Source organism: Nostoc sp., from assembly GCF_036919895.1.
Taxonomy (GTDB): domain Bacteria; phylum Cyanobacteriota; class Cyanobacteriia; order Cyanobacteriales; family Nostocaceae; genus Nostoc.
This window is the reverse complement of sequence record NZ_JBALBW010000048.1, coordinates 1-50053: the sequence shown is the minus strand read 5'-3', so window position 1 is coordinate 50053 and position 50053 is coordinate 1. Positions and strand designations below refer to the sequence as shown.

Genomic DNA, 50053 nt, shown 5'->3' with positions numbered 1-50053 from the left:
CAAAGCTAAAAGCACCACCAGCAACGTTGTCTAATTCTTCAGCAGATAATTCTACGGGTTTAATGTTGTCAGACATGATGTTTTTTCCTTAATTTATGATGTGTGTTGTATCAAGCAAAGAGAGTAATTTGCTAGTTAGTTGCTTACCGCTTCCCTCGCTTCATGTCTCTAGAATACGAATTCAACTCCCTCATCCGCATCTGAAAAACGTCTAGGATTTTAACTAAGCGAAGTAAGTAGATATGGTCTAACTTTCGCCATACAGCATTGAGCAATACCTAAGACTTTCGTTATAGGCTGACAGGGTTGGTTGCAACAAAAGTCATGAATTTGCCTTGAAATCTGGAATTTCATTGCACATCGCTGTATGACTAGATTTGTAAGCATGAATGCAAATTAGATTGAATCATCATAAAGAACAGCATTTTACGCTGATGGTTAAAAAAGTTGAATCCAATGAATAATTACCTATAAATTTCTAGCAATGTTGTAAATCAAAACAGTAACAACAATGTTTAACAGATTCAAATTAGCAACCAAATTTACTTTACTTCTATTGTTGGTGTTCATTGGCGCGATCGCAGTTAGTGGTTTGGCTTTATCTCATGCGCTTCAACAAAAAGCAGAAGCCGAAATCGGTTATCGTAGCCAAATTATTGCCGAAACTATGAACTCAGTGAGGAACTATACTAATACGCATATCAATCCTCTTCTGACACCGATGATCGATACTCAAGCCACGTTTATCCCTGAAAGGATTCCCAGCTTTGCAGTCAGAGAAGTGTTTGAAAATCTTCGGAAAAACGAAGAATTTAAAGACTTTTTATACAAAGATGCCAACCTAAATCCAACTAACTTACGAGATAAAGCAGATGTATTTGAAACGGAACTTATCGAACGGTTTCGCAAGGAGCCAGGGTTGAAAAATATATCCGGGTTTCGTGACTCTTATGACGAGAAAATGTTTTATAACGCTCGTCCATTTTCCATCAATAATCCGACATGTTTACACTGTCATAGCACTCCTGAAGTTGCTCCAAAAAGTCAGATTGCTAGTTATGGTTCAGAAAATGGCTTTGGGTGGAAACTCAATGAAATTTTAGGCACACAAATTATTTATCTTCCTGCCAAGCAAGTCTTTGATGATGCTCATCGTGCTTTCGTTCTATTCATTAGCTTATTTATTATTATCTTTGCCCTGATGATTTTGCTCATTAATTATTTGTTAAAGCGAAATGTACTGCAACCGCTAAAACCAATGGCACAACTGGCTCAGAAACTTAGTATGAATGAAATTAGTGTTGAAGAAGCAAAAGAGTTCGATCGTGAAAAGCTAACATCGATTGTGCAGCGCCATGATGAGTTAGGACAATTAGGACGAGTTTTTCAACGGATGGTACATGAAATTTCTATCCGCGAACAACAATTTAAGCAAGAGTTGCATACACTGCGGATTGAAGTTGACGAAGCCAAACGTGCGCGTGAAGTTTCAGAAATCGCTGAATCAAAAACGTTCCAAAAGTTGCAGGAGGAGGCAAAAGTAATCAGAAGCAAACGGAATAATCCAAATTAATAACTATCAATTATGTTGGTGACGCATAAGTTGTCATGACGAATTACGAATTAAAAATTAGTATTGAGGATTTATTATGTCTGAAATTATTTCAATTCACTCATTCCGTGGCGGAACTGGTAAGTCAAACGTCACGAGTAATCTTGCTGCCCTAATCGCTCGTTCTGGAAAGCGAGTTGGGATAGTTGATACAGATATTCAATCTCCAGGAATCCACATTCTATTTGGTCTTGAGCAAGAGCGAATCCGCTACACTTTGAATGATTATCTATGGGGTCGTTGTCAGATTGAAGAAGCAGTTTATGACGTTAGCGCCATTCTCAAACAAAAACAAACATTTTTTGGTCGCCAGGGGAGTGTTCATCTAATTCCTTCTAGCATTAAGATGAGTGACATTTCTCGAATCTTGCGCGAAGGCTATGACGCACGCCGACTTAATGATGGTTTACATAATCTAGTTTGTCGTTTAAAACTGGACTATCTGTTGATCGATACTCATCCTGGCATTAACGAAGAAACGTTGCTATCGATTATTCTTTCTGATGTCCTGCTGGTGATTCTCCGTCCAGATAAACAGGATTATCAAGGTACAGCAGTAGCGATAGATGTTGCCCGTAAGTTAGAAGTGCCTAAAATGCTAATAGTAATCAATAAAGTACTGCCATCTTTGGATTTTAAAGAGTTAGGGAAACGAGTGGAGAATACCTACAAAACCCCTGTAGCTGGAATACTACCTGTTTGCGAAGAGATGTTTGAATTAGGGAGTGCTGGAATCTTCTGTTTGCGCTATCCAGATCATTCATGGACTCAAAAAATTAGTGCGATCGCTAAACAAATCACCGGTTCTGGAGCCAAATTGTTTGCCAAATAAGTTTTGGTTATCAAGGGTGGACACCAGGATAAAAACATCTCATAAATCGCCAGGAGGAAATATAACATCTTCGCAGATGCCTGTTTCGGAATCTAATTCTTGGGCGATCGTCATAGAATTGATAGGGCATCAAGTAGTCAATACTAATGTACCACAGAGGTGAAGGAGCGATCGCAGTATTCATTCCCCTAACAATTCTCCTCTGCTTCATGAACTGACTCGCAAAATTCAAAATCTATTTCACCCAAATCATTTGCAAAGTTTGGTGATTCCAAAATACTTTCTTTCTCAACAAACCTTGCCAAAGGTGGTAGTTGTGCCAAGATGAATCTGAGGACTTAAGGCTTGTGACACAATGCTAGGACAATTATTAGATGGACGTTACCAAGTCCTCCAGGTCTTAGGTGGAGGCGGATTCGGTCAAACTTACATAGCCCAAGATACCCATCGGCCAGGTTTCCCGAAATGCGTTGTCAAACATCTTTTGCCCGTCACTCGTAGCCCTGAATTTCTCGAAACTGCTAGACGGCTATTTAGCAGTGAAGCAGAAACACTAGAACAGCTGGGCAACCATGACCAAATCCCTCGGCTTTTAGCCTATTTTGAACATAACCAAGAGTTCTTCTTGGTGCAAGAATTCATTGAAGGGCATACTCTGAAAGCAGAACTCTTACCCAATCAACCTTGGACAGAAGAGAAAGTAATTCAACTTCTCCAACAGATGTTGGGTATTCTGCAATTTATTCACAGCCACAACGTTATTCATCGAGATATCAAACCGGACAATATAATCAGGCGGCAACAAGACGGTAAGCTAGTGCTGATTGACTTTGGCGCAGTTAAACAAGTCCAAACTCAACTTCTTACAGTTCCAGGGCGCACGGGGGCTACTATTATCATTGGCACTCCAGGATATATGTCTACAGAACAGGGGCAAGGTAAGCCCCGCCCTAACAGCGATATTTATTCTTTGGGTATTATTGGCATCCAATCGTTGACTGGGTTACATCCTATAAATTTTGAGGAAGATTCAGATACGGGTGAAATTTCTTGGCAGCATCACGCTAATGTCAGTTCTGAGTTGGCATCTGTGCTATCTAAGATGGTGCTACACCACTTTAAACAGCGCTATCAGTCTGCGGCTGAAATTCTACAGGTGCTTAAGCATCTTGATACTAAAGTAGAAACACCATTACTTCAAGCACCATTTTTTACACAACCGCCTCAAACTTCACTTTCTCCACAAAACTCAATTGGGCATCGGTCTGCTTCTATCTTGTCTGCGGAAAATTATAGTCGATTGGAAACAATTCTTTTGGAATTTGTCGGACCTGTTGCCTCAATATTACTACGACAAGTTGCCGTATCAGCGCCAAACTGCGAAGAATTAATTAGTCAATTAGCTATTCATCTTCGAGGAAATCAGCAAATTGATTTTCAGAATAAAACAATGTTCCTGCTAGAGAAACCGACTCTATTACAGGAACTTACTGTTAAATCGGAAATTAAGTCAAATAATTTGCCAAACCAAGAATCTCAAGCAATCAGCGATAGCTTTGTGCATCAGTGCGAACGGGAATTAGCTGATTTAATTGGGCCAATAGCTAAGTTTCTAGTTCAAAAAGCTGTTAAGTCTTCTGGGCAAATTTCCCGTGCAGAATTTGTGAAAATTTTAGCATCACAAATTCCCGAACCTCAAAAAGCTTTGCAATTTCAGCAGCGCTTACTTTCCTGATATTTTAAATCTTGCGTTTTTTCCTGTGCTAATTACAGATTATTAGCTTTGGTTATTCAGCATCTCCAGAGCTATTTTTAAGCTAGCTTTCATCCGGTTAAATGCTTCAGCTAACCCGCCAATTTCATCATTAGAGCTTTCTTCAAAATCAGCGCTCATATCACCAATGCTAACTTTTTGGGCTATTTTTTCAATTTTCCTGATGCGCTGAATTACATATTTTTTGATTAAGAAGTTAATTAAGAAAACTACGATCGCAAAGATGGCAATTAAAAGTCCCATAATTAATATCCAAGTCCGTTTGGCATTGGCAAAAATCTCTTGGGAAGGAACAGAGATTATTTGAGCAGAAACAATCTGATTGAGTTGCCAGCCAAAACCATTTTCTGAGCCATAATTTACCAACTGACTTTTAGGAGCCTGGTCTGGTGTAGAATGACATCGCAGACATTTCTGTTGTACGATCTTTAGTGGTCGCGCAATATAAAATACTTCGCCTTCTGATAAGTTGCGAAAGCCTGTAATTTCTTGAATTTTGGGGTCGCGGCGAAACCGTTCTACAAGTTGAGTTTCAAAATTATCAGCTTTATCCGCTAAATTAGTCGGATTGAGTGTTGCATCTTTATGAAAAAAGTTTTTAAATTCAGGCTTTCTACGAAAATTCTCAAACACCTCCTTAGAGGAAAAAGTTGGTACTACTTCCGGCATGAAGGTTGGGTTAGTGTCTAATCTAGGTTCTAACAAGGGAACTATCCGATTTTGTGTATAATCTCTAACCGCGTTCACCATTTGGATGAGAATCTGTGCTTGAGAAGTTACTTCATTTTGCGCTCTCCCTTGAAGTACACTAGATAAGGCAATGCCACTTCCCACAATACTGACTATGAAAACTAGTATTAAAAATAAGTTAAATTTAGCACCTATTTTTAAGTTTTTTAATGTTATTTTATTTAACATAACCTAACCAACGAAGATGGTATCTGAGTTTATCTAATATTTATTTATACCTGTTAGAAAGCATCTCAACAATATTTAAATAAATATTAATTTTTTACTGCAATGCAGCTTACTTACGCAGTAGTCAAGCTTATCTAAAATTAGTCCTGAAAACCAAGTTATTTTCTTAACCCTAATTAGTGATGTTTTTGCGATTTTCCCGGCGTTTATTTCTGTTTAATCTACTAGGTTTTACATTTGCTGCCTGCAAATCACGCGGCTTTGAGGGCACGTTAACTGTTGGTGCGATCAACTATGGTGGAGGCGAACAGATAATTAATCAATATGCTAAATTTAACAGTTATTTGGGCGAGAAAACAAACTCATATATTCAGCTAGAACCTGTTTTTAATGAGAATAGAGCGGTTGAGCGTCTTGAGGCTCGTGCTTGGTCATTGGTATTTGCTCCACCAGGTTTAGCGGCTATTGCGATCGCCCGTCACCAATATGTTCCTCTATTTCCTTTGATAGGAATCAGTAATTTGCGCTCAATCTTCGTTGTTCGCAAAGACAATCCCATAACCGACTTGAAACAACTGCAAGGAAAAACACTGGCTTTAGGTCAGTTAGGTTCCGCAACAGGATATTATTTCCCTCTTTACAATCTTTATGGTACAACACTAGCTGAGATCCTATTTGCACCCACACCCAAAGCCGCACTGGAATTTGTGGCTCAAGGAAGAGCGATCGCTTGTGCTGTCTCAGAAGCGGAATTAGCTCTCTACGGTTCACAGTTCGCCCCCACCGAATTCCGCATCCTATTTAAAGATCCTCACTATGTACCATTAGGTGTAGTATTGATTGGGCCGAATGTAGAACGTAACCGTCAAGAGTTCATCCGAAAAGTGATGAGTGATTCGCCTTCCGGTTTAGCTCAAGAAGTGGGATATGTACCCAATGGACAAGTACCAGATTACAAATACATGATTTCTGTGGTGGATCGGGTGAGTTCTATTACTTCTAAGCTGCAAACTAAACCAGTTCGTTTATTTTGATTGACATTACTGATTTATCAAAAAAACAATTTAAATCGTGCTAGCTGGTTTTGAATCGTTTCTGTCAGGATTTTATTTAGTTCTGTGGTGTCTTGGAATTGCAAAATTTGTTGCGTGGGTAAGTCGAAGGGAAATTGTCCTTCAAAGTCTGGGCGTTGCATTTGCGCTAGGAGAATCTGTTCAGAACGCTTACTTTGGATGGCATAGCCAATCTCAATACAGACATTGGGACTGGGAATTAGTTGAGGGGTTTCTTTCCCATCAATACTAGCGATGGGTGTGGTGTCAGCGATAAATAACAAACTCTTCCGAATTTTTCGCATAATCGTGCGGTTAATCCGAAAAGTAGCACCACTAGGGCGAGAGGATTCTACTAATGTTAGCGGAAGGCGCGATCGCAAATTTAAACTGGACAAACTTTTTCGTAGTTCTTCTCTAAGAACATTTGTCGCTGCGACATACTCAGTTTGATAGGATAAAAAAATCGTTGGTTCTAACTGAGCTAACAGTGCTTGTTTGGTAAAATAAATTTCGTGACTAATTAAGTCAATGTTAGCGACGCAATAGCCACCACTACCTTCAATATAAAATTCAATATTTTCCCCTTCTAGATAGCGCCCAAACCAAGTTGATTTCTTAACTTCGTCGCTTTCTTCTAAAAAGTCTGCTCGCAATGCCGATCTCAGCAGGCTTTTTTTGCTTAAGCGAATGTCTGGCGGACGTTTTTCTAGTTCTGGAATCGGCTCGTAATCCTGTATGTACCACGCTCTGAGCGCAATAATTGACATAAGGCGCTATTTAAACTATTTGACTTAGTATAATCTTACACCAAGAGCAGTCCATATATTTAGACTTTTGATGCTAACAAATTTTACTTTTCTGATCTGTATAGTACATTTGATTGTCTCTCACCCAAGTGAAAACCGCTATATCCGTTTCAAATCTTGTAAGATGGCGGCGGCTGATTGATAGCGATCGCTAAAATGATAGCAAACCATTTTATCTAAAATTGTCGCTAATTCTTCACTTACTTGTACCATTTGCCGCCACATCACATTACCCGTTTCTGGATCTGGATGGAGTTCTTGTGGTGGTATCCCAGTTATGGCTTGAATACCAATCATTCCTAAAGCGTAAATGTCACTGCATAAGCGCGGATGACCGGCAAATTGTTCTGGAGGCGCATAACCCCGCGTCCCAATGGCTACTGTGGCTAATTCTGTTCGATCGCTACTTGGGGGTTGGATCAATTTCACGGCACCAAAGTCAATCAATACCAGCCGATTATCTGCAACGCATCTAATAATATTAGTCGGTTTGATATCACGATGAATCACTCGATGCTGATGAACAAATTCTAGAACTTCTAAAACTTGTTTGAGCATCTCTATCACAAATGATTCGTTTTGCACATTCTGCACAGGTGGTAATTCTTCACTTAGAGTATGTCCTTCGATATACTGTTGAATTAAATAGAATTCTTGATCGTCCTCAAAATAAGCCAGTAGTTCGGGAATTTGATGATGTTTACCTAAAGATTGTAATATTTCAGCTTCACTATGAAATAACCTGCGAGCAACTTGCAAAAATCGTGTATCTTGACGGGCCGGCATTAACTTTTTAACTACACAAATCGGATTCCCCGGTAGTTGAGTATCCTGTGCTAAATAAGTGCGACCAAATCCACCAGCACCCAGAACTTGAGAGATTTTGTAGCGTCCACTCAAAAGCAAATCACCTGATTTTATTTCTGGTGAATCAATTGGGGGAGGAAAATCAAGAGACGAATCGGGAATTGCTGTTTTGTCTTCTAAGAGGACATTTAATTGGGCGATCGCTTCTTGTTGTTTTTCAACTTGCAGAATAATCACCTGAGTTTGTCGCTGGTTTTGGTAGCTAGTATAAGCAATTACGCAGATAATACTAATCACCAAAGCAAGAGCAGAGGGAACTAACGGTACCCATCCGGCTTGCAAAAACAATGCAACGCAGATTACTATTAACCCAAGTAGGGTTATCCCTCCCACCACTAGTAACAGCAACGGATTTTGCCACCGCAATGCGATGATTCCACCTAAGAGCGACCAGCCCCATATCCAAATAAGTTCCACCCAGTCAGGCCAATACCAAATTAAAGGTCGCCCATCCAACACTGTACTAATGAGTTGACTTGCTATCTGTGCATGAATAAACAGAGCAGACATTCTGGCTGGTTGATCTAGCAAAGTACTGTAGGGTGTATAAAATCCACCTGGAGGTAAATTAGCCGCAGTAGTGCCGATAATTACAAGACGATCTTTGAATAAACTAGAGTTGACTTGGCCGCTGAGGACTTGTGTGAGGGTTACTTGATCGGCAAGGCTGTTGGGGTGACGGTAATTTAATAATATTTGATATCCATCTGCATCTAGATGTTGGTAGCTACCAGAATTAGCTTGTAAGCGTGGGAAGAGAGTTTTACCTAACTGAAATTCTCCTTTATTAGTAAACTGGTATTCAATACCTTGTTTTTCCAGATAATTAATTGCTATTAGTGCCCCAAATGCAAATGATGTTGTACATTTCTTGTCTGTAGAGTTAGCAAACAACAAAGTGCGGCGGAGAATTTGGTCGTTTTCATTGTCAGCGACCACATCGCTAAACCCAACATTATCTATAGGAAAATTGCGCGGTGGTGGGATTTCATCTCTACCCACGCTGCTGAATAAACAGGTGCTGACGATGTTATCTTGATTTGGGAAATTAGCTGCCAAATTATTATCTTCTGGTTGGAAAAGATATAAACCAACAATTCGCGGTTGATAAGACTCTATTTTCTTTAATAGCTGATTGATTGTCCGATCTGATAGAATCCATTTCTCGCGTTTGAGATCGTCGTCAGTAATTTTTACCAGCAAAATTCGTCGATCGGGTGCTTGTGCTAGACGCGATCGCAACATCTGGTCATAAACTCTTAACTCCCAAGGCTGCAACCATGTGAGTTCTCGAATTCCCCAGATAAAGGCGGTAACTCCCACACTGGTAACTAAAATAATTTGCAACCAGCTTTTGCTCTTGGACGTTTCACGGGAATCCTGAACTTTGATAAGGGAGACACGGAGTTTTTTTAATAGTCCACTAATCACGGTGTTGCGGCGGTAGCCTGAATTGGGTAGATGTTGCAGGCACAGAAGTTAATTTTCTAACTCTAGGTTCAAAGTTAATTAACCTGAGCTTCTCTATTAATGTAGCAATTTACTTGCTGGGGAGAGACTTTGAAGCAAGCTGACGCGCAGCGTCAACGATAAGCGAGGCTTAATCATCTGTTTGAGAGGTTTGGGCATTTTCAACAGCACTGGCAATTGGCAAAGAAATAGAATGAGTCGATGGCGTTAGTGAATCTAACTGTGGTTGTTCGAGTGATGCTTCGATACTTTGATCGTCAAAATAGTAGTCAATAATCTTATCATAATTAGAAGCAACAGCTAAAAAAGCGCCACCCAAAATATAGATAGGTAATGGCAGATTAAATTTTTGCAACCAGTCAAACAGTTCCGCCAAGGCAAACAGCACCAAAAAGCAAGCAAGCCAAACCTTCATATTCTCATCCCCTAGATTGAAACAACTCTATTACTAGCTTAAGTAAGTTGGCGTGATAGTTGATATAGTACATAATCACCAACTTACAACCTTTCTTTTATAACCATAGATAGGTGCAGTCAGAGTTATACCATCTGCTATATTGCAATATCTCGTAGGAAAACAAAAATATATTTTGCTTATGCCTGCAATCAAACAGCCAAATATTGCACAGTTGGTTCGTGAGACTCGGCAGTACCTCAAATTTTCACAGGTAAGACTGTCAACGATGTTAGGGGTTTCATTTCACACTATAAACCGATGGGAAAACGGACGAACACGACCTTCGCCACTCGCGATGAAACAAATTGAAAAGCTATTACAGCAAATGGGAGAACCCGGTGAAGCGCTTTTAGCCAAATATTTTTAAAAATATAGCAGTCCTAAATCATTTGTAAAAAGAAACGAACCGCAGAGGCGCAGTATTTCGACTTCTCTGCGAGACGCTCCGCGAACGCTCAATAACCGAACGCAGAGAGAGAAATCGGAGATTTTCACGGCTCATTTAGGATTGCTATAGCTAATGCAATCTAGCAATAGCATCAGAGGTAGGCATTTAATTAACTTGGCTTTCACCACTGTCCTGAATTATCTTCCTGTTGTAAACCTATCAGCTGTCGCCGCTTCCAAGCATAGTGAAGAAGATTAATTCCAAGTTCCTGGGCTGTACGAATGGTCAATCTGGGTAAATTCAAATCTCTATCCAGTCCCCAAGCTGTTGCTAAATCACCAATTACTAAAATAATTCCGCCACCGATTAACAATTTAATCTGCTGTTGATTAACCATTGGCAAGGCAGCAAACAAAAAAGGTTTTGTCCTTAAAGGATGACTCCGTTGCAATTCTTCTAAAGGTCTTAAAGGACTTTCTAGCTGTTGTGCTAATGCTTGAGTACTCTCAATTAGAGCATTAGCATTTGGTGGTGCATCGACGAGAAGGACACCGCCTAAATTTAAGTAGTTTTTGAGGGATTCAAATTCGAGACTATTTAAAGAAATTGCCTGTCCACCTGTTAGATACAGTAGGTCATAATCTTGAATATTTTCTCCTAAAGAAACCTGACCTGGTTCATCAGATCCTCGTAAACTGGGATACAGGGGTTCTACTGCTTGTAACAAATACGAAAGGCTGAAAAAATTACGCGCACAATCAGGATCGCTATGAGTTGCCTGTGCCATACAAACAAGTGCTTGAGGACGCATTTGTGCCTGACGGCGATAACGCAAATCAATATTGTTATATCCAGGAAAGAAAGCATCCGCAGGTTGGGTAATTTCAGTGTTTCCTGGTTGCAGAAGTATTCGGCATATTTCTATTTCTGAACTGGCTGGTATAGAGTTTCTTTGGTCAATTCGATAGGTTTCTTGAACAATATCTCTTTGCTGTCCACGCCGCAATTCATCAGGGTCTACATAGCTAACGACTAAGTAGATCATGAGCGGTTCAGAACTTACTACTTCTATATCAATAGGAAAATCATAAGAGGTCGGCACAACAATTAGATTACCTGCTAAATCAATTGCAATACCAGGTTGAATTTGCACCCAACGTCCATCTCGATATCTAGCTTCTACTTGGCTTGGGGCTGTCACATCTCGAACGCCTAAACCGCAAACAATTCCTGGTTGGTTTAAACTTTGATATTGAGCATTTTGCCGATTCCGGTGGTAATCATGGGCTGTGCGCCAGCGTTCTGCATTGATTAGTAAACCGTCTGCGGCTTGCAGGCGTTCCAAAGATTTGATTGGTGGGGGTGGGAAAGGATGGGACATAGTAATTTTGGATTTTAGATTTTAGATTTTAGATTTTGGATTAAAAGTCTGTTTAGTTTTACTTAATTACGAATTAGGTTAGCGTAGCGATCGCGAGCCTGTAAGCGTCATTGCAAATTGTTTTCGATAGATAATTCGTATGTGCAGAAAGCAGGTTTTTCTTGTTCTATGATTCTTTGGATAAGTTGTTCGTTAATGATGCCACTAGAAATATTTGAACGTAAACTAACTATAAAATGATATGGTTGTCCACCTGCTAAAACTGCATTTCCTAATTGGGCATCTCCTATGATAAAACTGGGGCCGAAAGGTTCTGTAATACTAATATGTTTATCAGCTTCATTAGGTAAATGTTCGTCTAGTGGTAAACCAGTATAAAGATGTAAATAAAGACGTAATCCTTTACGAGTTCCCCGCCAGCGATATAGTTCTACAGCCCGACGAATTAAACGCCGTTGTTGCTGGAGATCCCAAATAGAATCTACTTGCCAAGCAACCCAATGAGCCATAAAGGGTAGTAATGCTTGCGGTGCTGTCAAGGGATCGAGGTTTGCCCACATGACGTTGTAACTATCAACGATTGGTTGAAAAGCTTGCTCAAATATTTTCATGAAGCGACCAATAAAGTCTACTTCTCTATACAAAATTGGCAAGAATTCCATGTAGGCTGTGTAGGGACGGATATATAAATCGAAATACTCGCTTCTCTCGATTTGTTCGTTGTCAGTGTCTGGGTCTATATGTAAAGTAACTAGGCTGCGAAAATTGAGAGTTAGTTTGTCTTTTTTTCCTGGAGAAATTGCTTCTTGGTCTTCAAAAAATGTGTCGGGAATTGAGAAGTAGAGAACAGCATCCATTTGTCCACGAGGTGGTATCTCACTACCTTCTGTGCCAATTTGACACCATTCAGTTGGAAAGTTTCCTTCAACGCTTAAGCTCACCCGCAAAGGACGTTGTTCTAAGTTTTGCACTTGTACAATCATCTCGCTGGGATGTCCAGGATGCAAGAGTAAAGTACGTCCACCTACATCCATATCCGCATTTGCAAATCCTAAACCTGCCACAGGTAAAGCTTCGGGTATTTGCATTGGTGTTAATTGAATGCTTACAGCCGGACTAGAGCGACTTTGAACCATAGGGTTGGGGATTGGGGATTGGGGATTGGGGATTGGGGATTGGGGATTGGGGATTGGGGATTGGGGATTGGGGATTGGGGATTGGGGAATTACGAATTACGAATTATTTGAATGTCGTGATTTGAACGTAGATTTGTATCAGCCCAAGAACATATCAAACCTTCTGAGCCTGGGTCAATTAGTTGTTCTGGTGATGGTTGTCGTCGCCAATTTTCTCCTTGCTTGCGGATGGGAAACAGCAGAACGGGGCCTAAATGACGCACGCCTGGGGTTTGTTGCAGTAATGCGACAATATCTGATGTATAAACTGGTCGCCCAAATGGCCAACCTTTGCCGTCCATTCCTCCAGTTAAGGGATTTAAATATTTATACAGTGATCGCCTTAAATTACGACGAATTTCTTCGCTGGCAAAAGGATTGTTGTATGCTGGCTCTAAAGCAACTTCTGTCTGTACCGAAACACCTACGTAATTCGGCTCTTGTAATTCTATTTGTACCCCTAATAAGCGTCTTTCATCTAAGTAACTCAAAATTTGCTCTTGCAGGGCATTACTGAGGGCAAATTCTTCTGGTGTCATGCCATCGCCTTGAGCGATCGCATCTGTGTTTGCGAATGGAACTACAAGTAAACTAACTATACCAGCTTGTCTACGAGAATTTGCTGGCAAACACCGGACGCGGGCGATCGCACCAGCACCCGCCTGTTGAGTCAAAACTTCAAAATCTTCAGCAGTGACGGCGCGATCGCGCGTGCGGAGGATGCGGGGAGCCTTCATCACAGCCTGTTCCAGCGATTCGGCATCCGCCCCATTGATTGCTGGTACGCGATTGACCACACTAGCAATGTATGGATACGCAGACTTCAAAAACTGGATTGCCCCAGTTTGCACATTGCCTTCTCTACCGCCACCTGTGCGATAAGTAACCATTTTAATCTCTGAGCCACGGGGAGGAATCGCCCCATACTGGTGTTCAGATTGGTTATTTTCCAGAACTTGTACAGATGTGTCATCTAATGATGGTTGCTGAATTCGCGTTGGCGGAGCCTGCCGTAGGCTTCGCACCTGGGTATGCTGTTTAAGTTGGCTAGGTTCCCGAATCAGTGGCCCAAACTGGATTGTACCAGTGATAGAATCGATGGTGTAATGGAAGTTATGCGGCCCAGAATCAGCAAAATCTCTTACCTCAGTCCACTTCTGAGGCAAACCACCACTGGGAGTAACTAGGATATACTCATTTTCTCGGCGTTCTAAAATTGGTGCTGTTTGTAACTGGAAACTCTGTCCGGGTGTACCATCACTAATTCCCAATCGCTCATCTAGAATCAGCGTACTATGACTAGCTCTAACAGTACCGCCAATTGACTGCACTGCTAAACCAATAATTCGTGGCGGACGATTATAACCAGATTCATTTTCTTTACTAATAAAGCTACAGCGCAACCAGCGACCTCGGTAAGAGGTAAAATTAGCCACAGGCCAAACTTGAGGTAAATGCAAACGTACCTCTGCACCTTGAGACGGGTTTCCCCCCTGTTGAGCCATTTCATAAAAACTAAAACCGCGAGTTTTATCGTCTGACTCTTGTAATAAAACTGCTTGCCAATTTTCCCCATCCCAGGCTTCCCACTTGCGGGGCGGTTGATTGGGATTAATACCCGCAGGAGTAGCCGCAGCCCCTTGGAAAATAATTTCTAAAACATTAGCGTCTAAAGGATCATCAGAATTAATTGCTAAATAAAAGCAGTTCCCAGGCTGGGGTTCCTCTTCAAATATCGGTTGTTCATTACCTGTCCAGTAACCGTTAGATTGACGAGTCCAGGAAGTTGTGACTCTTTCGCGCAGAGATTGGGGAATATCTTCGGTAGTTTGGGCAGTTAAGAAATGTTGGATGCGGGGTTTGCCGATAATTAGAGGAGAATCTGTGCTAAAAGTAATCGCTTCTGTAGTTTCAGTGCGGATAGTTGAGGCTTCCAATCCGGCTGGAATCGTGTAGGCTTCGGGTAGTGCAGCGCTTAAATAAAAAGTTAATTCCGTGCGGGCTGGGGCGGGTGGTTGGAGACGAATACCCAGTAATTCTAGGAAAGCGACATAATTTTTGCGAGGTACTTGGTTGAATCTGAGCAACATTTGGTCAGTTAACCAAGCAAATAACTCAATTAGCGTAATTCCTGGGTCGCTGAGATTGTGGTCTGTCCATTCTGGACAGTAGCGAGGAATACGCATAATACATTCTTCCACCAAATCATCGAAGGCGCGATCGTCTAAGTTGGAAGAAGGTAATTTCGGTAAAAAATCAAAGTTCATACCAATTTTAAAAAAGAATGTGACAGATACAAGCCTAGAAACCCAGATGAAATTTAACTTTCTGAATTTTTAATTTTTAATTGGTATCACGATTCCTCCCCAGCTGAAACCAAATAATAAGGATAAACAAAACTATAAATATCGGGGCCGTCTTTGAGCCGATAATTGATGATAATGTCCACTCTGCCACGCACAGGGTCAGGATCGGTGACAACTTCATCGATAGTAATGCGTGGTTCCCAAACTTCTAAAGCTTCCAAAACATAAAGACGGATTCGCAGTAAGGTTTCGCTATTTAAAGGTGCAAACGCCAGTTCTGACAAGCGCGAACCAAAGGTAGGTCGATAAACCCGCTCACCTACTCCCGTGCGGAGGATAATCCAAATAGATTCTTTAACTTTTTGATCTTCACGGCTAAGTTGTATCCCACCTTGCACACTTAAATGCAGTGGATAAGCCCAACCTGTTCCCAAATAGGCTCGTTCACGACCATAAACCATATCTGGCACTTAGACAGTTGTTACATGGATATCTTCAAAGATATCGGCACAGAGGGTTTAAGCCTATTCGCCAAAGGTCGAGGATGAAGAGAGGGGGCAGGGGGCAGGGGAATAAATTAAGCTTCATTAGGGACTTCCAAATAAAAAAATATTCCAAAACTGACGCAAAAATCCTCTTAATCTCTCCTCTCTCTGTGTTCTCTGCGTCTCTGTGGTTCGTTTTTTGGGATAATGTATTCCTTGGAAATCCCTTAATGAGTCTTTGAACTCCATTAATGAACCTCAGAGCTTCATTAATGACTCTTTTTTACTCGTGGACGCAGATTCCTTGCATTCCAATCAGCCGCCAATTAAAACAGTGGGATTACCTTTGATTATTTTATTCGGTGGCCCTAATGCTTCTATAATAGTGTCGCCCATCCGAGAAGCAGGTAGATTGTTAATCAGCACAGTCTGACTACCATCAATTACAACCCCAGGGCCGTGAGGAGGTAAGGGTAAAGGTGTAGCGCAATTATGAATATCAGCACCAGCAGCAGCAGCAGCGATCGCACTACCCATAGTAGCTGCTGCTGTTGCCTTGGTAGTTTGTTCGGCAGCTAAAGCAGCAGGTGCGCCTGGTGTCCCAGCCGAGGCTAGAGTAGCAGCCTCAGCCGCTTTGATAGCTATATCAGAAGATGTTTTCGCGGACTGCAAACCTGGTACTGCGGCAGCAAGTACGCCCCGCCACGCAGGTAAAGACCCAATCAACACATTGGGACTACCCGGCCCTCCTGTTAAAACTGGGGGTAAAGGGTGCGCTACATTGTCAGTAATTCTTGCTGCTGGTCTACCCATGACAACCTCCTAATAGTGTCTTTAATCTCTTGTCTCTGTGGTTAGATAAATTACTTTTAAACCGCAGAGGCACAGAGAGCGCTGAGAAAGAACATAGAAAATTACGAATTACGAATTAATTAAGTCGAATCAACGCACCTTTGACCGTAATCGTCCCGGTGGCAGAAATGTCTATATTTCCAGCAGCATCTAATGACATATTACCTGTTGATTTCACTGAAACAGATTTAGCCATGTCGTCCATTTTGATTCTATGACCGCCTTTAGTTTCAATCTCTATACACCTTTGACTATCATTGAGATATATTTTATGACCGTCTTTAGTTTCTACGCGAATACCTGTTTTACTACTTCCTTTATCCTCTTCAACAAACTGTAGAACATGACCAACGCGAGTCTTAATGGTGCGTAATCTTACACCACCTGTAACCGAATCATTTACCTTTTCCGGTGGTGCATCCTTCCCGTTCCATACCCCGCCAATGACGTAGGGACGGTGAATATCACCATGTTCGAAACCTACCAAAACTTCATCGTTTACCTCTGGTAAACAGTCGAAACCTCTGTTTTGACCTGCTCCCACAGCGACAACTCTCGCCCAGTCACTTGTATGGTCTTCTGTGAGAGTGGGAAACTTGACTTTCACTCGGCCCATTTTCTCTGGGTCTTTATTATCAGTCACAATTCCCACTAATAAAGTCTCAGACGGCTGTAGACGTTTTTCTGGGGATAGAGTTGTGAATAAGCTACCAGAACGTAGTCCTCGGACGCTGAAATCAGTTTCATAAACGCGCTGACTGAAGAAATGGCGGGTTTCTGTAACATAATATTTACCACTATAGCGATCGCCCATACCCTCAAGATTAATAACCCGTCCCGGACGAATCTCAGGATTACCCTCTGACTTGGCATCTGCATAAACAAATTCTCCCCCTAGTTCATCACATAAAGCCTGAGCCATCGTCTCTGCTTGTTTTTTACTGGCAACAGGTTTATCTACGACAATCATTTTGGGAGACTTAAGATTAGAAAAGGCATTACTAGTACTACTTCCTAGCTTATTACCTGTCTCGGTTATTTGCTTTTCTTTCTTGGCTGTTCCACTAATCAATTGTTTCTGGGTATAGTCCCAGGCGCGTACTTCTACAGAACTTATCTGTTCAGCACTGGTAACGCGAGTACTAAACTTATTAATATCAACTAGCCATTTTAGTGATAAAGATTCCTGACTATCTGGTTTGCAAAAATTGAGTTCTTCCTTTCTAATAAATAACTCAAAACCAATGCGAGCAGCCCTTTCTCGCAAAAACTCCATATTAGTTTGATTTTCTTGGAATACATACTTATGAACTTCACCAGTTGCCTCTATGTTACCAGGTTTTATACCTACTTCTTTAATTATTTGCTTGACTATATCGCTATCAGTTTTATTTAAAAAAGAGCGATTGTAACGACCTCTATGGAGACGATGAGAAATATCATAACCTCGAACAATAATATCAGCTTCAGATTTTTCATTGAAGTGAACTTCCATTGCTGTAATTTCGCCCTCAATCAGGAATTCTTCTACCTCCTCCTGAAAATTATTATCTAGAGTAGTACTCGAAGTAAAACCCAATTTAACTTTGTTCCCAATCTTAAACAACTTGTCATGTCGCCAAGCCTTGTTTTCTGGTCGGTCAGATGCAGGAATATAGCTGTTATGGATTACTAGCGTAAACATTGCTGGTAAATGAAGGCTTTCTTCAATTGTAATTTGCAACAAATCCTTCATTAATTCAGGAGAAGCTGGTTTTCCATCTATCTGTATTTTAGGTTCGCTTAAATAAAGGCTTTTTTTAGGAGGCATAACTATTATTCTACGACTTATGAAATTTTCAGTTCCGCCTTTAATGACAAAATAAATATTAATTCATCACTTTATTAATTTGTCTTACTCAACTTTTTACCCTTTTGATCTCCCTTACGAGCGTCGCCTTTAGAGGCAGATTCACGTCCTCCAGGAAGGTTATTCTTATCTACTTCTTGCAAGGCTATATCTACCAGCGCCCTGACTGGTGTACCATCACTTAAAAACATATTTAAAGTGTAGGTTAAACTCGTGATTACACAATAGAAATATTCATTTCCCCATGTAAATATGTAAACAGGCGGGCGTTTATCAGTTGCTTTGCTAATAGTTTCTACACCTTTTTTAATCTTATCTATATATTTTTTCATCACCGACTCTTTCGTTTCATAAGTATCATAAAGTAACTGTTTGAGTGTAAATTTGTAAGGTTCAACACCAGAAAAGTTTACTTTTGGAAGTAGAGTAGTTCCTCTATTACCATCCTTGCTTTCCCATTTAACAGTTCGAGCGAAACTAATATCTGTAGGATTAAACATTAATTCAATATCTGGCGCTTCACCGTTATAAGCTACAAGTTTGGCTTTCTCAAGTTGCGGTTGACGCTTTTGAATAACAATAATTGCTGGACTTGCCATTTGAATATTCTCCAAAAATTAATTATTTGATGGGAATTTACCAAGGTAATCTACCTGAGTAACCGCCATGACGTTCACGCTCAATTTCTATCCGTTGTCGTAATCTGCTATAAACTTCACGAGCTAGAGCTTCAAGATCAACCGTATCATCTTTATCATCTTCTTGAGAAAATGAGGATGCGCTCTCTATAGTCTCAGTTACCGGTTGTATTTCTCTAGATATATCGGGTGGAATAACTTCTCCACCATTAGCAAAGCCTCTAAATGAAGGAAGGTGTTTAGCAAAAACTTGTGGCGATTCTGAAACATGAGAAAATTCATAATTTTGACTGTTAGATTCTCCATCCTTAAAGTTAAAGTTAGTAAACTCATCATTATTTACATTTAGTAAATCTTCAACACTTGACCATTGAGAAGGTGTATTTGACCATTGAGAGGGTGTATTATTTGTAGAATTTGCTTTTCGGAAAATCAGGGGAGGCGATGAGTATTGAGGTGAAGATTCACCGACATCTATTGTTTCATTTTGAAGAGGATGAAGCTGTGGAGAATTGAGAATCGAAAGTTTCTTTTGATTAATATTCAACCCCAAGGAAGAAGGAATTAAAGAATTGGATATCTGAGGTGAATCAGTCTCAGTGCTTTTTAGCTGTAATGAAGTGTCTGAAAAAGAATCGACTTTAGTCGGAGTTTCTGGAGAAATTGTCTCTTCTGGTTCTGTAGAATTGGGTGTCTGTAAACTTGGAAGAATAATATCGTGCGGTATTCCACCAGTGTTGATGTGATGTAGTAGGGGTAAATTCTTCTGTGCATCCCTGGTATTAATGACAAACTCCCCAGGCGTAAGCATTGCTGGTACTGTATCTGAGGGTGCTATGTGCTGGCGATTTTCAACGGGGGAATCTGTAACATGACCACCAGTAGCATAACCTTTAGGTGTGGGTTTTTGTGCGATCGCATTTCGCTCAACTTTCGGTGCTGTGCTTACCTCATCTTGTGGATAAATTGGGTTTTCTAGAATATCTGGATTATCCCAGGTTAATATTTCAGGATTTTCTGATTCTACTGTTTCAATAATTTTTCTAAAAATACTTGCTTCTCCAACAATTTCAGGTGAAGTGGCGCTAACTACCGATGCTTCAATAATTTCAGGTAAACTGGCGCTAACTATCGATGCTTGAATAATTTCAGGTGAAGTAGCGGTAATTGTTGGTGCTTCAATAATTTCAGGTAAACTGGCGCTAACTACCGATGCTTGAATAATTTCAGGTGAAGTGGCGGTAATTGTTGGTGCTTCAATAATTTCAGGTAAACTGGCGCTAGCTACTGGTACTTCACTAATCTCAGGTGAAGTGGCGATAATTGTTGGTGCTTCATTAATCTCAAGTGAACTTACTGGTACTTCAATAATTTCAGGCGAAGTGGCGGTGATTATTGGTGCTTGAATAATTTCAGGTAAACTGGCGCTAACTACTGGTGCTTCACTAATTTTAGGTGAACTGGCGCTAGCTACTAGTACTTCACTAATCTCAGGTGATGTGGCGATAATTGTTGGTGTTTCATTAATCTCAGGTGAACTAGCACTAACTACCGATGCTTGAATAATTTCAGGTGATGTGGCGATAATTGTTGGTGCTTCATCAATCTCAGACAATGCTAATATGGGGTTATTTTCTGTAAACTCGCTGGTAATATCCTCATCACGTTGTAGTGAAGTCACATTTGCTGAGACATTAACAGCCATACCAGACTGTGACTCTGAAGTTATTAACTCTTCATTATTATCAGAGTTGCTGAATAAACTAGTTGTGTCTTCAATATAAGCTGAAGTAGGTATTAACTCAACAGGCGCACTGGCTAGAAATTCACTTGTAACACTCAAATCAATTTCCTGACTTTTGCCGGTATCTGGAAAACCTTTGTTGTACAACGAGAGAGGCTTTAAATTCTCTCCATATCCTTGTAAGGAAGTAGGCTGGAAGCTTAGATTTTGCGTTAGATTTTCTACATCCTGTGAAAAATCAGGATTAAGTTCTTGTTTTACTGCAATTGGTTTGTTTACAAATGAAGGTTTAGAATTAGATTGCAATTCTACAGTGTTTTCATCATCTGCCAAAGGGAAAATTAATGTGGAATTACTATTAACATCAGGTGAAGTCAGTGCTGACGGTAAAGTTAAATAATTTTCAACTACAGCGTTATCTGTAACAAAATCATTTGGGTTGATTTTTAATATTAAGTCTGTTTCAATAACTTGACTTGCCTCAAAATTACTATTTATATTTGTTAATCCTTTTTCTTGTAATGGCGAGATTAAAGTTGGTAAATTCTCTTTTGATTGGATTAAATTTGTTTGAGTAGCACTAATTTTAGTGTCAACTATAGAAGAAACTTGATGTGCTTCAATATCTTGTTGTGAAGGCGTTGGACTGACTGAACTATCTAAAACATTAGCTGAGTCTGATGCTTCGTTGATTATTGTTTGATTATTATTGAGAAACTTATTAGACGGAGTAAATATTTTTTCTACATTATTCGTCAAAGGAAATTCTAGAGGCGAATTTTCGACCAATTCACTTGTATTCTTATCTAAGTTAATCTTTTCTTGTAATGGTAAAATGCTTTCTGTTACAGGCAACTCTACACTGGGTGAGCTAGATGGAAATTCAGAAGTTGGGTGCAGATTATTGCTAAGAGTATTCCTGAATAAAGTCGATATATCCTCAATTAAAGATGGAGTACTTCCCGTTGTAACAGTAACAGAATCATTATTGTTTCTGGTGTTCTCTGAAGCACTATCCAGTTGTAAGTTTGGGGCTTCTAAGTTAGCTTCAATCGATGGAGATTCCTCGCCATTAATAGTAAGATTATTTTCATTAATAAATTGCTCAATATTTTTAGCCGCCGATGATGTAATAGACTTTTTAGCTCTAGGTTTTGATTTTGACTTTTTTGCTGCTGGCTGTTGAGGTTTATTTGTTTTTTTTGATTTAGATTTACTTTTGATATTTAATTCTTGAGAGGTGTTGTTACTCGTATTTTTTTCAATGCGAGTCGGTAGTATTGCTGGGATACTGTCTTTTACTGATTTATTACTATTAATAGTAGTATTCTCTAGTGGATCTATTGAATCATAAGAATCAAACTCAATTACGGAAAACTCACTATTTATATCATCAGCATCCCAGCGATCCCAACCTATTAATGGTTGAATCGATGGCTCATACTGACGAGACAAGAAAAATTTAGCGGATGTGACTAATGGTGGTTTAGTTTGTATTGTACTGATAAAATTACTTCGTGAATGCAAAGAATTAGATTCTTTCTTCAAACTCATTCTCTGAGGATTCGACAAAGGTGATATCACCCCAAGGGGATGAATATTGTTTCCTAATGAAGATTGAATAATTTGCATAGTTATTGTTGAATAGTAGCCAATTAATTAGAAACGAAATATCCGGTTTTTTGATTTCGTTGTACAGAAGTGCCTCCTCCTGTAGACCTTGCTATTTGTAAACCTTCATAAGCTAAAGTTAATTCTTCAATTGCAACTGCTTTTCCATCTGCTTGGAGTGCAGGTGTTTTCCAGGTTATGGGAATAGCACCAATCAAAGTCCAACTCATCATCGTTTCACCAGCTTGGTTAAAAATCAGAATATTGACATTACGTCGAGATGTTTTCTTTTGTTCATCAAAAACTGCATTCATCCAGTTCCAAAAACCTGGATGATCGGTAAATCCTCGTTTAAGAGTTATGTCTGCAAATTCTGTATGACCTAAATAAATTCTTTGCTGGTCGTTGACACCACCTTCCTGAAAAACATTTTTCTTAATTTGAACACTTAATCCTGTACATTCAGCGAAAGATGCAGCAATAGAACTGTCTATTTCTACATAGAACCTATTAGTAGTGACATAATTTAATTCGTGAGTAATGTTGCCGTTATTAGCGCCTGTAGCCATTACAACCACCTTTGAGAATTATAACTACCTACCCTTTCGCGCTGCGATCGCAAGTCTTCTAGCAAAAGTTTATACACGTGTTCTGTAAGCTGGTTCATCAGCCGTGAGTCGTTGAGATATTTAGTTGCAGTTTTAGCCGCCTTGCTTGCATCAGATGCGGTCGAAACCCCGGCGTATCCAGCAGTACCGCCAACATCTCCATCGAAGGTGAAAAAAGTTTGTTGCTGTTTTGAGTCCATAAATAAAAAACCTCTCCTAGAATCCAGGCTAAAGGTACTGCATCAGAATCAAAAGTAGCCAAAAGTCGAACTTAGTTTTTGCCTAGATTTAAACTTTTGAGGAATTGTGTAGAAAATGCGATCGCAGTACTCTAGATGTTGGTAACAGCAAAATAATATTTATCTAGCTACTGCTTGGGCAACAGGATAAGAAAATGAGAGAATATGTCAGCCGGAAAAAACAAACTAGTACAGGCTTCTCAATCCCATCCCTGAAACACCCGACACGCGGCTTTGGTTTGGAGTCATCGGCAATTTCACGCCAAGCGGTTCCTGAAATACAACCACTCGATAAACCAGTTACTCACGATATCAGTCGCATACCACTGCGTAGGCAAGCAAAACTCTCAATTAGCCAGCCGGGAGACATTTACGAACAGGAAGCTGATAGCGTCGCACAGCAAGTAATGCAAAGAATGGCGCAACCTGTAAATCGCCAGTCTATCCAACGAGAAGCATTGCCAGAGGATGAGGAAGAATTGCAGATGAAACCTCTGGACAGTAGCACACTGCAACGGCAAGAAGTGCCAGAGGAAGAGGAAGAATTACAGATGAAATCTCTGGACAGTAGCATACTGCAACGAGAAGCATTGCCAGAGGATGAGGAAGAATTGCAGATGAAACCGATGGTGCAGCGTCAGGCTGAGGCTGGGATGGCTGCTGCACCTGACCTGGAAGCGTCCATTAGCCAAGCAAGGGGTGGTGGACAAGCGATGGCAGACAATATCCGCGAACCGATGGAACAGGCGTTTGGCGCTGATTTTAGTGGGGTGAAGGTTCACACAGATGGTCAGTCTGACCAGTTGAATCGGTCAATTCAGGCGCGGGCTTTTACAACAGGACAGGATGTGTTCTTTCGTTCGGGTGAATATAATCCTGGGAGTCGCGGAGGACAGGAGTTGTTGGCGCATGAGTTGACCCATGTAGTGCAGCAAAATGGGGGGGCTGTGCAGCGTGCTGGCTCTGTCATTCAGAGGCTGATTGGCGCTGGCACCCTGCCTGGCCAACAAGTTACGCTTCCGGGTGTTGCTGACTCGCTAGGAGCCGCCGCCAAGAAAAGTGCCCTCTACATCAATACGGAAACGAGAACAGGGAACCAAGGAACGGCAAGATCCAGTCAATTAGGGGTCAATAATCAGGGAAATCTGTATATCCAATCTAATTTCGACGAGGGGCAGGGCCCGGCTAGCCTAGAAACGTGGTCGGAAATGACGCAGACGGGTGGAGGCTATGTAAAGCGCGTACGCATTACAAGACAGGGGCAAGTGGTGATGGACAGAGTGATGAACGAAAGGGCAGGCACCGCATTGCAAATTGCATTAGCTGCTGACAGAAATCCGAGGGGATTGGCAGGCGATGAGCGTTATAACTCGGTACACGGCGTGGCTGCGGCAGATGCAGATGGCTTAAATATTGACGGAAATTCGGAGCGCACCGCAGATAATCTCACCAAGGTGGTAGGAGAAGGCGCACGCTTCGGATGGCTGGCAGAGGGCTTATCAACCGGCATCATTGGCAATGATTCGGATAACGTTCTGAATATACAGGTTTCCATCCCGCAAGAAGGAACATTTACAATGAATCCCACCTTTCAAGAGTTGTGGGGCGCTTGGGACTCGGCTTTCAACAGGTCGTATATGAAAGACAAAAATACAGCTAAGACGATTTTGAAACAACGTCTGATGGCTGGATGGAGAACGCCAAGAGATAATGATGTTCCCGGCGCTGCTCCCCTTCAAAGTGGCGCAAGCGCAACGGGCCAGGTCACATCGCTATCTCGTAAAGCCGGCAATATTGCCCTCATGCCCGCCGGGGAAGGTATCGATGGCGCGGGAATTGTATCCGATCTGCGTATGACATGGGTCAGTGACCATTAATCCTAGCACTACATTGTCAAATTCACTTGTACAGATCGGCCGGATTTCTTATGCTCTGACACATGACAGATTAAACCAGAGACACCTTGTCCACCTGCGAGGGCATAATATCATTATGCCCCTACATTAATCCCACAGATATCGTAGTGCGATCGCCTGATCTTGTAGAGTACAAAAACGTGCGTGCGATCGCTTTGTTAGTTTAATCCTCAAAAATAGTCCAATTATTTAATGCAGAAGTTGCTACAGACTGCGCGAAACACCGAAACGTGAGGGCAGAAGTTACTACAGCGAAGACGGAAGTTGCTACAGATGCGATCGCATCTCTTTTAAGTTGAGTAAATGAACATCAAATTGTCAAATTCTCAGAATTTACCCACCCTACACCTCTTGAACTGCGATCGCTGTTGTCGGGTGTGTTAACTAATTAATCAACTTCCCGAAAATTTAGACTTTGGGTGAATTGCTGGATAAGTGCGATCGCAGTAATCTAGATGTATGTTGGTATTAACAAAATATTCGCCCCCTTACTGCTCGGTCATCAGGAGAAAAAAATGGGAGAACACGTAGGACAGCACAAAAAAGCTACTACAGGCTCCTTTTCAATACCTACACTCAAGCAACCAACACGTGGTTTTGGTTTAAATCTTGGTGCTTCGTCCCAAGTAGCTACTGAGGTACAGCTTAAAAAACCTCTAGGGCACGACATTAGCCGAATATCATTACGCTCACAAACAAAACTCACAGTTAACCAGCCGGGAGATGTTTATGAGCAGGAAGCTGATAAAGTAGCCCAGCAGGTGATGCAGAGGCAATCTATCCAACGGGAAGCTTTGCCGGAGGAAGATGAAGAATTACAAATGAAATCCCTTTCCAATGCCAATATTCCCTCACTACAACGGGAAGCTTTGCCAGAGGAAGATGAAGAATTACAAATGAAGTCTCTTTCCAATGCCAATATTCCCTCACTGCAACGGGAAGCTTTGCCAGAGGAAGATGAAGAATTACAAATGAAGTCCCTTTCCAATGCCAATATTCCCTCACTGCAACGGGAAGCTTTGCCAGAGGAAGATGAAGAATTACAAATGAAGCCTCAAGCAGTTGGGATGCAATTCCTAAACAAACCTCTCACCCACGACATTAGTCGAATGTCACTGCGTCTACAAACAAAACTTACAGTTAACCAGCCTGGAGACGTTTACGAGCAGGAGGCTGATAAAGTAGCGCAACAGGTGATGCAAAGGCAGTCTATCCAACGGGAAGCATTGCCAGAGGAAGAGGAAGAATTACAAATGAAATCCGTGGCGGGTTCCATTACTCCTGTCGTGCAACGTAAGGGTGGTGGAATAGCAGCCACTTCCGACTTGGAAACCTCAATCCAAAAAGAACGGGGAAGTGGACAACCACTCGCTGATGATGTCCGACAACCAATGGAGCAGGCGTTTGGTACTAACTTTGGTGGTGTCAAAATACACACAGATAGCCAGTCTGACCAACTTAACCAATCTATTCAAGCGCGGGCTTTCACCACTGGACAAGATATCTTCTTCCGTCAAGGAGAATATGCTCCTGAGAGTCACGGAGGGAAGGAATTACTAGCCCATGAATTAACTCACGTTGTACAGCAGACGGGCAAAGTTCAACCGAAATCCAATACGTTCCTAGAGAGAAAAGAAAATAAACTACAAACCAAAGTAGACTCCGCTCAGTCATCTGTAGAAGCAAAAATACAACTGAAAGAGAATCCTCAAGGACAGCCAACGACTCAGGGTAGTTTACCCGTCACTAAGGCTGATGTAGCATCCCCAACGGGAGATTTCAAATCGGGAGGAATGCAAGACAAACCCAATTCCCCATCAGCAGCACCCCTGGTAAGTGCTGGTAGCGCTACTGGTGCGCCATCAGGAGGAACAGGAAGTGGGGCAACGGTGGGGGGAAGTAACGGTACAGCCGATGTAGCCGCCAGTAGCAGCGCTTCTTTAGAAAAAGACCCAGAATTCCAGGCGGTAGTTAATCAGGCAAAGGTCATAGCGGAGAACAAGAAAAAACACGACCCAGCCCAGGCAGAATCAAAAGAAGCTCAAGATGCGGCTGAACCTCCCAGCAATGAAGTGGAGAGCAAGGCAAAAGATAAGCAAGTCCAGGAAATGAACCAGCAGCAATCAGGGGCTTTTAATGCGGCTGCGTTTAAAGCAGCACTGATGCAAAAAATTGCTGCTGTTATTCCTAACAACGAGAAAGACGCGGAGAAATTCAAAGAGAGCAATAAAATTGATTCTGTGAAACAGGATATGTCCTCACAGGTCAACCAGGAGCAAGAACAAGCAGCTGGCCCGATTGAAAATAAAATCAAGGAAGCGCCAAATACAAGCGGTATTGAACCCAAGCCAGTAACTCCATTGCAGCAGCCGAAAGCTGACTCATCACCAACAAATATCGATGCAGAAAAGGCAGCCCCAAAGCCCAAGCCAGAATCGGAAGTATCTCAACCTCTAAAGGCAAATAGCCAAGAACTTGACCAGCAGATGGCTGAGGCTCGTGTTACTGAAGAACAACTAGGAAAGTCCAATGAGCCACAGTTTCAGGAGGCTATTGGCGCAAAAAAAGAAGCTCAAGTCCATGCCGTTGAAGCCCCAAAAGCATATCGTCAAGACGAACAAGCAACTATCAATAAAGGTCAAGCTCAAGCGCAGGCTACCAGCCAAAGCCAGCTAGAGGGAATGCACGGTCAACGGGAACAACTCTTGGCTCAGGTAATGGGCGTTCAAGGCCAAACCCAGAGTAAGGATACTCAGGAACGGGCTAAAATCGCCAGTGAAGTTAATGGCATCTATGAAAATACCAAAAAAGCAGTTGAAACTGTCCTTGACGGTATAGATGGAGATGTCACCAGTAAATTTGATGCGGGTGCAGTAACCGCCAAGCAGAAATTTGAGACTCATGTTGGTCAAAAAATGGATGCCTGGAACCAGCAGCGCTATGGCGAGTGGTACGATGTTACGGGCTGGGATGAGCGAATTAGTGATGCTTGGCATGGCTTACCGCCAGAGGTGAATCAATTCTTTGTGGATGGGCGACAGTTGTATCTTGATTCGATGGATGTCACCCTAACCGAGATTGCAAAATTCGTCGCTCAAAAACTGAATGAAGCTAAACAGAAGATTTCTGATGGTCAGCAGAAAATTCATGAGTATGTTGCTGGTTTGCCGGAAAATCTCAGAAAAGTAGGACAGGAAGCAGCACAGAACATTCAGGGTAAGTTTGATCAGTTAGAAGAGAGCATTAACAGTAAGCAAGATCAGTTAATTGACTCTCTGGCACAGAAATATAGCGAAAATCTCCAACAAATCGATGCAGAAATCGAGAAGAAGAAGGAAGAAAATCGTGGTCTGAAAGATAAGGCTAAAGATGCGATCGCAGGAACCATCCAGACTATCATCCAATTGAAGGATATGCTGATGGGAGTGTTGGCAAAAGCCGCAGGTGCGATCGACAAGATTATTTTAGACCCCATCGCTTTCTTGGGGAATCTAGTTGCTGGCATTAAGCAAGGTTTTGATAAATTTGCAGGGAATATTGAAAACCATCTCAAAAAGGGACTCATTGGCTGGCTGACGGGTGCAATGGCAGGGGCAGGGATTCAAATGCCAGAAAACTTTGATCTCAAGGGCATTTTTAGCCTAGTGATGCAGGTTCTAGGACTGGTTTATGACGGCATCAAGTCACGAGTTATCAAGGCATTGGGCAAGAACGGCGAGAAGATATTCACCGCCTTAGAAACCAGCTTTGAGATGTTTGTCATCTTGAAGAATGAAGGAATAGCAGGTCTGTGGCAGTTCATCCAAGATAAGATTGGAGACTTGAAAGTGATGGTGATGGACACCATCCAGACGTTCGTTATCGAAAATGTGATTAAAGCAGGGGTGATATGGGTTGTAAGTTTATTAAACCCAGCTTCAGCCTTCGTGAAAGCGTGCAAGGCAATTTATGACATCATCATGTTCTTTATTGAACGTGGTAGTCAGATTGTCGAATTGGTTAATGCTGTAACTGATTCGGTTAGTGCGATCGCATCTGGTGCGATCGGTGGCGCAGCTGCTTTAATTGAGAATGCACTAGGCACGGCGCTACCAGTGGTCATCAGTTTTATGGCAAGTCTGTTGGGCTTGGGCGGCATCAGCGAGAAGATAGGAGAAATTATTCAGAAGGTACGTCAGCCGATTGATAAAGCGATCGATTGGTTGATTGCTAAGGCTGTACAGTTTGCGAAGAAACTGGGCTTTGGTAAGGATAAGGATAATAAGGAAGAAGACCCGGAACACGATTCCAAGGTGGCGAAAGGGCTGAAGCAAATTGATGATGAGGAAGCTCTGTACACCAAAAATAGTGGCAAGATAACACGTAAAGATGCAGAGAAAGTCGCAGCCAAGGTAAAGAGTGAAAACCCGATATTTGAGTCAATTACGGTGATTGACGGGGGCGATACCTGGGATTATAAGTATGTTGCCAGTGAAGGAAAGAAGAAGGGAGAAGAAAAAACAAACGAGCAAGGGACAGACGAAAATAATGTCAAGCAGCAGATATCTGACCTACAAACTCGTGCGTTAAAAGTTTCGGGTAAAATAGACCACTTGCCTGATAATAATACTTCCAAATTGGATTTGAAATTTCAATTAAAGGAGATCCAAGACAACCTCGAAACCGCCAAACAATTAAGTAAAGAGCTTCAGACTTCTTCTGATTCTGACCACACTAGCTTAGAACAACTGGTGAAAGAAGAAAGAGCTAAGTTAACTAAACTCGAAGAATCTCTGGAAAAAGATAAAGATAGCGAGAAGTCGCCTGCTCAAAAAGTTAAGGAGATTTTAGATTCAGGGAAAGCCCAGCATATACTACCTGCAAGTTATAGTGGTGGTAAACATTGGAAGGGCAGTTCAGAAAAACAGCGTCGTGAAAACAGCATGAACAAAGGCCCTGGACAATTCCTATGCTCAATGACTTCTGATCAGGTCAAGCAGTTGGAGAAGGATACTTTACTTACAGGTAGACTTGAAGATAAAAGTCAAGCAACTTACCATGCATATAAGACGTATGGCGAAGCAATCGGTTACGCTAATGGAGATATGGCTCACGAGCTTCGTGCAGAGTTGACTGCTGCCGAAAGTGACAGACCAGCAATTCACTCTCATCCGCATAGCTAGTTAGCAAGAGAAGAGGCAATTCATGTATACAAAAATAGTTCCACTCAAAATACCTGGGAGTTGGGCTGTTATCTATAATTCTTTTGGAGATGAAGAACCGATAGTTCTTGATGGAGTCATTGTTAATAATGAATTTTATAAGCAGGACTTGCTATCAATTGAGCGTATCCAATACTCTGAAAAAGGTTGGGTTACATATCCAAATAGTTACATAGTGGATCTTGGCTGGTATCCTGACTCAGATCCGAAAGGTTCTTACCATTTCACATTGCTTCGAGGAAATTGGGACAATGTAGTGGTGCAATTCGAGTCAAAGGATCGGCAGAAGATTCGTGCTGTTATTGAAAGATGTTTTGCTTTGGTTATGCAAGGGGTTAAGGAGCAGGATATTTCGCGCTGGATTGAATTAGAATATCCATCTAGCCAGATTAACTAGTAATACTCCGGTACGCATTTATGCCAAAAATAAACCAATTATTCATAGTGATATCGACAAGCGAGAAAATCAATCTGAGTGTTTCCCACCCGATATACAAGCCGATGTTCTAACCCACATTCCGCACCCACAACTGTCACACCCCAAGGAAACGGATATATTTAGTACATAGGAACTAATTAGTGGGAGAATTGACTAGAATTTATTGGATCTAAATAGAAATCATTACTATTAACTGAGATATATAGTCAAAAAACTTGGACTTTGTACAAAATCTTGGTTCTTAGGTTATTTTGATGGAAAACTTGGTTCAAAATCATTGACAGCTTTATCCTCTTTATCCTCAATGACTATAAAAAGACAAAAAACTGGTTTGAATCAATAGCTTTCTAATCCCTTCAAATGGATCTTCCATTACAGCCGTAACCAGATCCAAAATTTTCGATGCTTTCTGAAAATCTTGCTTAAACTACCAAGCTAAATCTTCTTTGAATTTAGAACTAAAACCAGGACTGCGATTAACAACAACTGGCTTAATTTCACCAGTTTCAGCTTTGTTTTTCTTCTTTTTGCTCAATCCCTAACTCCTGCTGAAGTTCTGCGATCGCTAGCCAAAATCGAAGGGTAGTTGATAACCCATCAACTATAGCGTTTCCTAATCAGATGAAGTACATCATAGCCCCCTCCCCGCAAGCGATGAGGGGGTTGGGGGTGGGGTTCCTGTACCTCACTCAACTGAGAACCGCTATACCCATAAAATTTGACAGATTTTAACTAATCATTTTGCTACACAACATACACCGTAAAATTCACTAGATTGTCTTGACCAAATCGCAGTGAATCTCCATTAAGAAGGCGATATTGCATCCCAGGAGTTAAAGAATTGTTGTTTAAATAAATACCATTTGTACTCATGTCAACAATCATGTATGCATTTTGCGACCAGTCCCAATCGACTCGTGCGTGACGACGAGAGACTATTCCCTCACTGGGGATACCGGTCAAGTCAATTTCGGGTGGCGCTATTCCTGGACTCTGACTGCGGCGACCAATATAACCTCCTTCCCCAACAAGGTGAAATTCTCTACCGGTGCTATGAATCAGCTTTAAGGCTGGCGCTCTTTGAGGCGGAGGGGTATAAACTGGGGGTGTTGGTTGATAAGCAACCCGTGGCTGATAGACTGTTGAATAATCAACGGGGGCTTGTTGAGGAGGTTGGTAGTTAGATTGGTCTGTTGCTGGCCGCTGATACTGAACAGGCGGAGGTTGGTTAGACGGTTGTTGACTAGGCTGTGGTTGAATCGGTGGTTGTGGTGTAGGGGAAACTACATTATTCACAGGGCCCACAGGAGTGGAACACCAGGGACAAACCTTAGCATTGTTAGGCAGGGCGCGGTTAAAATATTCGCAACTAGGATTAGGGCACCGATTTGCAGGCATAGGAATTTATATCATCAGGCATAGGTTGTAAAGCTACAAGACCTACTTTACTAAGTAAACACTGACCCTGACGAGTGGTTAGCATCTGGGCAAATGTAGAACCACCAGGCAGGCGGTTGCTGTCTTTAGGGTACACTACAAAAATAGGGTATCCCAGGGGGTAGCTTTGGAAAGTTGTGACATCAACATAATAATCATCATGTTGACACAAGTCATCTGAGGGACTAATTGAGCGGCGATCGCGCCGTTGAAACAGAGGTTGAATTGCTGACTTTTTGCCATCTGCGATCGCTAGCGGATAGCCAGTACACTGACTCGAAGTTTTACTGATAATGCCAAAACTGATAATACCAGTGATTCGCCCCTCTAAAGTCTCACTACGTATCAGGTTTTGGGTTTTTGTTGTATCAAGTTTAGTAACTTTCGCTGCAAATAAAGCTTCGTCTTGAGGGACATTTTTGAGAACTATTTCTTTAAATTTACTGATTGCTTCTGGTTCAGTTGGAGCAAAAGGTTTCACAGTCAGATTTGGAAGTTTGGGACTAATTTGTTGCCAATTGGTAATTTTACCTGTGTAAATTTGACGCAATTGCTCAATATTTATTTGCCCACCCAAAGCATTAGCAAGATTTGAGTCTCTTTTATTAAATGCTACAAAAACAAGTAATCCATCATAAGCAACTTGTTTTTTAGTAAGTTTATCTGTGATGTTGTCTGCCAAACTAGTAATTGCAAAATCTTTTTTGTTTGTTTGGACTTCTTCAATACTTTTAATCGGATTATTTATATTGGATGACAAAACAGATTCATAGTTAAATGTTGCTGTTGCATCTGGCTTTGGTCTGGTCAATAAATCTCCTAAACGACTGTTGTCTACCGATTGCGTCAAAACAAAGCTCCATGTACTGTCTTTTTCTCCTGTATAAGCAAATTGTCCAGAAGGAACGTTGGGGACTTCAGAGAAATTCCGCACAAGTCTAGACCAGAGTATATATTGATTAGGATTATCTGTTTTCTTGACCAAAAGCCAATACAAAATTCCTCCACCGAGTAGTAATAAAGCCAGTATTCCTAGTAGAATGAAAGGCATTGGCAAACGCTTTTCTATTACTTGAGAATCTGGCGATCGCACTGAACTTTTACCATTATCTTCTTTGGGAAGTTGCAGCAGTGCTTGACGAGCCGTTTCCGCATTCTCGAAAGGAGTTTCTAGACCAATGAGGCGATAAATAAACTGCTTTAAATGGCTATCGGTATCTGGCCATTGTTGATTATCTCTAGGGTCGAGAGGCTGATTGGATAAAAAATTAATTGTTCTTCCTGCCCATAAATAAAAGGCTAGCAACCCTAACGATTCTAAATCTTGCTCAGGTCTGGCGGGTGCGGGTTGAGTAATAATAGGTGGAATAAATAAGTTTTCCCAGATAGCTAAATCGCAAAAGTATATAGAGAACTTTTGATTATTTTCTACTTTAATTAAAGTACTATCTAAATTAATGTTGCCGTGAGTTATACCCAGTTGTGTTTGATTTGAAGGAAAACGCAGCTTTTGGGTGTGCAGAAACTGGAGAGTTTGTAAACCTTGATTTAGTACCTCACGCACATCAAGAGATGTCATTGCTCCCTTTTCTATGAGATACTTACCTAAAGTTTGGGATGACTCTATTCCTTGAGCAATCAGATAGCAGCGTTCTCCTTTTTCATCTGCGATCGCTTCTTTAGTTTCTACAAGACGGAAGTTTTGAACTCGACTATCGGCTAAACTTACCCCACCCACCCGTTTAAAAGTATCTTTACGCTTTTGAGTCTCACTTTCATTAAAAGAACGATTGGGTAGGAGGTATTCTTTGATGATGACAGGTTGTTTGTCCTTGAGTTGGATACCTGAGTATAAGCGGCCTAAACCCCGCACACCAATAAAACTAGCTATTTGATAAGTCCCCTGATTTCCTTTAATCTCAGCCTCCTGTGGTAAAGTTGCCGGAAAACCACATTCCAAGCAAAACTTAGCCCCCTTGATTTGCTGCGCCGTTTGGAAAGGGCGATCGCAATTTAAGGGAGAATTATACGAACAGGGGTATTCTTGATAAAAAGATTCAAATAAAGGCATATAACCAATTCAAAATTCAAAACTCAAAATTATATCAAGCGTGAACTAATCCTAACTTGAGGGCAGCCACAATAGCTTGAGTCCGGCTAGTAACCTTCAATTTTTCAAAAATACTGGTGAGATGCGCCTTAACAGTAGCAACTGTTACATATAAATGTTTAGCGATTTCTTCATTAGAAGCACCTTGAGTTAACCAGTATAAAACCTCTTGCTCTCTTTCGGTTAAATGCACTTCATGACATGCTTTTAGACAAGAATCTGAGTAAGCCTGAAAAAACCGGAAAAATCGACTAGCAACTTCTGAAGGTAGATAAATTTCCCCTCCTGTAACAGTCTCAATAGCCTCACACAATTGTGTTGCCACACGATTTTTAAACACATAACCTGCGGCTCCCGCCTGCATTGCTCTAAAAATCCAGTCGTCTTCTTGATGAGCCGACAACACTAAAATCTTGCCAGTGTAAGCAGTTTCCTTAAGACGTGCTAAAACTGTAATCCCATGACATCCCTTCAATTGCATATCCAGCAAAATTAAATCTGGACACTTTTGGGCTGTAAACTTTAAAACCTGTTCCACAGAATCTGCATCACCGATAACTTCTACAGGTAAGGCAGAATTAATACTATAGAAATTTAGAAGAGTACGTAATCCTTGGCGGAACCGTTCTTCATCATCTACCAGCAAAACTGAAAGTTTCTTATTATCATTATTCATCTTTGTTAATTACAAATTACGTTAGCGTAGCGGTAGCGACACAGGAGTATCATTACGAATTACGAATTAATTCCCGCTCCTTGGTCGAGGCAAAATCACAGAAAACTGCGCTCCACTTTCTGATAAAACTTGTGCCCAAATACTTCCTTGATGATCCAAAATAATTTTCTTAGCAATAGTTAAACCTAGTCCTGTACCTCCTTTACGCCGGGAATAAAATGGAGTAAAAACTTTTTGTAAATCCTCTTGAGATAATCCTGTACCTTGGTCGGAAATTTTAATTAAAACTTCATCTTGAAAAATTTGCCAGCTACAGGTAATAGTTCCTGAATTAGGACTAAAATGGACAGCATTACTGAGAATATTGTCAAATACTTGTTTCATTTGCAATCTGTCTATTTTCAGTGTCGTTGATGTATCGGGAATCGATATTTTAATTTTTTTCTGATTAATTAGGGGTTGTAAATTTGTGATGCTTTCAACAATTAAACTTCTTAAATCTTGGAGTTTTACCCTTAATTTTGCTCCTTGTCCACAATCAATAAGCTCGTTTAAATTAGTATCTAAATCTTGTATACTTTCGCCAATAATTGTTGCTTGCTCTTGCCAAGGACTATCTTCTAAGCCTAAGCATAAGTTATGTGCATATAATCCTATAAGCCCTAGAGAGTTACGTAATTGATGCCCTATTCGATGCAAAACATCTTCTAGGAGTTGAATTTCAGTTTTTTGTCTTCCATAGTCTAAGTAAATATCTACATACTTACTCAAGAGCATAGCAGAGCGTTTTATAGACACTTGCAAACTCTCTGAAAGAGGTTGATGAGTAATGATTTGAATGTATTCAGGCTTTTGATTTCTATAGGCTATGGGGCAAATGTAAGAAATGGATGGAAAATCCTTAAGTTTAAATTCACGCAAAGTAAAAGCAGGCGGAAAATCTGTCAGCCATGCTTCTGAGCGCAAATAAGCTAAAGTTTTTTGGGAAAAATGAGCTTGTTTTTGACCATAACTTATAACCTCCTGATGATTTTTCTGCAAGCAATCATGATAGACAATCCGAGCAAAAAGAATTGGATATTGACTAGTTAACTGCTCAGACTCTAGCTGACAAAAGCTCTGAATATCTGAGGAGTTCAAATAATTCGAGCCATTCTCTAGTTTTTGTACAGAAAAGCCTAGTGTCATAGCTTCACTCGCTTTTTGCAACCAAATGTTTTAATCTTCTGCCGATCAGTATAAAATTATGCAGTCTCAGTAATGTTTATTTTTTTGTTAAGTTATCTTGTTAGATAGTTAATACAAAGAATTATTAAGTTTTTTTATATGTCCTTCCCCTTTTTCTAAGTATATACCAGTAGACAGTATTGGTTGTTTAAGATACAAATAAAATACTCAGCCCACAAAAAAATGTAGTGCATCCGATTAAGAATTGCTCCAGACTAATCTACAAGCTGAAGTTACTGCTTTTCGGATTTTTGAATCTAATATCTTCTATTTCCCTCAATCATCATTCTGGGAGGATTGGGGAATGGGGAATGGGTAATAAAGACTCAGGAAGAGTTTTCAATTCCCAATTCCCAATCCCAAAAATATCGACAAAAGTCTAATTAACTTTAGAAGGCTGATACATATACTGTAGATGCATCTGGATTAGCTACCAGCAGAACACCTTCATGCTTATCTTCGTTCTTCAAACTTTAGCCGAAATTCTAGCTGGAGGAACCTCACTTACCAGTACAGAGCAAATTGACTTTAGCCATCCTGGTAATCGAAGGGAAGAGGGAGCAGGCCCGACTCTCAATTTATACATTTTTGATATACGTGAGAGTAAGCAGGTACAACATTCTGGTAGGCAAGTTGAGCGCAAGCTAACACGCGCTCTACAACCTGCCACTGTAAATTGGGCACCCGCTTGGTTTGATGTTTCGCTGCTATTAACAGCCTGGGATAGAACAGCTTTAGGTGAACATCACTTTATTAGTGAGGCGTTGGCTGTGCTTTTGCGCCATCGCACCTTAGAAGAGGAGTTTTTGGTTCCTGAGTTACGGGGCTATGGTAATTTGAACATGACAGTTGCCCTAGAGCCACCAATTGAAATTGGTTCTTTATGGAGCGCTCTGAATGTGCCATTGCGTTCAGCCTTATATTTGACAGTTACAATCCCCTTCGAGCCACAACCTACTCCAGTACCTTTGGTTTGGGAGCGAATTTTCAATTTGCGAAATCAATTGTCTCGTGATAGTGACAGTTTAGTTCTAACTAGGCGAGTTGCGATCGCGGGTATTGTCAAAAGTGCGGTGACAAATCTGCCTTTGGTAGCGACAGAAGTAGCTGTGACAGGAACTGAAAAGTCCATATTAACCACTAAAGAAGGGCTGTTCTTTTTTGAAGACCTTCGTTTAGGTAATTATGTTTTGACTCTGAATCATCCTGGCTATTTACCTCAAAATGTCAATGCATTGGTAGATAACCAAAGTAATACTTTCAAAGAAATATTTCTAACTCCTGAATAATTAGATTTTTACTGACTTGGAGAGACTTTCATGGCTAGACTTGATTACTTTGCTCCTGGTGTCTATATTGAAGAAATTGACCGGGGTAGCCGACCAATTGAAGGTGTTAGCACAGCAGTTGCCGGATTTGTCGGCTTTACAGAAGACGTTCGCGGTGGGGCTGAGTTATACAAGCCCATGCTAGTAACCACTTGGACGCAATTTTTAAACTACTTCGCGCGTCCCAACTCTGACGGCTTCACCGACTTCAACGCCTATTTACCATTTTCAGTCTACGGCTACTTTATGAATGGTGGCGGTCGTTGCTGGGTAACAAGCATTGGGACTCAGTTACCAGGCGCACCCAGACCAGCAACTCCAGAACCGGCTACCCTCAGAATCAACTCTAGAGGTAATCGTCCAGCCCTTCGCTTTACTTTGCGCCCTGAGCAAGCATCAGGCGGATTAGTAAATCTCGTCATTATTGATGGTTCCCCCCGCGCCCTACCAGAAGGTACTGAAGGTGAAGCGCCTCCAAATACGGGCGAATATTTCACTATCCAAATTCGTCGAGGAGATGAACTTCTAGAGCAATACGAAAACTTGACAATGAACCGCGAACCTGCTGCTCAAGCAGCAACTTATGCGCTGGCAGCATTGAGAAATTCGATGTACATCACCGTAGAAGACATAACTCAAAGTGGACAGCCTTTAGCTCGTCGTCCGGTGAATGGTCAATATGAACTAGCACCACCCATTGTTGCCGCCCCACCCGATAGATTTTCACAAAATTTAGAAGGCGTTCGAGACGATCGCACCGGGGTACGCGGTATCTTTGAAGTTGATGAAATCACAATGCTAGCCTGTCCTGATGTGATGCGGGCTTATCAAGAGCAGATACTTAATTTAGATCAAGTTCATGGCATCATCGAACTGATGATTAGTATGTGCGAAGGTTCTGCCAGTGGCGATATTCCTAATCCGCCTAACCGGATGGTTGTACTGGATGCGCCACCAGATGCCGTCAAACCTCAGCAAGTTGTGGAGTGGTTGAATAGATTTAATCGTCGTTCGATGTTTGCGGCCCTTTATTATCCTTGGATTAAAGTACCTAATCCACGCGATCGCGGTAATCCAATTTTAGTACCTCCTTGTGGTCATGTGATGGGTGTTTGGGCCCGCACCGACGAAACCAGAGGAGTTTACAAAGCCCCAGCAAATGAAGTTCCTAGAGGCGTAATTGGTTTGGGCTATGACACCAATTTCCGCGAACAAGAACTATTAAATCCGTTGGGAATAAATTGCATTCGTAGCTTCCCCAACCGAGGAATCCGCATTTGGGGCGCACGCACTTTAGTTGAGCCAGATAAAACAGAGTGGCGTTACATCAGTGTACGGCGGTTAATTAGCTATATTGAAAAATCCCTAGAATTGGGGACTCAATGGGTAGTTTTTGAACCCAATGACCAAGATTTATGGGCGCGTGTAACCCGCACCGTCAGTAATTTCTTAGAGCGCATCTGGCGTGAAGGTGCTTTGTTTGGCGCATCTCCAGCCCAAGCATTCTATGTCAAGTGTGACGAAGAATTGAACCCACCAGAAACCAGAATTTTAGGACGTTTATATATTGAAGTCGGTGTTTGCCCAGTCAGACCAGCTGAATTTGTTGTTTTCCGCATCAGCCAATGGAATGGCATTGAAGATAGCGAATAACACAATAGGACTTACGCAAAACTATACGCTGTAGGGGCAATTCATGAATTGCCCCGACGTGAAAATCAAAGTTTTGGCTCAATTTCAAAATTAACTACACACAAAGGAGTCTAAAAGTATGGCAGGCGAATTTTTAACCTCTTGTAAATTTTACTTTGAGGCTGATGGAATTACTGATAAATTCATCAAAGAAATTAGCGGACTAGGCGTTGAAAACACACCAGCGCAAGAAGTCCACGGTTCATCTAAGGGCGCTAAACTAATGCGTCAAGCTACACCAACTGTTGTTAAATTTACCAATATAACAGTAAAAGTCATCGCCACTGATGATATAGACCTTTATACTTGGTATCAAAAGTGTAACGAAGATATGGGTGATCCTCGTCAGTGGTCACAAAATCGTAAGACTGGTTCAGTGGTTGCTTACGACCAACAAGGCTCTGAAAAAGCACGCTGGAACATTGTCAATTGTTATCCCTGTAAATACACTGGGCCTACCTTAACTGCTTCTGGTGGTGATATGGCAAATGAAACAGTTGAATTGGTTCACGAAGGAATTAAACGGATCAAATAATTAGTTTATGCAGTAATTAACAGTGGTACAATCCGCAAGCCGAATTCCAGAAGTTCTGACAGCCCATCGGTTCTATTTAGAACTGACACTAGAAGGACAAAACGATGCCAATTGTTTCTTTTTGGAGTGTCAAGGCTTCAAAAGAACCCAAGAGGTAATTGAAATTTGTGAAGTGACTTCTCAATCCTGGGGTACAAAAGGGCAATCAAAAGGTCAGGTGGTAAGAACTAAGCTTCCTAGCAATTCCAAGAGTGGTAATCTCACTTTGCGTAGAGGTACCACTAAATCTATGGATTTTTGGAAGTGGTTTGAAAAAGTCGAAAAAGGTAATTGGTCACAGCAACGGAGACTTGTTGCTTTGTCTATTTATAATCAGGCAAATGAAGAAGTAGCTAGATTTGAATTAGCCGGTGCTTGGCCTGCAAGTTACAAAATTGCCGATGTTAACGCCCGCAGCCATGACATCGAAATTGAGGAAGTGGAGGTTGCTTTTGAGGAATTTAAGCGCGTGAAGTAATTAGGAGGAGTATGTTTCCTACAGAGTTTGAATTTACATTGCCAAAGGGGTATCTAGACTCTGAAGGCAACCTCCACCGCAAAGGTGTAATGCGGTTATCAACGGCGATAGACGAGATTGCACCCTTGCGCGACCCGCGTGTTAAAGCTAATCCTGTTTATGCCACAATTATTATCTTGTCACGAGTGATTACCCACTTGGGTGCTTTATCAGAAGTGACTCCGGCAATAGTGGAAAACTTTTTTGCCCAAGATTTAAATTACCTCCAAGATTTTTACCGCCGAATCAATGGCTTAGAGAGCGAAACTTCCATACCAGAAGAGACAATAAATTCCCCCGAAGCACTTATTCATAATTGAGTTGGGAATGGGGCATAGGGGGATGAGGGAGATGAGGAAGATGGGAAAAAGAACTATTGATTATTTTGTCCAATTTCCAATGCCCAATTCCCAATCCCCAGTCCCCAGTCCCCAGTCCCCAGTCCCCAGTCCCCAGTCCCCAGTCCCCAGTCCCCAAATTATGCGCCGTAAAAAGGATAATCTCTGCACAGAATTTGCCTTCACTCTTCCTAGAGGATTGAGTGATAGCGAACACCGAATACATCGTCATGGAGTGATGCGTTTAGCCACCGCCAAAGATGAAATTTTGGTGCAACAAGAGCGTAAAGTTCAGGAAAATCCAGCTTACGGCGTATTAGTAATGCTTGCACGGGTTATTACTCGCTTGGGCAGTCTCAATTCTGTTAGTCCTGATTTACTTGAAGAACTGCTTCTACATGACATTGCCTATCTCCGAGAATTTTATAATCGAATCAATCAGCAAGGCAATGTACATATTCCGACACAATGTCCGCACTGTAATACTCAATTTTCAATGGAGCTAGAACTAGCGGGGGAGTCGTAAGCTACCCCTCTGATACTTTATATGAGGAGGTAGCTTTTATTGCTTATCATTTTCACTGGTCACAAGATGATATTTTAAATTTAGAACACGCTACTCGTCAGCGCTGGGTGGCAGAAATCAATAAAATTAACCAAAAATTAATATGAAAGTAAAAGTTAGCTACTCACCAAATCTAAGTGAAGTCAATGAAGTTGACCTGACCACAGAAACTCCAACGAGAGGAGAATGGTTAATAGGTCGTTCTCCTGATGCTGATTTAGTCCTAGACAGTCCTGATATCAGTCGGGCACATGCTAAGTTTTTTATTAGAGGTGGAAATTACTACTTCTCTGACCTTGGTAGTAGAAATGGCTCAATATTTAATGGCAAACAAGCCGAAAAAGAACGACCATATTCTTTGAGTGATGGAGATGTTATCAGGATTGCAGATTACGTTCTAATTCTGGAAGCAGTTGCTCCTGCGTATGAGCAACCAGAGACAGTCTTTAGAATTATAGACCCTTCACTGTTTTCTCGGCCGCGATCGCCTGAAAATATCAGCACTGCCAATGTTGCCAATCCAGCCCCAGAAGTAGTAAACGAAGTTCCTACGCCAATTAGTCAAGAAGTAGAAACACCTTCCCCAGAAACCAGCGAAATCCCAGAAGTTGTTGCTACTCAACCTGATAATGTCATCCCGGTTGTTGAGGTAATTGTCCCTGAAAACATCATTCAGCCACCAGAAGCAATCAGCGAAGTTCCACACGATAGCCGTGATGAAGTTGTGGATTTGCAAACACCAGAAGTCAGCGCCGATAGTGAGGAAGTTTCTTTTACTGTAGCTGATGATGCGATCGCAGCACCTGAAAACATTATTGAAGCTCCTGAAGAAGAAAGTACAGTTCCAGAAGCCACTCAGGATGATGTTACAGACTTTGAAGCAGCGTTAGCCACAGAATCTACTTTTGTACAACGGCGTGATACAAATCCCATCCCCGAAGCTACCGACCATGAGGATGCAGAGTTAGAGGCCGCACTAGAAGCAGAAGTCACCTTCGTACAGCCGCGTGACATTTTAAACGAAGTTCCTGTACAAAGTGCCATTACCGAAACTACTGACTATGAGAATACAGAATTAGAGGCTGCACTAGAAGCAGAAGTCACCTTCGTACAGCCCCGTGATATTTTCCACAAACTATCTGAGGAGGAGAGTAGCGTTTCCGAAGCTACTCATAATGAAAATAAAATAGTAGATTTAGATACACCAGTTGCAGAAGAAGCTACATCAGATTTTGGTGAATTTGTCAACAAAATTCCTGAAGACGAAGATATTCAGTTGCCAGAAACATTGAGCCAAGGTACACAAGATATCAATGATGAACTGCTAGATTTAGATAGGTCATCAACAGCAGAACACAGTGTAAATATTAACGAAGTAGAACCTAGTTCGGCTGTTGATGAAACAAGAAGCGAAGTTTCTGAAACATCAACTGCACCTGACAATATTGCTGCGGGAGTTTTCAGCAATCAATACATTGATTCGAGTAATTCAACTACAGAAGAGGCCAGTGTCGATGTTGATGATATTATTCCCGTAAGTGAAGTTTCTGAATTAGCTGATATTCAATCTTTAGAAACAACAGACAGTGAAGCTCCTGAGAATATCAATCAAACTATTGAAGAGGTTCCTGAAATAGAAGCAACTCAATCTAATGAAACTCCAGAAGAAACAAATGTCAGTGAGCCTCCGCAAGCAATTATTGAAAGAAATATAGTACTCATCGCTCATGAGAGCAAAAAATCAGAACTTGCTGAATTTGTTTCTCAACATCAAGAATTTTTCTCACATAGCTTTACAATTACCTGGCCATCTGTTAGTGAAGTTTTACATCAAAAGGCGGGAATAACCATTAGTCAACAAACCCCAGCACCAATTTCTGGAGGGTATCAAACAATTGCTTCATTGGTTGGAGCAGGAGAAATTTCAGCAGTTATTTTCCTGAGAGATTTGCTGCAACCTCAGCCTGGTCAAGCAAATGAAGAAGCGCTGCTAAGATTATGCACTATTAATCAAGTTTTCCTGGCAACTAATTTGCCAACAGCAGAGGCAATTGTGCATTATCTTAAACAGATATAGCTTTACTTAATCATTCGTGAATAACAAGATCCCCGACTTCTTAAAGAGGTCGGGTATCTGCGTATTTCGAGAAAAGTTGCAAATTGCATAGAATAATTTCAATGGTGAAAATTAGGATAAAAAATATGTATATTTTAAAGTAAAATATATTTAAAGAAATGATTGTGAATTTTAAAAGTTTATTTAGACAGCCTGTTATTTTTTCAAGTGCGATCGCTACACTTTTACTAGTAGGCATTCAAAAACTTGGGGTTTTCGAGCCTCTAGAGATGAAGGTCTATGACCAGATGATGCAATTACGTAGCGACCCAGGCCCAGACTCTCGTCTATTGATTGTTGCTTTAACTGAAAAAGATATCCAAAAGTGGAATTGGCCCCTATCTAGCGAACTTCTAGACCGACTGTTAGGAAAACTTGAAGCTTATGAACCGCGAGCCATTGGCCTAGATATTTTCCGTGACTTACCAGTACAGCCTGGTCATGAAAAGTTGCTGCAACGCCTACAACAGAGCGATATCATCATTCCTATTTGTAAACATTCTGGCTCTAACAATCCGGGAATAGCACCGCCAAAGGGAGTTGAAGCAGAGCGAGTAGGATTTAATGATGTTGTAGAAGATACTGATGCTACAATTCGTCGCAACCTATTATTGGTAAGTGCAGAGGAATCTGATTCTTGTCAAAGTACTTATTCTTTTAGTTTACAACTAGCACTCAAATACTTAGAAATTGGAAACATCCGACTAGAATTTACCCCAAAAAAGGAACTACGACTACGAGATACTATATTTAAACCCCTGCAAAGTAACGCTGGCGGTTATCAGAAAGCAGATACAAATGGCTACCAAATTTTGCTTAATTACCGTTCTGGTCATCAAATTGCCCAGCAGGTAACTATTACAGAAGTACTTGAAAATCAAGTTAAACCAGATTTTGTGAAAGACCGGATCGTTTTAATTGGTTCAACAGCTAATAGTTTAAATGATATTTTTAATACGCCTTTTGCTACTGGTAAATCAGATAATTCTGGCAAAATGGCAGGAATTGAAATTCATGCCCACAGTATTAGTCAAATTCTCAGTGCTGTTCTTAACAAACAGCCTCTATTTTGGTTTCTACCTGAATGGGGTAAAGTCCTGTGGATATGGGGATGGACTGTAGTTGGTGGGTTACTGGTATCGCGGATTCAGCATCCGTTAAGCTTAGGACTGGCAGGAGCAACAGCCCTTGCTGTGTTATTTGGAGGCAATTTTGTCATTTTTACCCAAGCTGGATGGTTCCCAGTAATCCCTCCCGCGTTAGGGTTAGTATTTACCGCCGGGAGTGTCCTTGCCTATAGCGCTTATCAAACGAAACAAGAGCAACAAGAAATTACGCAGCGGGTTCAAGAACACCAACAATTAATTGTGGAATTGCAAGGTCTTTTACGGCAGCGCGGCGATGCCTTAAATGAAGCACCAACTGTAATTGCTGATTCCATTGGGCAAGATATTGCACTAGGAACCCTACTAAACAACCGCTACAAAATTACTCAAGGCTTGGGTTCTGGAGGATTTAGTAATACTTATTTGGCTGATGATATGCAGCGTCCTGGTAATCCGCAGTGTGTGGTTAAACAGTTGCGTCCCCCTCGCCAAGATGCAGAATATTTAAATGTAGTCAGACGATTATTTGACGCTGAAGCAGAAATTTTAGAAATCTTGGGTAAGCATCCACAAATTCCTCAACTCCTAGCTTTTTTTGAAGAAAATCGGCAATTTTCTTTAGTGCAAGAATTTGTGCGAGGACACGCGATGGACAAAGAGCTAACCTCTGGGAAGCGACTAAAACAAGCTGAAGTTGTGGATATGCTCAAAGAAGTTTTAAACGTGCTTGTTTTTGTCCATAGCTATGGCGTAATTCATCGAGATATTAAACCTAGTAATTTGATTAGACGAGAATCAGATCAACATATTGTTTTAATTGACTTTGGTGCTGTTAAACAAATTCATCCTCAGCAGCAAGAAGCTCAGACCATTTCAATTGGTACTCCTGGTTATGCACCTTCTGAGCAAATGAGCGGTTTGCCAAAACTCAACAGCGATATTTATGCGTTGGGAATTATGGGAATTCAGGGTTTAACTGGAGTAGACCCTAGAGAATTTCGCAGAGATATAAATACTGGTGAAATAATTATTCAAGGCGAAGCTGATAGCAATCGACAGATTTGGCAACATTGGCGCGAACTAACTGACGCTACAAACGATTTAGTGATTATTTTAAATAGAATGGTACATTTCGACTTTACGCAACGATATCAGTCAACAGCAGAGGTGCTAAAAGCTCTCGAAATTCTTTAGTAATCAATTAACTCACCCGAATGGGTGAGGAATAAATCAACCGATCGGGCGATCTAAGTGGAGGAAGTTAAGACTGAACAAAAAATGAGAATTTATTACTCAGGAACGCTAATTGCACTTGACTATAAATAAAAATAATTTTATGAAACTCTCAATTTTGATAGATTCTGTATTCATTGTCACTTCTATTGCTTTATTGCCTGGAATCGGTGGCGCTCAAACAAGTACTAACAATAGTGGCAAACCTATAGCTATTAACTCCAATAATTTACCCACTTCTTCTACAAAAGTCAGCTACCTCAAACCTATCGATGCTGTATTTATCGTTCATAAAGGAGGAAAAGCTTCTGTTTCGCCCTAATCACCATCACATTAGCAAAAATTACTTTAACCCTTCCAATCTTGGAGGGGTTTTTAGTTAGTGCTGGCTCTAGTCTATTGGTGTCAAGTTAATGTCAAAGCGATTCTAAAATAAGCTTTTATTAGGTTGTCTGCTTCTCAGTCAGAGACAGAAAAGGAGGAACGAAGAGATTTTAACTATTAACTAAATACCAACGCTGTAGCGCCAACCGTTGAATTTCGCGCCAGGGAATATTATGTTTTCGGGCTAACTCTGCACAATCTTCATATTCTGGTTGCACATTAGCAATAACTTTTTCTGGTGATTGTCCTTTCCATGCTACTTTGACACGGACTTTGCCATATTCAATTTCCACATGTTGGATTTCCCGTTGTAAAATGGCACGTTGCTGAGTTGTTCGCCGAATACCCAAAGTTGTAGTTTCACGAAATATAACCCTTTCACAACTGAGTAAATTTTCTGGATGACAAATCACAGTCAGCAAAATCCCTGGACGGGACTTTTTCATGGCGATCGCTTGGGTAAAAACATCCACCGCACCAGCAGCAAACAATGCCTCAAACACATAGCCGATCGCTTGGGGATTTAAATCATCAATTTGGGTTTCTAGTACCGAGATGGTTTCTAAATTTGAGCTACTATCTTCAGAATCGCTGAAATTTGACTGTAAACTTGTGCTTTCGCCCAGCCAGAGGCGTAAAATGTTGGGAATGGGTAAATTTATGGTTCCTGCTCCCAATCCTATTTGCTTGATAGCGATCGCGGGTGGTGAACCAAAGTCTCTTACCAAAGTAGTAGCGATCGCGGCTCCTGTTGGTGTTACCAGTTCTCTATCAATGCCGTTACTATAAACTGGACAACCCCGCATTTCCCACAGCTTTAATACTGCTGGTACTGGTACTGCCATCTGACCATGTGCAGCCCGAACAGTACCGCCACCAGTCGGGAACGCCGAGCAATAAAGTAGGGGCAATCCTTCGTCATTACTTTCAATTCCCAGCCAATCTAACCCCAGGCAAGTACCTACAATATCTACGATCGCGTCTATAGCACCCACTTCATGAAAATGAACTTTTTCAGGAGAAATACCATGCACTGCCCCTTCTGCCACTGCTAGCTGTCGGAATACCGCCAAACTCCAAGCTTCTGCCCGTGATGGCAACCCCGCTTTGAGAATCATCTGCTCGATTTCTGGCAAGTGGCGTGTGTGATGGTGACTGGGTTCGTGGCCGTGGTGGTCATGGTGATGGCGATCGTGTACTAAATCCACATGGACTTTAGTCGCCTGCTGGCCATTCCGTTGGACAAATTCCGCCCTTAACTGATATTCCTGTTCAATACCCAACCCATTGAGTTTTTCAATTAAATACTCTAAAGGAACACCCAAACTGACCAAAGCACCGAGGCACATATCACCAGAAATTCCTGTCGGACATTGAAGATAAGCAATTTTATTCATAATAAATTAGTCATTAGTCATTAGTCATTAGTCATTAGTCATTAGTCATTAGTCATTAGTCATGGGGCATTGGTTATTATCCTCTACTTCCCCTGCTCCCTGCTCCCTGCTCCCCATTCCCCAATCCCCAATCCTGTGTTATGGCAAAAATTTTCTCAGTTCATCCGGATAATCCTCAAATGCGCCGAATAGAGGAAATAAAGTCAGCGCTTTCTAGTGGCGCAGTCATGCTTTACCCTACTGATACAGTTTATGCGATCGGTTGTGATTTGAATGCTAAGTCGGCGGTAGAACGAGTGCGGCAAATTAAACAGCTAGCAAATGATAAACCACTGACATTTCTATGTCCCTCGCTTTCAAATGTGGCAACTTATGCCTTCGTAAGTGACACAGCCTATCGAATTATGAAACGCCTGATTCCAGGGCCATACACGTTTTTGCTCCCAGCAACTAAATTAGTACCGCGATTGGTGCAAAGCCCCAAGCGGAAAAGTACTGGAATTAGAGTCCCAAACCATACTGTGTGTTTGGAGTTGCTGGCAGCTTTGGGTAATCCGATTATTTCAACTTCAGCACATCTGCCAGCAGATGAAGCAGATAATGGCATGATTCGGATAGATCCAGAAACTGTTCAGTCACGGGTAGAGCTATTTGACCGTTTGGATAAGTTGGTAGACATAATTGTAGACACTGGCGAAGAACCTACTTATGAAGTATCTACGATTTTGGATATGACGGGAGACGAAGCAGCAATTATACGGAGGGGTTTAGGTTGGGAAGCAGCAGCCGCATGGGTATAAGAATGAGACTTCACAGGCACACCTCTCCGTTTCGGAAATTGCGATCGAAGCGACTCCAGTTTTTAAATTGTCATATTTAAACGCGATGTTTACGACGGACACAGATGCAATAACAGGATGGTGTAACAGTCGATACAGCAAGAAATTTGACAACTTTGATAAAATGATGGGTACTTGTGTCCCCACGTCAATGTGGCGGCTTGTGAAAAAACCGACACATTGCCATAACTGTAACTCTGTCGTATTTCCTACAGTTTTATATATGAGCTTTAGATGTGAGCATTATATGGGGCAAGTCTTAATTGATGAATGCCCAAAGATTCTCCAGCCAAGGCTGGTCTTGATTGCTGTCTCTGCGTTGTAATTACGGTGCAATACTACTCCCTGGAAAAGTCATGAAAGCTAACGTCGTTAATCTACCAAACTCTACACCTATTTTTAATAACCACCTTTCGACTGAAGAATTTTCAGACAGCCGCAGCGAAACCTTGATTGAATTGCTGTGTCAGGAAATGCAAGCACAAGTGAAAGCAGCACCCAAGTGCGTAGAAGCTTTAGCAAACCGCATAGCCGTAGAAGTAGAACGCATTTGCGACAAAAGTTCGCGTATCCAAACATCTGGGGAAATCAAATCCTGGCAGATTACGTTGGGAAGGCATCGGATGCACAAGTGCTTACGTTACTACCAACTAGGTTCCAAACAAGGACGGGTGGAATTACATAGTAATTTGGGTGCTATGGTTTACCGTCATGTAACTATATCTGGCTCTGAGTTGGGTTTTGATGCTCGTTACAGCCTAATTGAAGATTTTCTACAAGCATTTTATATCGAAGCTATCAAAGCTTTCCGCAGAGAAAACGAACTACCTAACGATCACACACCGCGTACTCAGCTGCAATTAGCTGAATACATGGCCTTTACAGAACAGTACGCTAAACGCCGCATCAATTTACCTGGTGGTGCAAATCAACAATTAATTATTTTACGCGCCCAAGGTTTTGCTCGTCGTCAGCCCCAAGAAACTACCGTGGATATTGAAATGGCGGTAGAGTCTGCTAAGGGTGAAGAAGCAGAATCTTACCAGCGTAACTCGGCGGTACAACAGCTGCGATCGCAGATGATTGCCCAAACTAATTTTGACCCATCAGAAGAATCAGAACGCGATCGCGTCATCACTGAGTTGATGAAATATCTGGAGTCTCAAGGTCAATCTGACTGTATGAACTACCTCAGCTTGAAACTTCAAGACCTCTCAGCCCCAGAAATTGACCAAATTCTCGGTTTAACCAGCCGTCAGCGCGATTATCTCCAACAACGCTTTAAATACCACGTAGAAAAGTTTGCTAAACAACACCATTGGCAATTGGTACATCAATGGTTAGGTGCAGGTTTAGAGCAAAAATTGGGTTTATCTTCCCAGCAGTGGGAAATATTTGTGAATCAACTCACAGAACAACAACAGCAAATATTACAGTTAAAAACTGCAAGACAAACTGACCAAGCGATCGCTAAAACCATCAAATGCACCCCCAAACAGTTACAAAAGCGCTGGACTCAACTGTTAGAATTAGCATGGTCTATCCGCAACGGTCATACCGAAGCACAAACGGGTTGATGCTAAAGTGAAATAACTAAAATTTATCCAAGCTAAATTCCCAGTTATTTCGAGAGGTTAGAAAAAAGTTTAAGGGACAAAAAGAAAAGGAAAATTCCATTCGTTTCATACTCCCTGAATTAGTAACTAGTTTCTTACCCCAATTATTAATACATTTGTATTTATTTAGTACAAGAGTACCAAACACTCAGATTTTTTACCCATTAATCCAACCTTGTTTATTGACATCCTCCTCAGCCTGAAGGCGTGAGGATTCCAATCTAATCAAACAGACTTAACTGTATGAATTCCTGGCGGGTTGACGCTTCACAGGA

At 41.4% G+C, this 50053-nt stretch carries 41 protein-coding genes; 20 read left to right on the top strand and 21 right to left on the bottom strand.

Translation table 11 applies throughout. The annotated features are described in order from the left end of the window. Positions 1-76: CTB family bacteriocin (locus tag V7K55_RS08445; RefSeq protein ID WP_334830095.1), on the bottom strand; the 76-nt coding region annotated here is incomplete at its 3' end. A gap of 435 nt (positions 77-511) precedes the next feature. Between V7K55_RS08445 and V7K55_RS08440 the strand changes: the two genes are divergently transcribed. From V7K55_RS08440 to V7K55_RS08430, 3 genes are all read left to right on the top strand, one after another. Continuing rightward, positions 512-1573 carry a c-type heme family protein gene (locus V7K55_RS08440; RefSeq protein WP_334830091.1) on the top strand — a complete coding sequence of 354 codons (1062 nt, stop codon included), beginning with the start codon at positions 512-514 and terminating at the stop codon, positions 1571-1573. A gap of 76 nt (positions 1574-1649) precedes the next feature. After that, positions 1650-2444 carry a MinD/ParA family ATP-binding protein gene (locus V7K55_RS08435; RefSeq protein ID WP_334830089.1) on the top strand — a complete coding sequence of 265 codons (795 nt, stop codon included), beginning with the start codon at positions 1650-1652 and terminating at the stop codon, positions 2442-2444. A 355-nt stretch (positions 2445-2799) separates the two neighbouring features. Next, positions 2800-4179, top strand: a complete 1380-nt coding sequence (locus tag V7K55_RS08430) for a serine/threonine-protein kinase (protein WP_334830087.1) — start codon at positions 2800-2802, stop codon at positions 4177-4179. A 42-nt stretch (positions 4180-4221) separates the two neighbouring features. Here V7K55_RS08430 and V7K55_RS08425 read toward each other — a convergent pair whose 3' ends face one another. Then, positions 4222-5136, bottom strand: a complete 915-nt coding sequence (locus V7K55_RS08425) for a c-type heme family protein (protein WP_334830085.1) — start codon at positions 5134-5136, stop codon at positions 4222-4224. 182 nt (positions 5137-5318) lie between these two features. Between V7K55_RS08425 and V7K55_RS08420 the strand changes: the two genes are divergently transcribed. Further along, positions 5319-6170, top strand: coding sequence for a phosphate/phosphite/phosphonate ABC transporter substrate-binding protein (locus tag V7K55_RS08420; protein ID WP_334830083.1), 852 nt, complete (start codon positions 5319-5321; stop codon positions 6168-6170). Between the two features lie 17 nt (positions 6171-6187). On the opposite strand, the gene V7K55_RS08415 is transcribed toward V7K55_RS08420, so the two are convergent. From V7K55_RS08415 to V7K55_RS08405, 3 genes are all read right to left on the bottom strand, one after another. Continuing rightward, positions 6188-6958, bottom strand: a complete 771-nt coding sequence (locus tag V7K55_RS08415) for a hypothetical protein (RefSeq protein WP_334830081.1) — start codon at positions 6956-6958, stop codon at positions 6188-6190. 138 nt (positions 6959-7096) lie between these two features. Next, a complete protein-coding gene (locus V7K55_RS08410) occupies positions 7097-9295 on the bottom strand; it encodes a CHASE2 domain-containing protein (protein WP_334830079.1) in 2199 nt (732 codons plus the stop codon). A gap of 169 nt (positions 9296-9464) precedes the next feature. Next, positions 9465-9749 (bottom strand): hypothetical protein, encoded by a 285-nt coding sequence (locus V7K55_RS08405; protein WP_334830077.1) that lies wholly within the window; start codon positions 9747-9749, stop codon positions 9465-9467. Between the two features lie 181 nt (positions 9750-9930). Between V7K55_RS08405 and V7K55_RS08400 the strand changes: the two genes are divergently transcribed. Continuing rightward, positions 9931-10158, top strand: a complete 228-nt coding sequence (locus V7K55_RS08400; RefSeq protein ID WP_334830075.1) for a helix-turn-helix domain-containing protein — start codon at positions 9931-9933, stop codon at positions 10156-10158. 202 nt (positions 10159-10360) lie between these two features. Here V7K55_RS08400 and V7K55_RS08395 read toward each other — a convergent pair whose 3' ends face one another. From V7K55_RS08395 to V7K55_RS08350, 10 genes are all read right to left on the bottom strand, one after another. Next, positions 10361-11560, bottom strand: a complete 1200-nt coding sequence (locus V7K55_RS08395) for a DUF4159 domain-containing protein (RefSeq protein ID WP_334830073.1) — start codon at positions 11558-11560, stop codon at positions 10361-10363. 107 nt (positions 11561-11667) lie between these two features. Continuing rightward, positions 11668-12696 (bottom strand): phage tail protein, encoded by a 1029-nt coding sequence (locus V7K55_RS08390; RefSeq protein ID WP_334830071.1) that lies wholly within the window; start codon positions 12694-12696, stop codon positions 11668-11670. Between the two features lie 89 nt (positions 12697-12785). Next, on the bottom strand, positions 12786-15002 hold the full coding sequence (locus tag V7K55_RS08385; protein WP_334830069.1) for a putative baseplate assembly protein: 2217 nt from the start codon (positions 15000-15002) through the stop codon (positions 12786-12788). An 86-nt stretch (positions 15003-15088) separates the two neighbouring features. After that, positions 15089-15502: a GPW/gp25 family protein gene (locus V7K55_RS08380; protein WP_094330621.1), complete on the bottom strand. Its 414-nt coding sequence runs from the start codon at positions 15500-15502 to the stop codon at positions 15089-15091. Between the two features lie 339 nt (positions 15503-15841). Further along, positions 15842-16339 (bottom strand): PAAR domain-containing protein, encoded by a 498-nt coding sequence (locus tag V7K55_RS08375; RefSeq protein ID WP_334830066.1) that lies wholly within the window; start codon positions 16337-16339, stop codon positions 15842-15844. Positions 16340-16454: 115 nt separating this feature from the next. Then, on the bottom strand, positions 16455-18188 hold the full coding sequence (locus V7K55_RS08370; RefSeq protein WP_334830064.1) for a VgrG-related protein: 1734 nt from the start codon (positions 18186-18188) through the stop codon (positions 16455-16457). A gap of 74 nt (positions 18189-18262) precedes the next feature. Beyond that, complete coding sequence (locus V7K55_RS08365) at positions 18263-18826, bottom strand: CIS tube protein (protein ID WP_334830062.1); 564 nt, start codon at positions 18824-18826, stop codon at positions 18263-18265. 37 nt (positions 18827-18863) lie between these two features. Continuing rightward, on the bottom strand, positions 18864-22241 hold the full coding sequence (locus V7K55_RS08360; RefSeq protein ID WP_334830060.1) for a hypothetical protein: 3378 nt from the start codon (positions 22239-22241) through the stop codon (positions 18864-18866). Positions 22242-22264: 23 nt separating this feature from the next. Continuing rightward, positions 22265-22789: a phage tail protein gene (locus V7K55_RS08355; RefSeq protein ID WP_334830058.1), complete on the bottom strand. Its 525-nt coding sequence runs from the start codon at positions 22787-22789 to the stop codon at positions 22265-22267. After that, on the bottom strand, positions 22789-23028 hold the full coding sequence (locus V7K55_RS08350) for a hypothetical protein (RefSeq protein ID WP_334830056.1): 240 nt from the start codon (positions 23026-23028) through the stop codon (positions 22789-22791). Before V7K55_RS08350 ends, V7K55_RS08355 begins: the two co-directional genes overlap by 1 nt. Before the next feature lie 194 nt (positions 23029-23222). Between V7K55_RS08350 and V7K55_RS08345 the strand changes: the two genes are divergently transcribed. From V7K55_RS08345 to V7K55_RS08335, 3 genes are all read left to right on the top strand, one after another. Further along, complete coding sequence (locus V7K55_RS08345; protein WP_334830054.1) at positions 23223-24944, top strand: eCIS core domain-containing protein; 1722 nt, start codon at positions 23223-23225, stop codon at positions 24942-24944. 554 nt (positions 24945-25498) lie between these two features. After that, a complete protein-coding gene (locus tag V7K55_RS08340) occupies positions 25499-30145 on the top strand; it encodes an eCIS core domain-containing protein (protein WP_334830052.1) in 4647 nt (1548 codons plus the stop codon). 22 nt (positions 30146-30167) lie between these two features. Then, positions 30168-30581, top strand: coding sequence for a hypothetical protein (locus V7K55_RS08335; protein WP_334830050.1), 414 nt, complete (start codon positions 30168-30170; stop codon positions 30579-30581). A 38-nt stretch (positions 30582-30619) separates the two neighbouring features. Here the strand turns inward: V7K55_RS08335 and V7K55_RS08330 are convergent, their stop codons facing one another. The 5 genes from V7K55_RS08330 to V7K55_RS08305 all read right to left on the bottom strand — a co-directional run bounded on the left by V7K55_RS08330 (position 30620) and on the right by V7K55_RS08305 (position 35887). Then, positions 30620-30712 carry a type II toxin-antitoxin system YoeB family toxin gene (locus V7K55_RS08330; protein ID WP_442949074.1) on the bottom strand — a complete coding sequence of 31 codons (93 nt, stop codon included), beginning with the start codon at positions 30710-30712 and terminating at the stop codon, positions 30620-30622. A 655-nt stretch (positions 30713-31367) separates the two neighbouring features. After that, entirely contained in the window at positions 31368-32021 is a 654-nt protein-coding gene (locus tag V7K55_RS08320; RefSeq protein WP_334830049.1) for an FHA domain-containing protein, read from the bottom strand. After that, positions 31999-34131: a substrate-binding domain-containing protein gene (locus V7K55_RS08315; RefSeq protein WP_334830048.1), complete on the bottom strand. Its 2133-nt coding sequence runs from the start codon at positions 34129-34131 to the stop codon at positions 31999-32001. Before V7K55_RS08315 ends, V7K55_RS08320 begins: the two co-directional genes overlap by 23 nt. A 34-nt stretch (positions 34132-34165) precedes the next feature. Then, entirely contained in the window at positions 34166-34846 is a 681-nt protein-coding gene (locus V7K55_RS08310) for a response regulator transcription factor (RefSeq protein ID WP_334830047.1), read from the bottom strand. Positions 34847-34912: 66 nt separating this feature from the next. Beyond that, a complete protein-coding gene (locus V7K55_RS08305; protein WP_334830046.1) occupies positions 34913-35887 on the bottom strand; it encodes a sensor histidine kinase in 975 nt (324 codons plus the stop codon). Between the two features lie 635 nt (positions 35888-36522). Between V7K55_RS08305 and V7K55_RS08300 the strand changes: the two genes are divergently transcribed. From V7K55_RS08300 to V7K55_RS08255, 10 genes are all read left to right on the top strand, one after another. Continuing rightward, positions 36523-37362 carry a Pvc16 family protein gene (locus tag V7K55_RS08300; protein WP_104898633.1) on the top strand — a complete coding sequence of 280 codons (840 nt, stop codon included), beginning with the start codon at positions 36523-36525 and terminating at the stop codon, positions 37360-37362. Positions 37363-37392: 30 nt separating this feature from the next. Beyond that, positions 37393-39054, top strand: a complete 1662-nt coding sequence (locus V7K55_RS08295; protein WP_334830043.1) for a phage tail sheath family protein — start codon at positions 37393-37395, stop codon at positions 39052-39054. Between the two features lie 118 nt (positions 39055-39172). Then, entirely contained in the window at positions 39173-39628 is a 456-nt protein-coding gene (locus V7K55_RS08290; RefSeq protein WP_251959046.1) for a phage tail protein, read from the top strand. Positions 39629-39650: 22 nt separating this feature from the next. Next, positions 39651-40145: a phage tail protein gene (locus V7K55_RS08285; RefSeq protein ID WP_334830039.1), complete on the top strand. Its 495-nt coding sequence runs from the start codon at positions 39651-39653 to the stop codon at positions 40143-40145. Between the two features lie 11 nt (positions 40146-40156). Beyond that, complete coding sequence (locus V7K55_RS08280; protein ID WP_334830037.1) at positions 40157-40504, top strand: hypothetical protein; 348 nt, start codon at positions 40157-40159, stop codon at positions 40502-40504. 40 nt (positions 40505-40544) lie between these two features. Continuing rightward, positions 40545-41048 (top strand): phage tail assembly protein, encoded by a 504-nt coding sequence (locus V7K55_RS08275; protein WP_334830035.1) that lies wholly within the window; start codon positions 40545-40547, stop codon positions 41046-41048. Next, positions 41012-41194 (top strand): DUF6760 family protein, encoded by a 183-nt coding sequence (locus V7K55_RS08270; RefSeq protein WP_334830093.1) that lies wholly within the window; start codon positions 41012-41014, stop codon positions 41192-41194. Before V7K55_RS08275 ends, V7K55_RS08270 begins: the two co-directional genes overlap by 37 nt. Continuing rightward, positions 41191-43164 carry an FHA domain-containing protein gene (locus tag V7K55_RS08265; protein ID WP_334830033.1) on the top strand — a complete coding sequence of 658 codons (1974 nt, stop codon included), beginning with the start codon at positions 41191-41193 and terminating at the stop codon, positions 43162-43164. The genes V7K55_RS08270 and V7K55_RS08265 overlap by 4 nt, the downstream gene beginning before the upstream one ends. A 158-nt stretch (positions 43165-43322) precedes the next feature. Further along, positions 43323-45503: a CHASE2 domain-containing serine/threonine-protein kinase gene (locus V7K55_RS08260; RefSeq protein ID WP_334830031.1), complete on the top strand. Its 2181-nt coding sequence runs from the start codon at positions 43323-43325 to the stop codon at positions 45501-45503. Positions 45504-45645: 142 nt separating this feature from the next. After that, on the top strand, positions 45646-45864 hold the full coding sequence (locus V7K55_RS08255) for a hypothetical protein (RefSeq protein ID WP_334830029.1): 219 nt from the start codon (positions 45646-45648) through the stop codon (positions 45862-45864). A gap of 172 nt (positions 45865-46036) precedes the next feature. On the opposite strand, the gene larC is transcribed toward V7K55_RS08255, so the two are convergent. Continuing rightward, positions 46037-47323, bottom strand: a complete 1287-nt coding sequence (gene larC, locus V7K55_RS08250; protein ID WP_334830027.1) for a nickel pincer cofactor biosynthesis protein LarC — start codon at positions 47321-47323, stop codon at positions 46037-46039. 140 nt (positions 47324-47463) lie between these two features. Between larC and V7K55_RS08245 the strand changes: the two genes are divergently transcribed. Continuing rightward, positions 47464-48123, top strand: coding sequence for an L-threonylcarbamoyladenylate synthase (locus V7K55_RS08245; RefSeq protein WP_334712943.1), 660 nt, complete (start codon positions 47464-47466; stop codon positions 48121-48123). Positions 48124-48518: 395 nt separating this feature from the next. Beyond that, entirely contained in the window at positions 48519-49739 is a 1221-nt protein-coding gene (locus V7K55_RS08240) for a HetZ-related protein (protein WP_334830024.1), read from the top strand. The last annotated feature ends 314 nt before the right edge of the window (positions 49740-50053 follow it).

Coding starts and splice junctions, on each gene's coding strand:
- V7K55_RS08440 (WP_334830091.1), top strand. CDS start 512: ATGTTTAACAGATTCAAATTAGCAACCAAATTTACTTTACTTCTATTG.
- V7K55_RS08435 (WP_334830089.1), top strand. CDS start 1,650: ATGTCTGAAATTATTTCAATTCACTCATTCCGTGGCGGAACTGGTAAG.
- V7K55_RS08430 (WP_334830087.1), top strand. CDS start 2,800: ATGCTAGGACAATTATTAGATGGACGTTACCAAGTCCTCCAGGTCTTA.
- V7K55_RS08425 (WP_334830085.1), bottom strand. CDS start 5,136: ATGTTAAATAAAATAACATTAAAAAACTTAAAAATAGGTGCTAAATTT.
- V7K55_RS08420 (WP_334830083.1), top strand. CDS start 5,319: ATGTTTTTGCGATTTTCCCGGCGTTTATTTCTGTTTAATCTACTAGGT.
- V7K55_RS08415 (WP_334830081.1), bottom strand. CDS start 6,958: ATGTCAATTATTGCGCTCAGAGCGTGGTACATACAGGATTACGAGCCG.
- V7K55_RS08405 (WP_334830077.1), bottom strand. CDS start 9,749: ATGAAGGTTTGGCTTGCTTGCTTTTTGGTGCTGTTTGCCTTGGCGGAA.
- V7K55_RS08400 (WP_334830075.1), top strand. CDS start 9,931: ATGCCTGCAATCAAACAGCCAAATATTGCACAGTTGGTTCGTGAGACT.
- V7K55_RS08395 (WP_334830073.1), bottom strand. CDS start 11,560: ATGTCCCATCCTTTCCCACCCCCACCAATCAAATCTTTGGAACGCCTG.
- V7K55_RS08390 (WP_334830071.1), bottom strand. CDS start 12,696: ATGGTTCAAAGTCGCTCTAGTCCGGCTGTAAGCATTCAATTAACACCA.
- V7K55_RS08385 (WP_334830069.1), bottom strand. CDS start 15,002: ATGAACTTTGATTTTTTACCGAAATTACCTTCTTCCAACTTAGACGAT.
- V7K55_RS08380 (WP_094330621.1), bottom strand. CDS start 15,502: ATGGTTTATGGTCGTGAACGAGCCTATTTGGGAACAGGTTGGGCTTAT.
- V7K55_RS08375 (WP_334830066.1), bottom strand. CDS start 16,339: ATGGGTAGACCAGCAGCAAGAATTACTGACAATGTAGCGCACCCTTTA.
- V7K55_RS08370 (WP_334830064.1), bottom strand. CDS start 18,188: ATGCCTCCTAAAAAAAGCCTTTATTTAAGCGAACCTAAAATACAGATA.
- V7K55_RS08365 (WP_334830062.1), bottom strand. CDS start 18,826: ATGGCAAGTCCAGCAATTATTGTTATTCAAAAGCGTCAACCGCAACTT.
- V7K55_RS08360 (WP_334830060.1), bottom strand. CDS start 22,241: ATGCAAATTATTCAATCTTCATTAGGAAACAATATTCATCCCCTTGGG.
- V7K55_RS08355 (WP_334830058.1), bottom strand. CDS start 22,789: ATGGCTACAGGCGCTAATAACGGCAACATTACTCACGAATTAAATTAT.
- V7K55_RS08350 (WP_334830056.1), bottom strand. CDS start 23,028: ATGGACTCAAAACAGCAACAAACTTTTTTCACCTTCGATGGAGATGTT.
- V7K55_RS08345 (WP_334830054.1), top strand. CDS start 23,223: ATGAGAGAATATGTCAGCCGGAAAAAACAAACTAGTACAGGCTTCTCA.
- V7K55_RS08340 (WP_334830052.1), top strand. CDS start 25,499: ATGGGAGAACACGTAGGACAGCACAAAAAAGCTACTACAGGCTCCTTT.
- V7K55_RS08335 (WP_334830050.1), top strand. CDS start 30,168: ATGTATACAAAAATAGTTCCACTCAAAATACCTGGGAGTTGGGCTGTT.
- V7K55_RS08320 (WP_334830049.1), bottom strand. CDS start 32,021: ATGCCTGCAAATCGGTGCCCTAATCCTAGTTGCGAATATTTTAACCGC.
- V7K55_RS08315 (WP_334830048.1), bottom strand. CDS start 34,131: ATGCCTTTATTTGAATCTTTTTATCAAGAATACCCCTGTTCGTATAAT.
- V7K55_RS08310 (WP_334830047.1), bottom strand. CDS start 34,846: ATGAATAATGATAATAAGAAACTTTCAGTTTTGCTGGTAGATGATGAA.
- V7K55_RS08300 (WP_104898633.1), top strand. CDS start 36,523: ATGCTTATCTTCGTTCTTCAAACTTTAGCCGAAATTCTAGCTGGAGGA.
- V7K55_RS08295 (WP_334830043.1), top strand. CDS start 37,393: ATGGCTAGACTTGATTACTTTGCTCCTGGTGTCTATATTGAAGAAATT.
- V7K55_RS08290 (WP_251959046.1), top strand. CDS start 39,173: ATGGCAGGCGAATTTTTAACCTCTTGTAAATTTTACTTTGAGGCTGAT.
- V7K55_RS08280 (WP_334830037.1), top strand. CDS start 40,157: ATGTTTCCTACAGAGTTTGAATTTACATTGCCAAAGGGGTATCTAGAC.
- V7K55_RS08275 (WP_334830035.1), top strand. CDS start 40,545: ATGGGAAAAAGAACTATTGATTATTTTGTCCAATTTCCAATGCCCAAT.
- V7K55_RS08265 (WP_334830033.1), top strand. CDS start 41,191: ATGAAAGTAAAAGTTAGCTACTCACCAAATCTAAGTGAAGTCAATGAA.
- V7K55_RS08260 (WP_334830031.1), top strand. CDS start 43,323: ATGATTGTGAATTTTAAAAGTTTATTTAGACAGCCTGTTATTTTTTCA.
- V7K55_RS08255 (WP_334830029.1), top strand. CDS start 45,646: ATGAAACTCTCAATTTTGATAGATTCTGTATTCATTGTCACTTCTATT.
- larC (WP_334830027.1), bottom strand. CDS start 47,323: ATGAATAAAATTGCTTATCTTCAATGTCCGACAGGAATTTCTGGTGAT.
- V7K55_RS08245 (WP_334712943.1), top strand. CDS start 47,464: ATGGCAAAAATTTTCTCAGTTCATCCGGATAATCCTCAAATGCGCCGA.
- V7K55_RS08240 (WP_334830024.1), top strand. CDS start 48,519: ATGAAAGCTAACGTCGTTAATCTACCAAACTCTACACCTATTTTTAAT.